Source organism: Streptomyces sp. NPDC048197, from assembly GCF_043202395.1.
In the GTDB taxonomy this organism is placed as follows: domain Bacteria; phylum Actinomycetota; class Actinomycetes; order Streptomycetales; family Streptomycetaceae; genus Streptomyces; species Streptomyces siderophoricus.
The window spans coordinates 1-55779 of the sequence record NZ_JBIDAJ010000044.1 but is presented as its reverse complement, the minus strand read 5'-3'; the positions used below and the strand labels follow the sequence as shown (position 1 = coordinate 55779).

Annotated in this window: 50 protein-coding genes and 6 pseudogenes (1 of these 56 only partly in view); 34 read left to right on the top strand and 22 right to left on the bottom strand. The window is 68.2% G+C overall.

Translation table 11 applies throughout. The annotated features are described in order from the left end of the window. Positions 1-375, bottom strand: the 5' portion of a protein-coding gene (locus ACGF4C_RS35080) for a bleomycin resistance protein (protein WP_393572028.1). It extends 327 nt beyond the left edge of the window; only the first 375 of its 702 coding nucleotides appear in the window; it begins with the start codon at positions 373-375; its stop codon lies off the left edge, out of view. A gap of 182 nt (positions 376-557) precedes the next feature. Between ACGF4C_RS35080 and ACGF4C_RS35075 the strand changes: the two genes are divergently transcribed. After that, the gene (locus ACGF4C_RS35075; protein WP_393572026.1) at positions 558-761 is read left to right on the top strand and encodes a hypothetical protein; all 204 of its coding nucleotides are present in this window, start codon (positions 558-560) and stop codon (positions 759-761) included. Between the two features lie 223 nt (positions 762-984). On the opposite strand, the gene ACGF4C_RS35070 is transcribed toward ACGF4C_RS35075, so the two are convergent. Then, positions 985-1857, bottom strand: coding sequence for a helix-turn-helix transcriptional regulator (locus ACGF4C_RS35070; protein ID WP_393572024.1), 873 nt, complete (start codon positions 1855-1857; stop codon positions 985-987). Between the two features lie 204 nt (positions 1858-2061). Here ACGF4C_RS35070 and ACGF4C_RS35065 point away from each other — a divergent pair, with 204 nt between their 5' ends. The 3 genes from ACGF4C_RS35065 (at position 2062) to ACGF4C_RS35055 (ending at position 4154) form a co-directional block, all read left to right on the top strand. Further along, the gene (locus ACGF4C_RS35065; RefSeq protein ID WP_393572022.1) at positions 2062-2913 is read left to right on the top strand and encodes an oxidoreductase; all 852 of its coding nucleotides are present in this window, start codon (positions 2062-2064) and stop codon (positions 2911-2913) included. Between the two features lie 336 nt (positions 2914-3249). Then, positions 3250-3441 carry a hypothetical protein gene (locus ACGF4C_RS35060; protein ID WP_393572020.1) on the top strand — a complete coding sequence of 64 codons (192 nt, stop codon included), beginning with the start codon at positions 3250-3252 and terminating at the stop codon, positions 3439-3441. A 134-nt stretch (positions 3442-3575) separates the two neighbouring features. Next, a complete protein-coding gene (locus tag ACGF4C_RS35055; RefSeq protein WP_393572018.1) occupies positions 3576-4154 on the top strand; it encodes a dienelactone hydrolase family protein in 579 nt (192 codons plus the stop codon). A gap of 180 nt (positions 4155-4334) precedes the next feature. On the opposite strand, the gene ACGF4C_RS35050 is transcribed toward ACGF4C_RS35055, so the two are convergent. Beyond that, positions 4335-4547, bottom strand: coding sequence for a hypothetical protein (locus tag ACGF4C_RS35050; RefSeq protein WP_393572016.1), 213 nt, complete (start codon positions 4545-4547; stop codon positions 4335-4337). A gap of 484 nt (positions 4548-5031) precedes the next feature. Then, positions 5032-5925, bottom strand: a complete 894-nt coding sequence (locus ACGF4C_RS35045; RefSeq protein WP_393572014.1) for an NADP-dependent oxidoreductase — start codon at positions 5923-5925, stop codon at positions 5032-5034. Between the two features lie 70 nt (positions 5926-5995). Here ACGF4C_RS35045 and ACGF4C_RS35040 point away from each other — a divergent pair, with 70 nt between their 5' ends. From ACGF4C_RS35040 to ACGF4C_RS35025, 4 genes and pseudogenes are all read left to right on the top strand, one after another. Then, positions 5996-6571 (top strand): TetR/AcrR family transcriptional regulator, encoded by a 576-nt coding sequence (locus ACGF4C_RS35040; RefSeq protein ID WP_393572012.1) that lies wholly within the window; start codon positions 5996-5998, stop codon positions 6569-6571. 163 nt (positions 6572-6734) lie between these two features. After that, a pseudogene (locus ACGF4C_RS35035) lies at positions 6735-6874 on the top strand (transposase); the annotation flags it as partial. A gap of 89 nt (positions 6875-6963) precedes the next feature. Continuing rightward, complete coding sequence (locus ACGF4C_RS35030) at positions 6964-7731, top strand: GNAT family N-acetyltransferase (RefSeq protein ID WP_393572010.1); 768 nt, start codon at positions 6964-6966, stop codon at positions 7729-7731. Positions 7732-7900: 169 nt separating this feature from the next. Then, positions 7901-8116, top strand: a pseudogene (locus ACGF4C_RS35025) (transposase); the annotation flags it as partial. Between the two features lie 264 nt (positions 8117-8380). Here ACGF4C_RS35025 and ACGF4C_RS35020 read toward each other — a convergent pair. Next, complete coding sequence (locus tag ACGF4C_RS35020; RefSeq protein ID WP_393572008.1) at positions 8381-8587, bottom strand: hypothetical protein; 207 nt, start codon at positions 8585-8587, stop codon at positions 8381-8383. A gap of 170 nt (positions 8588-8757) precedes the next feature. Further along, complete coding sequence (locus ACGF4C_RS35015; protein WP_393572006.1) at positions 8758-10662, bottom strand: glycoside hydrolase family 5 protein; 1905 nt, start codon at positions 10660-10662, stop codon at positions 8758-8760. 485 nt (positions 10663-11147) lie between these two features. Here ACGF4C_RS35015 and ACGF4C_RS35010 point away from each other — a divergent pair, with 485 nt between their 5' ends. Then, the gene (locus tag ACGF4C_RS35010; RefSeq protein ID WP_393572004.1) at positions 11148-12428 is read left to right on the top strand and encodes a hemopexin repeat-containing protein; all 1281 of its coding nucleotides are present in this window, start codon (positions 11148-11150) and stop codon (positions 12426-12428) included. A gap of 259 nt (positions 12429-12687) precedes the next feature. Here ACGF4C_RS35010 and ACGF4C_RS35005 read toward each other — a convergent pair whose 3' ends face one another. The 7 genes from ACGF4C_RS35005 to ACGF4C_RS34975 form a co-directional block, all read right to left on the bottom strand. Beyond that, positions 12688-13383 (bottom strand): DUF4232 domain-containing protein, encoded by a 696-nt coding sequence (locus tag ACGF4C_RS35005; RefSeq protein WP_393572002.1) that lies wholly within the window; start codon positions 13381-13383, stop codon positions 12688-12690. Between the two features lie 183 nt (positions 13384-13566). Next, complete coding sequence (locus tag ACGF4C_RS35000) at positions 13567-15228, bottom strand: hypothetical protein (RefSeq protein ID WP_393572000.1); 1662 nt, start codon at positions 15226-15228, stop codon at positions 13567-13569. Positions 15229-15266: 38 nt separating this feature from the next. Further along, positions 15267-16451, bottom strand: a complete 1185-nt coding sequence (locus tag ACGF4C_RS34995) for a hypothetical protein (protein WP_393571998.1) — start codon at positions 16449-16451, stop codon at positions 15267-15269. Next, positions 16448-16888: a hypothetical protein gene (locus ACGF4C_RS34990; RefSeq protein ID WP_393571996.1), complete on the bottom strand. Its 441-nt coding sequence runs from the start codon at positions 16886-16888 to the stop codon at positions 16448-16450. The genes ACGF4C_RS34995 and ACGF4C_RS34990 overlap by 4 nt, the downstream gene beginning before the upstream one ends. A 166-nt stretch (positions 16889-17054) precedes the next feature. Then, a complete protein-coding gene (locus ACGF4C_RS34985; protein WP_393571994.1) occupies positions 17055-17525 on the bottom strand; it encodes a hypothetical protein in 471 nt (156 codons plus the stop codon). A gap of 295 nt (positions 17526-17820) precedes the next feature. Further along, entirely contained in the window at positions 17821-18714 is an 894-nt protein-coding gene (locus ACGF4C_RS34980) for a methyltransferase domain-containing protein (RefSeq protein ID WP_393571992.1), read from the bottom strand. A 117-nt stretch (positions 18715-18831) separates the two neighbouring features. Then, a complete protein-coding gene (locus ACGF4C_RS34975) occupies positions 18832-21468 on the bottom strand; it encodes an NACHT domain-containing protein (RefSeq protein ID WP_393571990.1) in 2637 nt (878 codons plus the stop codon). A gap of 215 nt (positions 21469-21683) precedes the next feature. Between ACGF4C_RS34975 and ACGF4C_RS34970 the strand changes: the two genes are divergently transcribed. The 4 genes from ACGF4C_RS34970 to ACGF4C_RS34955 all read left to right on the top strand — a co-directional run bounded on the left by ACGF4C_RS34970 (position 21684) and on the right by ACGF4C_RS34955 (position 25134). After that, entirely contained in the window at positions 21684-22172 is a 489-nt protein-coding gene (locus tag ACGF4C_RS34970) for a GNAT family N-acetyltransferase (protein WP_393571988.1), read from the top strand. 155 nt (positions 22173-22327) lie between these two features. Next, positions 22328-22525, top strand: a complete 198-nt coding sequence (locus tag ACGF4C_RS34965) for a DUF6233 domain-containing protein (RefSeq protein WP_393572034.1) — start codon at positions 22328-22330, stop codon at positions 22523-22525. 292 nt (positions 22526-22817) lie between these two features. Continuing rightward, positions 22818-24464, top strand: coding sequence for a pentapeptide repeat-containing protein (locus tag ACGF4C_RS34960; RefSeq protein WP_393571986.1), 1647 nt, complete (start codon positions 22818-22820; stop codon positions 24462-24464). Between the two features lie 217 nt (positions 24465-24681). Further along, positions 24682-25134 carry a WXG100 family type VII secretion target gene (locus tag ACGF4C_RS34955; protein WP_393571984.1) on the top strand — a complete coding sequence of 151 codons (453 nt, stop codon included), beginning with the start codon at positions 24682-24684 and terminating at the stop codon, positions 25132-25134. 490 nt (positions 25135-25624) lie between these two features. Here ACGF4C_RS34955 and ACGF4C_RS34950 read toward each other — a convergent pair whose 3' ends face one another. Then, on the bottom strand, positions 25625-27019 hold the full coding sequence (locus ACGF4C_RS34950; RefSeq protein ID WP_393571982.1) for a Mucin-2: 1395 nt from the start codon (positions 27017-27019) through the stop codon (positions 25625-25627). A 528-nt stretch (positions 27020-27547) separates the two neighbouring features. Then, positions 27548-27916, bottom strand: coding sequence for a hypothetical protein (locus tag ACGF4C_RS34945; RefSeq protein WP_393571980.1), 369 nt, complete (start codon positions 27914-27916; stop codon positions 27548-27550). Positions 27917-28294: 378 nt separating this feature from the next. Between ACGF4C_RS34945 and ACGF4C_RS34940 the strand changes: the two genes are divergently transcribed. The 3 genes from ACGF4C_RS34940 (at position 28295) to ACGF4C_RS34930 (ending at position 31355) form a co-directional block, all read left to right on the top strand. Continuing rightward, positions 28295-29314 carry an ArsR/SmtB family transcription factor gene (locus ACGF4C_RS34940; protein ID WP_393571978.1) on the top strand — a complete coding sequence of 340 codons (1020 nt, stop codon included), beginning with the start codon at positions 28295-28297 and terminating at the stop codon, positions 29312-29314. A gap of 459 nt (positions 29315-29773) precedes the next feature. Next, positions 29774-30283: a hypothetical protein gene (locus tag ACGF4C_RS34935; protein ID WP_393571976.1), complete on the top strand. Its 510-nt coding sequence runs from the start codon at positions 29774-29776 to the stop codon at positions 30281-30283. Between the two features lie 673 nt (positions 30284-30956). Beyond that, positions 30957-31355 (top strand): hypothetical protein, encoded by a 399-nt coding sequence (locus ACGF4C_RS34930; protein WP_393571974.1) that lies wholly within the window; start codon positions 30957-30959, stop codon positions 31353-31355. Positions 31356-31831: 476 nt separating this feature from the next. On the opposite strand, the gene ACGF4C_RS34925 is transcribed toward ACGF4C_RS34930, so the two are convergent. Continuing rightward, positions 31832-32287, bottom strand: coding sequence for a VOC family protein (locus ACGF4C_RS34925; RefSeq protein WP_393572032.1), 456 nt, complete (start codon positions 32285-32287; stop codon positions 31832-31834). Positions 32288-32522: 235 nt separating this feature from the next. Between ACGF4C_RS34925 and ACGF4C_RS34920 the strand changes: the two genes are divergently transcribed. Beyond that, positions 32523-32684 carry a hypothetical protein gene (locus ACGF4C_RS34920; RefSeq protein WP_393571972.1) on the top strand — a complete coding sequence of 54 codons (162 nt, stop codon included), beginning with the start codon at positions 32523-32525 and terminating at the stop codon, positions 32682-32684. On the opposite strand, the gene ACGF4C_RS34915 is transcribed toward ACGF4C_RS34920, so the two are convergent. Further along, positions 32677-33465 (bottom strand): SDR family oxidoreductase, encoded by a 789-nt coding sequence (locus ACGF4C_RS34915; RefSeq protein ID WP_393571970.1) that lies wholly within the window; start codon positions 33463-33465, stop codon positions 32677-32679. The genes ACGF4C_RS34920 and ACGF4C_RS34915 overlap by 8 nt on opposite strands. Before the next feature lie 625 nt (positions 33466-34090). On the opposite strand from ACGF4C_RS34915, the gene ACGF4C_RS34910 reads away from it, so the two are divergent. Together ACGF4C_RS34910 and ACGF4C_RS34905 are read left to right on the top strand one after the other, a co-directional pair. Continuing rightward, positions 34091-35083: an alpha/beta hydrolase family protein gene (locus ACGF4C_RS34910; protein ID WP_393571968.1), complete on the top strand. Its 993-nt coding sequence runs from the start codon at positions 34091-34093 to the stop codon at positions 35081-35083. Further along, positions 35080-35826: an SDR family NAD(P)-dependent oxidoreductase gene (locus tag ACGF4C_RS34905; RefSeq protein WP_393571966.1), complete on the top strand. Its 747-nt coding sequence runs from the start codon at positions 35080-35082 to the stop codon at positions 35824-35826. Before ACGF4C_RS34910 ends, ACGF4C_RS34905 begins: the two co-directional genes overlap by 4 nt. A 66-nt stretch (positions 35827-35892) precedes the next feature. On the opposite strand, the gene ACGF4C_RS34900 is transcribed toward ACGF4C_RS34905, so the two are convergent. The 3 genes from ACGF4C_RS34900 to ACGF4C_RS34890 all read right to left on the bottom strand — a co-directional run bounded on the left by ACGF4C_RS34900 (position 35893) and on the right by ACGF4C_RS34890 (position 38319). Further along, positions 35893-36492, bottom strand: a complete 600-nt coding sequence (locus ACGF4C_RS34900; RefSeq protein WP_393571964.1) for a hypothetical protein — start codon at positions 36490-36492, stop codon at positions 35893-35895. Positions 36493-36592: 100 nt separating this feature from the next. Beyond that, positions 36593-37648 (bottom strand): hypothetical protein, encoded by a 1056-nt coding sequence (locus ACGF4C_RS34895; RefSeq protein ID WP_393571962.1) that lies wholly within the window; start codon positions 37646-37648, stop codon positions 36593-36595. 113 nt (positions 37649-37761) lie between these two features. Further along, positions 37762-38319, bottom strand: a complete 558-nt coding sequence (locus ACGF4C_RS34890; protein WP_393571960.1) for a hypothetical protein — start codon at positions 38317-38319, stop codon at positions 37762-37764. A gap of 531 nt (positions 38320-38850) precedes the next feature. On the opposite strand from ACGF4C_RS34890, the gene ACGF4C_RS34885 reads away from it, so the two are divergent. The 6 genes and pseudogenes from ACGF4C_RS34885 (at position 38851) to ACGF4C_RS34860 (ending at position 43508) form a co-directional block, all read left to right on the top strand. Next, a complete protein-coding gene (locus ACGF4C_RS34885; protein ID WP_393571958.1) occupies positions 38851-39318 on the top strand; it encodes a carboxypeptidase regulatory-like domain-containing protein in 468 nt (155 codons plus the stop codon). Between the two features lie 285 nt (positions 39319-39603). Beyond that, positions 39604-39996, top strand: a pseudogene (locus ACGF4C_RS34880) (ATP-binding cassette domain-containing protein); the annotation flags it as partial. Between the two features lie 16 nt (positions 39997-40012). Beyond that, positions 40013-40261, top strand: a pseudogene (locus ACGF4C_RS34875) (ABC transporter permease); the annotation flags it as partial. Then, positions 40261-41250, top strand: coding sequence for a glycine betaine ABC transporter substrate-binding protein (locus tag ACGF4C_RS34870; RefSeq protein WP_393571956.1), 990 nt, complete (start codon positions 40261-40263; stop codon positions 41248-41250). The pseudogene ACGF4C_RS34875 and the gene ACGF4C_RS34870, both read left to right, overlap by 1 nt. A gap of 470 nt (positions 41251-41720) precedes the next feature. After that, a complete protein-coding gene (locus tag ACGF4C_RS34865; RefSeq protein ID WP_393571954.1) occupies positions 41721-42554 on the top strand; it encodes an IS5 family transposase in 834 nt (277 codons plus the stop codon). 21 nt (positions 42555-42575) lie between these two features. After that, positions 42576-43508, top strand: a complete 933-nt coding sequence (locus ACGF4C_RS34860; protein ID WP_393571952.1) for a methylenetetrahydrofolate reductase — start codon at positions 42576-42578, stop codon at positions 43506-43508. 398 nt (positions 43509-43906) lie between these two features. Here the strand turns inward: ACGF4C_RS34860 and ACGF4C_RS34855 are convergent. After that, positions 43907-44389, bottom strand: a pseudogene (locus ACGF4C_RS34855) (transposase); the annotation flags it as partial. A 17-nt stretch (positions 44390-44406) separates the two neighbouring features. Here ACGF4C_RS34855 and ACGF4C_RS34850 point away from each other — a divergent pair. The 6 genes from ACGF4C_RS34850 to ACGF4C_RS34825 all read left to right on the top strand — a co-directional run bounded on the left by ACGF4C_RS34850 (position 44407) and on the right by ACGF4C_RS34825 (position 51720). Next, a complete protein-coding gene (locus tag ACGF4C_RS34850; RefSeq protein WP_393572036.1) occupies positions 44407-44514 on the top strand; it encodes an SgcJ/EcaC family oxidoreductase in 108 nt (35 codons plus the stop codon). A 415-nt stretch (positions 44515-44929) separates the two neighbouring features. Next, positions 44930-45526: a hypothetical protein gene (locus ACGF4C_RS34845; RefSeq protein ID WP_393571950.1), complete on the top strand. Its 597-nt coding sequence runs from the start codon at positions 44930-44932 to the stop codon at positions 45524-45526. Between the two features lie 572 nt (positions 45527-46098). Beyond that, positions 46099-46899 (top strand): inositol monophosphatase family protein, encoded by an 801-nt coding sequence (locus tag ACGF4C_RS34840; RefSeq protein WP_393571948.1) that lies wholly within the window; start codon positions 46099-46101, stop codon positions 46897-46899. An 839-nt stretch (positions 46900-47738) separates the two neighbouring features. After that, on the top strand, positions 47739-48155 hold the full coding sequence (locus tag ACGF4C_RS34835) for a hypothetical protein (RefSeq protein WP_393571946.1): 417 nt from the start codon (positions 47739-47741) through the stop codon (positions 48153-48155). Then, positions 48152-50272: a bifunctional polysaccharide deacetylase/glycosyltransferase family 2 protein gene (locus tag ACGF4C_RS34830; protein ID WP_393571944.1), complete on the top strand. Its 2121-nt coding sequence runs from the start codon at positions 48152-48154 to the stop codon at positions 50270-50272. Before ACGF4C_RS34835 ends, ACGF4C_RS34830 begins: the two co-directional genes overlap by 4 nt. Before the next feature lie 77 nt (positions 50273-50349). Further along, the gene (locus ACGF4C_RS34825) at positions 50350-51720 is read left to right on the top strand and encodes an LCP family protein (protein WP_393571942.1); all 1371 of its coding nucleotides are present in this window, start codon (positions 50350-50352) and stop codon (positions 51718-51720) included. 282 nt (positions 51721-52002) lie between these two features. Here ACGF4C_RS34825 and ACGF4C_RS34820 read toward each other — a convergent pair whose 3' ends face one another. Then, positions 52003-52671 (bottom strand): DUF4142 domain-containing protein, encoded by a 669-nt coding sequence (locus ACGF4C_RS34820; RefSeq protein ID WP_393571940.1) that lies wholly within the window; start codon positions 52669-52671, stop codon positions 52003-52005. Between the two features lie 888 nt (positions 52672-53559). On the opposite strand from ACGF4C_RS34820, the pseudogene ACGF4C_RS34815 reads away from it, so the two are divergent. From ACGF4C_RS34815 to ACGF4C_RS34805, 3 genes and pseudogenes are all read left to right on the top strand, one after another. Further along, positions 53560-53650 (top strand): annotated as a pseudogene (locus ACGF4C_RS34815) (acyl-CoA dehydrogenase family protein); the annotation flags it as partial. 407 nt (positions 53651-54057) lie between these two features. Beyond that, the gene (gene glpK / locus ACGF4C_RS34810; RefSeq protein ID WP_393571938.1) at positions 54058-55581 is read left to right on the top strand and encodes a glycerol kinase GlpK; all 1524 of its coding nucleotides are present in this window, start codon (positions 54058-54060) and stop codon (positions 55579-55581) included. 7 nt (positions 55582-55588) lie between these two features. After that, on the top strand, positions 55589-55779 hold a 191-nt coding region (locus ACGF4C_RS34805; protein ID WP_393571936.1), incomplete at its 3' end, for an FAD-dependent oxidoreductase.

The following is a 55779-nucleotide window of genomic DNA, read 5'->3' as shown; positions in this document are numbered from 1 at the left end:
CTGCCCTATGCGGATGCAGTTGCCGCCCGGGTCGGTCATGAGGAACTGCCGCACGCCGTGTGACGTGTTCTTCAGCGGCCCGATTCGCGGCAGCCCGCGGTTCGGTACTCGCCCGTACACCGCCTTCAGCTTGGTCCGAAAGGTCTCGTGCAGCCCGTCGACGTCATCGGTCTGGACGATGCACGTACTGAACGACTCGGCCGGCTCGTAGTGCTTCATCCCGAAGAAGTGCAGCTGTATGCCGCCGCGCTGGATGACTGCGTACGGATTGGGGCTCTTATGCTGGAAGGTCACCTCGAACCCAAGGGTCGTATAGAAGTCGAGAACAGGCTGGATGGTCCGACAGGGCAGCATCGGAATCGTCTTCTCGCTCATGCCGGGCACTCTAGTCAAAGTTGAATAGTGGAGGGTGGGGTACGGCGGAGATCCGCTTGCAGATCCTCGGGGTCGTACGCCTGCACCGGCTGCCTTTGGGTGCCAGGACAGGGCGTTGGGTGTACTCACCTCCCCGGGCTGCTCGGCTCCGGGCAGGCGGGGACCAGGGTTGGAGGCTCGGCATGGGCGAGGACGCGGTGACCACCCTCGCGCTGAGGGGCGTGGACAACACTGGCAAGACCAAGCGGCTCGGGGGCCTCGCGCGGCGGCTCGGCTCCGCCGCCGGGGCGAGCGGGCCGCTGGACGCAGACGAAGTCCTGACCGCCCCGCCTCCTACCTCCAGCAACTCTCGACCCCAGCCGCCGGGGTCGCGGGACTGCGCGTGATGGACCGGGGCATCCCGATGCGCTGCTTACATGTTGAGAGTTGATGCGCCGCACGAATGGACAAGTCGCATTGCTTTGCTCTCCATCCCGGTTCTTCCCCCCTCGACGAGGGTTTCGGGGCACCGGTGGTGGGGCGCAAGGTCTGCCGGTGTTCCACAACGCTCATCCCGACTCATGGGACGCATTCACTATGGCCGACCGCTCCTCGTGGGCCGGCGGGTGTCTAATGATCTGCGTGCTGCCCGTGTGAGGTCTCGGGCTGCCGTATCCACGCGGCCAGTAGCCGAAGCGCCTCTTCGGAGCTGGAGCCTTCCTCGGCGGTGTAGACACTCAGCCGCTGGTCCGGGTCTGCGGGCAGGGTGAGGGACTCGTAATTGAGGGTGAGCGGGCCGACGATCGGGTGGTGGAAATGTTTGCTGCCATGCGTGTGCCGATACACGTTCTGGTCGGCCCACCAGCGGCGGAAGTCCTCATCTCTGATCGAGAGTTCGCCGACGAGTTCGGCCAGCAGCGGATCGTGGGGACGGCGTCCGGCGTCGCGCCGGAGCGAGGCGACAATGTCCTGGGCGTGGGTCTCCCAATGGGTATACAGCGAGCGGGCGGTCTCGTCGCAGAACATGAACCGCACCAGGTTCCGCTCGCGGTGCGGCAGCGCGTTGAAGTCGGTGAGCAGCGCACGTGCCATCTGGTTGGACGCGAGTACGTCCAGTCGCCGCCCCAGCACAAGGGCGGGGGTGTGCTCGAGGATCCGGAGCAGGTCGCGCAGCCCCGGGCGGACCGGCTGCGGACGCGTCGCCGTGCGGCGGGGCCTGCCTGCGGCGGGCTTGGCGAGCTGGAACAGATGGGCACGTTCGACGGGATCGAGGCGTAGCGCGCGGGAGATGGCATCCAGCACGGTCTCGGAGACGTTCAGTCGGCGTCCGCGTTCCAGGCGTACGTAGTAGTCGACGCTCACGCCCGCCAGTTGCGCGACCTCTTCGCGGCGCAGTCCTGGCACTCGCCGGGAGCCGCCGTCGTCGGACAGGCCCGCCTGGCGCGGGGTGATTCGTGCCCGCCGAGAGCGGAGGAACTCACCGAGAGCTGTGTTGCGGTCCATGCCGTTCACGATAGGGCCCAAGCTCGCCCCGACGGCTCGGGAAAGGGGGACTGGCAGACCCCCGGTCCGGCTGTCCCCGGGTCGAAGCGGAACCCCCGGAAGGCGATCAGCAGCCGATTTCGGTGCTGAAGTTGAACGTGTCGAGACCGACCGGGGCCCAACCTCCCCGGTCGGCCTCTGTTCGCATCCACGAAGGGAACTCCTGTGTCGGACACCAAGACATTCCTGATCACCGGCGTCAGCACCGGCCTGGGCCGCGCACTCGCGCGGGCGGCGCTGGCCGCGGGCCACCGGGTGGTGGGCACGGTGCGCACCCCCGCCGACGCGCGGGCCTTTGAGGCGCTCGCCGGCGACGCGCACGCCTGCATCCTGGACGTGACCGACCATGACGCGGTGGACAGGGTCGTGGACGAGACCGAGCGCGACCTGGGCCCGGTCGACGTACTCGTCGCCAACGCCGGGTACGGCCATGACGGCCTCTTCGAGGAGTCGTCGATGGATGACCTTCGCCGTCAGTTCGAGGTGAACGTCTACGGAACCGTGGCGGTGATCAAGGCCGTGCTGCCGCACATGCGGGAGCGCCGTGCGGGCCACATCATCGCCGTCACCTCGATGGGCGGACTGATCACCATGCCGGGCCTCAGCTTCTACCACGGCAGCAAGTTCGCGGTGGAGGGCATCCTCGAAACGCTCGGCAAGGAGGTCGCCGATTTCGGCATCCATGTCACCGCTGTCGAACCGGGCAGTTTCCGGACCGACTGGGCCGGCCGGTCGATGATCCGCGCACCCCGTGCGATCGCCGACTACGACGAGCTGTTCGAGCCGCTGCGCGCCCGGCGCATCCGCGGCAGCGGGCACCAGCCGGGCGACCCGGACAAGGCCGCGGCCGCGGTGCTGCGCATCGTGGCGGCCGACCAGCCGCCGACGCGCCTGCTGCTCGGCACCGACGCGCTTCGGCTCGTCCAGGCCGGACGCGACGCCTTCGAGCGCGACATGCAGGCATGGGCCGAGCTGTCGGCCTCCACCGACTTCGACGACGTCAGCCGGTCCGCCTGACGTCACTCGCCTTCGAGCCCCCAGTGCGGGGCCTCGACGGCAGTCGTCATCACCAAGCCGGACCGCTCTTGGCCCACCACAGCCGGACCTGCTCGTAGCCGTTCAGATCGTCGTGACGCCCGCCAGTGCCACCACGACCAGTGTGAGCAAGCCGCAGGCAGGAAGGTGGTGTCCTGCGCGTCGGCGTGGTTCCCAACGGCCAGGCCGGCGGCTTCCCGTGGCGCAGCAGCCGCACCATGCCCCTGGTGATGAGGAACGGGGATGAGAGTTCCCAGTGGAGGGACGCAGCGGGGCGGCGGCCGACCGCCGCGGCGTGCCTGGTCGGCCTCGTCCGGGATGACCCGATGGGGACGGATACGCGGCCGCCCCGACCCGAGGCGGGGCGGGGCGCGCGGACCCTTTCCAGTACGCGAGGACACCACCCTCAAACAAAAACAAAGGGTCCGCCAGCTCACCGCCGATATCAGCACGCTCGACGAGTGGCTCAAGGCCGCCCGCTCCAACCTGCGCTTCCAGGACGCCGCATGATCGACCTCGAAGCACAGATCGCTGATCCTGGATCCACCACGTGACCCTGCCAGGCTGGGGACCCGCGGTTGTCAGTGCTGCGGGTCATACTCGTGCTGCGGCGCCGTCCGGGTACCGCATCACGAGGGAGCGACATGACTGAGGTGCTGGTTTTCCACCACGGGTACGGACTGACGGCTGGCGTCCGCGAGTTCGCCGAGCAGCTGCGACGGGCCGGACACACCGTCCATGCTCCCGACCTGTTCGAGGGGCAGGTATTCGACACTCTCGAGGAGGGCATCGACTACGTCGAGAGGATCGGGTTCGGCACGGTCATCGCGCGCGGAACCGCCGTCGCCGAGGCGCTACCCGCGGAGCTCGTCTACCTCGGGTTCTCACTCGGGGTCCTGCCGGCGCAGAAGCTGGCCCAGACCCGCCCGGGCGCGAAGGGCGCGTTGTTGCTCGAGGCATGCGTCCCGGTCTCGGAGTTCGGCGCTGCCTGGCCCACGGATGTCCCGGTCCAGGTCCACGGCATGGACGCAGACCCGTTCTTTTCCGGCGAGGGCGATGTGGACGCGGCCCGCGCGCTCGTCGATACGGCGGCGGATGCTGAGCTGTTCCTCTACTCCGGCGACAGGCATCTGTTCACCGACAGCAGCCTGCCGTCGCACGACAAGCACGCCGCAACGCAGGCCACCCACCGGGTGCTCGGCTTCCTCGACCACATCAAATAGCCAACCGAAGCGGGATCAATGACCTGAGCATGTCCCCTGCCCGTCCCACGGCACCACCATGACGAGCGATACGGCAACGGCCTCAACTCGCCGTCGCGGACGTGTAGTCTACGAATCGTCCCAGTTCAGAGCCGGTACGCGAGCTCCTGCGGTCGGTAAAGTGCACTGGCATCTATGCACTCATGGCGAGGTGTGCGTTCCGGCGATGGCGCCCCAGCCGGTGATCTCGGCCTGGCCGGGCGCACGTCGGTGCGGGATCAGACAGCCGGTACCCCCGTAGGCGCCGTCGGCCAGGACGAACGCGTCGCCGCCCGCCTGGTCGATCCGGGACCCGGTATACGCCTGGCAGTCGTTGCGGCTGTGCGGTAGCGGCCGGCCAAGGACCCGCGGCACGGCGTCTCTCCTTGTCCCCTCGAAGTGCATCTGTCAGACAGCGAGCCGCTGACCTGGAGGACAGCGACGTTGATGGAGAACGCCGGCCCGTGCTGTCCTCAACTGACTTGGCTTTCACGGAACCGTGCTGACGGGCTGACAGCTGGCTCAACCGTCTTGTTCTTCAGGGAAGCTGCCCATGGTCTCCCTCAGACGACACCGTGCCGCATCCAGACGCTCCGCGTAGTCAGCAGCGAAGATCCCGGGAAGTGCCGTGTCCAATGTCCCCGCGAGTTTGTGGATCGGAGCCCACACGGCTGGGTCGTCGACCAGACGACTGAGATCGGTCATCTGAACTCGCTGCAGCCAGTCCGAGAGGACGAGGGCTTCGTCGGAGTGAGCTTGATGGTGATCTGAGTGTCGTCCACGAGTCGAACTTAGCCCGGCGCTTGACGGAAGTCTCGTTCGAGGTAGGGGCAGAAGGGGACGCCGGGCGGGCGGCGGCTCAGACGACCAGGACCCGGCGCCCCCGTGTGTGGCCGGCGCGGCTGTCGGCGTGCGCCGCCGCTGCCTCGGTGAGTGGGTACGACTTCTCGACCGGGATGTGGAGCCTGCCCCGGGCGATGAGGTCGACGGCCTCGGCGAGCGCGTCCGGCACGCTCCCGGCCACACCGGAGAACCGGACGCCCAGCTGCGGCGCACCGAGGTCGGCGATGGAGACGACCTTGCGCGAGTCCCCGGTCAGCTCGACGAGTTCGCGGATCACGCCCGAGCCGGCCAGGTCGAGGGCCGCGTCGACCCGGCCCAGGTGCCGCACCCGTTCGACCCAGCCCTCGCCGTAGGTCGTGGCGAGGGCGCCCAGGCCGCGCAGGTAGTCCTGGTTCGCGGCCCCGGCCGTGCCGATCACCGTGATGCCGCGCTCGCGGGCGATCTGCAGCACCGCCGACCCCACGCCGCCGGACGCGCCGCTGACCAGCAGCGTCTGCCCGGGCCGCACGCCGACCTCGCGGATGATGCGCAGTGCGGTCTCCACCACCGACGGGTACCCGGCCGCTTCCTCGAAGGCCAGCCCCTCGGGCATCCGGGCCCAGGCCGACAGCACGGCGAATTCGGCGTATGTGTCGGTGCCTTCGCCGAACACGCGGTCGCCGACCTCGACCCCTTCGACGCCCTCGCCGACCTCATCCACCACCCCGGCGGCGTCCAGCCCGACCCCAGCGGGCAGCTCGACCGGATGGGCTCCCAGGACTTGCCCCTCCCGAATCCTCCAGTCGACGGGGTTGACGCCCGCCGCCCGTACGGCGATGCGTATCCGACCGGGGCCCGCGTGGGGCTCCTCGGCTTCCACCAGTTGCAGGACCTCGGGACCGCCGAACTCGGCGAAACTGATTTTCCTCATGCGGTCGAAGATAACCCTAGCCGTTAGTCTTTAACAACGGTTAGGGATTCATACCTGGTAGTGTCAGGGCATGACCGAGCCGCCCGGACGCCGCGAACGCAAGAAGGCCGCGACCCGTCAGAAGATCGCTGACACCGCGCTGCGGCTCTTCCTGGAGCGCGGGTACGACACCGTGGGTATCCGTGACGTGGCGGCCGAGGCCGACGTGGCCGTCACCACCGTCTTCGCCCACTTCGCCTCGAAAGAGGCCCTGGTGTTCGAGCGTGACCAGGACTTCGAGCAGCGCCTCACGCGGGCGGTCACCGACCGGCCCCCGCACGAGCCGCTCATCCCGGCGCTGCACCGCGAGGTCCAGGCCCTGGTACGGCACTGCACGGCGGAGGGCAGCGCCCCCGTCCGGCGCATGATCGAGGGATCACCCGCCCTGCGGGAGTACGAGGAGTCGATGAGCCTGCGTCACGCGCACGCGCTGGCAGCGGCCCTGGCCGCCGATCCCCACCTGTCCCGGAGCGCGACGGCCTGCCGGGCGACCGCGCGGTTCGTCATCGACGCCTACGCGCTGGCCTGCCGGGCGGACGATCCCGGGGCCACGGTGGACGAGGTCTTCCGGATGATCAAGGCGGCCTGGGAAGCCACCGAGTCCTGAGCCGGGGCGCCGGCCCGCTGCGCCCGGGGCTGGGGCTCGACACATGCGGGTTGCCTGGGCGGCCCGTAACGGACCTGTCCGCGCGGTCATGTGACTGCCGCCTGGCCCAGGCACTGTCCGATGGGTCGTGTGACCTGCTCGCGCCGGCGTCGTTCCGGCCGGTGTGGGGCGGGGTGGTCTGTCGGATCAGGCGTGGACTCGGCTGGAGCCGCACTTGCCGAAGAACGTAGGGCGAGGAAGAACGTAGGACGAGGCGGGCGTTGGAAAAGTCATCGCAGGGTGATCAACGGCATTCTCTTCCGGTAGCGGACCGGTGTCCCGTGGCGTGATCCGCCGGCTCGGTCCGCTCATTTTTCGTTGCCGCTTGTGCCTGGCGATGCTGGAGTGAGCGGATGGATCAGGACACAGTGCTGGCGGTCTTCGATCGCGAGATGCGACAGGGCGTCCGGGCCGATGGGCCCGGAGCCCGGGTAGAGCGGGTGGGCGGCGTCGTACGCCATGTCGGCGCAGACGCCGACGGCTGGAACGGAATCGTCTGGTCGGACCTGGACGAAGCCACTGCGGACGCCGCGGTCGCGGAACAGGTGGAGTACTTCACCTCACTCGGGCGCGGGTTCGAGTGGAAGCTGTACGGGTACGACCGGCCGGCCGACCTACCCGGACGGCTGCGGGCAGCGGGTTTTGAACCCGAGCCCGAGGAGACGCTGATGGTCGCCGACATCAAAGACCTGCCCACGAGCGTCGAACTACCCGAGGGTGTTCGCCTGCTCCCGGTGACCGATGCCGCCGGGGTCGAGCTCGCGGTGGCCGCGCAGGAGCGGGCGTTCGGCGAAGCGCGGCCGTACCACCGGCAGCTGTTGCTCGGCCAGTTGGCCGCTGGCTTGCCTCTCGCGGTCGTCGCCATGGCCGGTGACGTGCCGGTGAGCGCCGCACGGATGGAGCTGCACCCGGGTACGTCCTTCGCGAGCCTGTGGGGCGGGGGCACAGTGCCGGAGTGGCGCGGCCGGGGCGTCTACCGGGCCCTGGTCGCCTTCCGCACCCGCATCGCAGCCGAACACGGCTACCGCTACCTCCAGGTCGACGCTTCCGACCAGAGCCGTCCGATCCTCCGACGCCTCGGGTTCGTACCGCTGGCCACCACCACCCCGTACGTTCGCTGACCCCACCCAGAACGCGGCATCGACCGACCGGGCTCAGCGCCACGAGGACGACTTCACCGCCCTCCTCTCCCAGGCCGACGCCGAAGGCGTTCTGGACCGGGTCGTGGCGGTCGACTCCACCATCGTCCGTGCCCACCAGCTCGCCGGCCGGGGCCCGTCAAAAGGGGCCCCGGCCGGCGAGCCGGACGACCATGCGTCGGTAGTCCTGGCCGACAAGGCGTACTCGTCTCGGGCGATCCGCCGCCAACTACGGCAGCGCGGGATCAGCGCGGTCATTCCGTAGCCCGTTGACCAGGCTGCCCACCGCAAACGCCTCGGCTGCCGCGGCGGCAGGCCACCGGCCTTCGACCACGACGCCTACAAGCAACGCAACACGGTCGAGCGGCGTGGAGTGCTGCTGCAGGTAGGCGCGGCCTACCAATGTCGGCATGTTGGCCTTCAACGGCGTCTCACCCATCGCGGCTGAGGTGCTCAGGTAGTGCACAGGCCCCGGCGAGGCTGAACCAGTGGCACAGCAGGAAGCTCAGCAGGGGCCTTCCGGAAGAGGTGCCCAACGACGCTCCGGAAGAGCTGAACGGGCTCCCACAGCGGCGTCCCGTCCGTCTCCGCCGGGTGCTGGTCTTCAGGTACTCGCTCCGCTTTCGCGCGGTCAGCGACTGGAGCGTGTCACTGCCGCCGCGCCGCTGAGTACGTCGGTCTGGCGCACCGCGTTCCGGTACTCCCCGGTGCGGCTGGCGAGGATGAGATGACTGTGTTCGTCCAGGCTCTTGTTGAGCGTCCGCAGGGCCGCGGCCCGCCGCTCGGCAGGCATTTCGTCGAGCCTTTCGAGGAGCAGCAGGAGTTCGCGGGTCCCCATCTCCTCGGTCAGTCGGTGACGACAGTTCGGGGTGCTCGGTGGCGAGCCGCTGCGCGTCCACGATCCCTGACCGGTCGACCCGCCTCACGCCGGTGGTCGGAGCGGAGCCGGTGCTCTGCAACCGGGTGAGGCGGGTCCGAGGTGCCTGGATCGTTCGCGGGTGGTGTTGGTCAGAGCTTGCGGCACAGCAGGGCGTCGGGTGTCCCGCCCTTGGCCCACGCGTTGGTGAAGGCGATTCCAGCCGCGAACTCGTCGGTTCGGCACTGGCCCTTGTAGGTGCCGTACGCGAACTCGCCGCCCTGGTCCCCGGCCGGGCGGTCGTCGCTTCGGTCGAACCAGACGGTCCGGCCGTTCGTGCTGAGTGCACTGCTCGCCTTGGCGCACAGTACGCCCGAGACCGCTTGGCCGCGTACGCTGTAGCCGATCATGAACTGGTCGAGCCCGCATTGGTACTTGGTGTAGCCACGCGCCCAGTCTCCCTGCTGGACATGGCGTTCGTCGTGCACGACGCTCAGCACCGGGTCGGGCCCGGCGAGCCCGGCGGCTCCGGCGTCGGTACACAGGCCACGCCCGTCACGGTGTGCCAGGCCGATGAGGCGCTGTCCGTCGGGGCAGACCCCCTTGCGTGCTCCCGGGTCCCAGTCACCTTGCTTGCGTACCCGCGTCGACTGGACCGCGTCGGCGTGGTCGAGGTTCAGCATGTCCCAGGTGTCGGAGTCGGCGATCTGCCCCGTCTTCTGGGGCGCGGCCACCAGACGCTTCCAGTCGGCCGTGCGCCAGTCACCGCCGTCCAGGATGCCGGAACGCCGTCCGGCGGTGTCAAAGTTGATCAGCGGCCAGGTTCCGTGGCCGGTCCATCCGATCAGGGGCCAGAAGGCGAAGTCGGTGTCCTGGTTGATCAGGTAGTCGACGAAGTTACCGAACCAGGCTCGGGCCTGCGGGTTCGTCTCATCCCTGCCGATACCGAACTCGCTGATCCATAGAGGCGCGGTGTAGTGGCGTCCGGCCCCGGTGACGAAGAACGCCTGGCGCTGCAGGGTCGCGAAGAGATCGTCGCGGGAGAGTTCCTGGTAGCGCGGGTCGTGGGTTTCGCCCATTCCGGTCGCGCCGGTGTGGTTCGGGCCAGTGTAGCCGTAGAAATGCGCCGAGTACACCAGCTTGTTCGAGGTGACGAGGGTGTGCGACACGGTGCGTACCGGTTCGAGCGTCGGCCGCCAGTGGAAGAGTCCGTCGGCCGGGATTCCTTGCCAGTTGATTCCCTCGACGACCACCAGCAGATCGGGATTGGCCTCGGTGAGCAGACGGTCGCCGAGGTGCTGGGAGGCGGCCCACCAGTCGTGGCTGTCGCCCCAGTTCCAGTTGGCGTCGTCGGTGACGGTCCGGCGGACCTCGTTGTAGAGGTCGGCTCCGACGACGCGCTTGTTGTCCTTGTAGCGGCGGGCGAGCGAGAGCCAGTCGTCCTCCCATTGAGCGGTGGACTGGCTGGTGTTCCAGCGTTCATTGCCGTCCAGACCGCAGCAGAAACGCGACGTGTTGGTGTGGTTGTTGAGCACCACCGCGAAGCCTTCCGCGGTGGTGGCGGTGACCACTGCGTCGAGGACCTGGAGCGGGGTCTTGCCGCGCAGTTGAGGGTTGGCTGCGACCGAGGAGTCCGGGACGGGCCGCTTGTCGTGCAGCATCTCGTTCGAGAACGGCAGCCGGATGCTGTTGATGCCCAGTTCGTGGAATCCGGCGAGGATCTTCGGTATCGGAGCGCGGTCCAGTCCGAGCGGCATCTGGTCGGACTTCTCGCCGTCGTGGTGGTTCGCCGGGTCGGCGATGTCTCCGGATCCGTTCCAGGAGCCCTGGGCGCCATGCCAGTTGGCCGACTTGAGCTTGAAACGATTGCCGTCGGCGTCGACGATGTAGCGGCCCCGGGTACTGAGCGGCGGACGCCACGAATCAATGAGGGCTTTCGGCTCGCCGACCGCCGGGGGTGCGGGGTGCGGGGCCGTCGACGCGGCTGCTCCGGGCGCGCCGAGTGCTCCGAGTAACAGCGCCCCGACGATCATCGCCGGCAGCAGAGGTCTTCTCATAGGGTCCCTCCGAGTTCGTGGGCCGGAGCGTGGGCACGGAGTCGCCGAACGCCGCGGCCGATGGGCAGCTACGCCTCATGCTCTCGCAGTGTTCGGATGGGGTTCGTGGTCGCGGGCGAGTCGGCGGTGCATCGTGATCCATCCAGGGCTCGTTCCACCACCCCTCGCGTGGGCAGGACGGAGAAGCCTTTGACCTGGGAATTGGCTCCGTACCCGACGGCACGGATCGACTCGTGGAGACGTAAAGGCCGTACTGGGCCCGTAAGTTCCCGGACGCCGGCCGAGGCTTCGAGATGCGGACGTGCCTGGTCGGAGCCACAGTGGAGGTGACACCAAGTGACTGAAGCTTGAACGGGCAACCAGGACCGCACCGATTCGGAGGTCTCCGATCCGGTCGGCCCCCACTCCGGCTGAACTCCGAGCCGGACGGACTCCCGCTTCCCCTTCGGCCGCTCAGGGGGGACACTCCCGCGCTGGAGACTTACATGGCAAGGCTTCGCACAGCGCTCACGCTTCCCAACAGCAAGAGCTATCTCTTCTTCGATGACGACACGTACCACCGCTACGACGCGGTCACCGGTGTCCGTGAGCAGACCAATCTCGGCGTGCCGGACAACTGGTCCGGCCTCGCCCACAGCCCGGACGCCTTCTTCTGGTGGGGCGCCGGGAAGGCCTACGCTTTCACCGGCGCCACGTATGTCCGCTATGACGAGCGGGCCGACCACGTCGACCCCGATTACCTGCCGCCCAACCCACCGTTCCTCCTTGCGGGGAACTGGACGGGTCTGCCCGCCGGGTGGGAGAGCGGCATCGACACGGCCATCAATCTGGGCAACGGCAAGATCTACCTCTTCAAGGAAGACTCTTACGTCCGCTACGACATCACGGCCGACCGGGTCGACCCCGACTACCCGTTGCTCATCGACGGCCACTGGCCGGGGCTCTTCCCGCTTAATCTGGCGGCGGCCCTGTACCCGGGCGGGCAGTTCGCCTACTTCTTCCGGGGCGACCGTTACCAGCGTTACGACCTCGACGCCGACGCGGTCGACTTCGAGGACGCCCTCGCCAACCTGAGCTTCTCTCCGGCGCCCCCGGGCGGTGTCGCACCGGCTCGCCTGCTCACTCCGGATCAGGCGAACAAGCAGACCCTCGACCTCATCGCGCGCGGCAAACTCACGCTCAAGGGCGGCTCGACCACCCCGGCCGTCGACCAGCGCCTGGCCGTCCAGCCACCGGTCATCGACGGCATCGGCTACGTCAACGCCCTCAATCCGGGCGCGGGGTTCTTCGACAACGTCGATCAGCGCATGCTGATCGCGCTGTACCGGCTGACCAGGTGGATCAATGCATCGCACCCGAACGTGAGCGAACTGCGGCACCTCGGAATCGGGCACGGCAACGGCCCCGCCAACGACTGTCACAACCAGGGTCGTGCCCTCGATCTGTCCGGCATCTCAGGATCGCTTGACGATTCGCCGTTCAACAAGTCAATCAAAACGGACTGGGGTGACCTACCGGCGACCCCGGGGAGCAACGTGCGGATCTCACCGTCCGGCGACGCGTTGACATTTCAACTGTTCTCGACCGCCTTCCGTTTCGGCACCTACGAATGTGAAGGAAACGGGATCGGAGCCGGCAACAAGTGGCCCATGCCGGATCTGGGCGGGAGCGGGTTCGTCATCTACCCGGACTACGGGGGCGACCCGACGCTGCGGCAGGCCCATCAGGACCACATCCATATGCAGGTCGGAAAGACCCGGGCATGATCCCCCATGACTGAGGTGAGTGGTGTGGGGAGGGGGCTCCAGGGTCCGTCTTCCAACGGACGATGATCTTTGAAGACGGGCCCTTGGTTGCCCCCTGAGCGCTGCACCCGGCCAGCTGAGCGCGTGGAGCGGTTGGCCGGAGTGGAGCGTCACCGATTTGGTGCCATGCGCGGGCTCGCCCGTGCGGTGGCCGACGGCTCGGCGTACGGGACGCGTGGTGCGGCGCGTCCCGTACGATGCAGCAGTGCCTGATGGCTCGTCAGAAGTCATACGGCTTCTTGGTGTTCCAGTTCAGAACGTCGGCCTCGTTCCAGCTGAACTGCGGCTTGTCGCCCTTGAGGGCGACGGAGTAGAAGGAGCCGTTGTGTCCGTCCGCGCCGCGCAGGGCGAGGGCGAAGGACTGCGCCGTGTGGTGCTTCGAGCCGTAGTCGAAGAGGTTCACCGCGCTGTAGGCCGTGCCGCCGGGCCGGAGCGTGATGTGCTGGGTGCCGCCGGTGTTGTCCTTCGTCGAGTGCGGCAATGCGGTGCCATCGACGTCGCCGAGCTTCACGGCCGGGTACGAGGTGACCCAGCACGGCTTTGTGCCCTTGTTCGAGGCGGTGACCAGCAGGTGGTCGCCCTGCTGGCCGGCGAACCGGTGCACCGCCGTGAGCAGCATCTCATCGCCGCGGCACTGCTGAGCGCCGGCCGTTGCGCCCTTGCTCGCACCCTTGTTCGTTCCGCCTGCGGCGGTCGTCGAGCGTGCGCCCTCCTTGCCGTCACTGCCGCTGTTGGCCTGCTCCGCACCGCCCTTACCGTCCCCGTTGGACGCGGACCGGCTCTGCCCGGTACCGGCGGCGCTCTGGCTGCCTGCCGCCTTCGAGCCGCCGTCGGCGCCGCCGCAGGCGGTCAGACCCAGCGCCAGCGCGGCGGTGACGGCGGCCAGGGTGGCGGTACGGATGCGAGAAGTACGCATGATCGGGTTCCCCCTGTGCTTCGTGCGGGAGTCTTCTTGGCCGTTCCCGCGGTGTGACCACCACCTTTCCCGGCGCCACCAACGTTCCACCAACGCCTCACTCACGTCCCGCAAACAAGCCGCGCGCGAGCTGGTGAGGCCGAGTGGCGGGAGGCCGAGGTGCTCTGCCTGATCGGAGGGTGTCTACCGGGTGCGAGGCGATCGGAGCCGGGGCCTGAGCGTCGCGCGGGTCTGACTGATCGTTCCGGGAGGAGTTCCTGACGGCGAGGCTTCGGTCGGTGGGGGAGTGGGCGGATGACTTGGGGTGGCCGGCCGCACTTCGAGGGGGATCGCGAGGTCGGTTCCCGAGGCGGTCTGGTAGACGTGGATGGTGTACCTGCCTGCAGCGGTGTCCTTCGGGATGGCGGCGGTGAACTCGATGGAACCGTCGTCTGCTGCGGTAGTCGCGTTGGCGAACAGCGTGGAGCGGTATTGCACGGTGCGGTGCGGTGCGAAGCCGGTGCCGGTCACCGTGACCGTCCCACCGGGCGTGGCCGGGTCGGGGCTGGCGTGCGCGCTGACAGGGCCGCTCTGCTTCTCTTTCTCGTACCGGAGCTCGGCATGGGCCTGGCGGCCGGACGCGGTGCCCACAGCGGTGACGCGATAGGTGCCACCGGGTTCCGCGAGCCCCCACCCCTCTCCCACGCGGCCGACCGCGACTCCTGAGCTGTTCGCCCGCTCGTGGGCGTAGCTGCCGCTGTGCCCCCAGGGACCCAGGTAGATATCGACGGTTTCCCCCGGCTGGAAGCCGGAAGCCGTGGCTGTGGTGGGCTGGCCGGCTTTGAGGGTGGAGGGGTTGAGGGTCAGCCGGGGTGTGGTGTGAGGCGTGGTGACGTCGGCCGGGAGGACCCGCAACGCCGCCGATGCCTTCCGGCCGGAACGTGTCCCCTGCGCCCGGAGGGTGTAGGAACCCGGCTTGCCCGGCTGGTGGAACCGGGCCGCGACTTCCCCGGACCGTCCCGCGGTGAACGTTCCGATGCTGCCACTCGTCGGGCCGGTCCAGGTGAGCACAACCGGCTCGCCCGGCTCCATCCCGCCTGCCTTCGCCATGCCGGTGCCGCCCGCCTTCAACGTCGAAGGGGACAAACGGAGCCACGCGGCGGGACTGGACGGCGACGTCGCCGTCGGGGAGGGGACGTCGACGTGCTGGACCTCTGGGGACTCGGGCAGGGCAAGCTTGTTGAGGGTTGCGGTGAGCTCCGCCGGTGTGGAGACGTACCGGACCTTGGGGGCCTTCGTGGCCTCGGCCAGTTGGGCGAGCGGCTGCCGCTCCTTCCGTGGGACCTTGTAGCCGACAAACCGGAAGTCCAGCTGCACCGCGCTGTCCTTGGCCCGCCGGCCGACTGCCTCCTTGAGCGCGGATTGATCCGCCGTGCAGGCGTCGATGCCGTGCGAGGTCACCACGATGATCCGGTTCCGCTTCTTCCCGCGGAACGGGTAGTAGCCGGAGAAGTCGTCGATCCCGGCGAGGAGTCCGCTCTCCAGGGTGGGCTTCCCGGACGCCGACAGTGCGTGCACGGACGTGTTGATCTTCTGTGCATGCCCCGTGCCCGGCTCTACGACCGTCGCGGTGTTCCCCTGGTCGCCGCAGCTGCCGCCGAAGCGGCGCAAGGACAGGGAGTCTTCGTCGGCGGAGTTCTGCGCGGCCGAGCCGACGGCGTCCGCGGTATCGGGAAGGTCCGTGTCGTTCTTGGTCAGTGAGGTGTCGACGAGGAAGGCGGTCCGGTAGTCCGGGACGGTCCGGAGGACCAGGAAGACGGCGACGCCGGTCAGCAGCGTGACAACGGCACCCCCGATCAGCAGCACGCGAGGCCACCGCCTGCGCCCCGGGAGGAAGCTGCCCCTCATGAGGGCTCGGCCAGCTTTCCGCGAAGGGCGGCGAGGAGCTTGTTCATGCCGTTCACCTCGTCGTTGTAGTGTGCGGCGGCCCGCTGGAACACTTTCCTCCGCGGTTCCAGCGGCGTGCCGGCCCGCGCGGTTTGGAGCAGCTGGGAGGCGGCGTCAACGACCTGCTTCTGTTTCTCCCGCAGCCGGACCGCCCTGTCGCGCACGTTCCGGGCATCCGCGCTCTTGGTCCGGCCGGTCAGGTCGTCGAACTCCGGGCCGGTGCCGTTGACCGCTTGCCGAGCCTGCCGCAGAGTGCTGTCGGCGGCGTCCAGACGACCGTCCTCGGTCGCCCGGACGGCCGTGTTGACCTGCGTGACTGTGGCGTTGAGCGTGCTGACGATCCGCTGGGCTCCCTTGAGGACCGGTTCCACGTTGGAGAACCCGTCGAGGGTCCTGGCGAGGTCGGGCGCGTTCTTCACGTACACCGGCGGCGGCGCTTCGGCGGCCGTGGCCATCCGGTCCAGCGTGCGGTGCTGCCCCTCCGGTACCTGATAACCGATCACCCGGAATTGCAGGGACAGTCCGGCCGCACCGACCCGCTCGCGAATCTCCTTCTCGACGAAGGAGACGTCGTCCTCGCAGGCGTCGACACCGTGCCGGGTCACCACAATGATCCGGTTGACCTGGCGGGCCTTGCGATCGAACGGCTGGGAGAAGTCCTCGACGGCCTGGACGATTCCGCGCACCAGCGTCGGCTTGCCGTCCGCCCGGACCCGGCCCGCTGCCTCGGTGATCTTCTGCTGATTGCCGACGTCGAAGCCGACCACCTGCGATGTGTTGTCGGAGGCACCGCACTGGCCGCCGAAGGTGCGCAGGGCGAGCGCGTCATGATCGCCCGAGTTCCCGACCGTCTTACGCAGTGACGTGGAGATCGCCGCGATGCCCTTGGGGTCGGGGCCGTTCGCCGTGTCGATCAGGAACTGGGTGCGGTAATTCGGCGCGAGCTTCGGTGAAAGCCAGTCGAAGTAGAGCCAGCCTGCACCGACACCCAGGACGGAGACGAGCAGCACGACCAACGGCATGCGCACGACGGGAGGCAGCTCGACTCTGGTGTCCCCGGTGGTGATGTTGCCGGAGTTGTTGCCGCCGATGAAGACGGACCGCTTGCCGGACCGCCGCCGCTTGCGGAACAGCGGTCTCATCGTGGCGTTTCGTTCCGGGAGTCGCCCGTCGACAGCGGACCGTCGTTGTCGCCGCCGATGGCGATGGCCCGCTCTCCAGAGGCGGTGGGAGCGGCCCCGGGCGTTCCCTGCGACGATGGGGTCGAGTGGCCGGGCGGCCTGAGGTCGGACGGCCTGGGGCCGGATGGAAGATGCACGTCACCGGTGGTGACGGCACCGGTGTTGCTGCCGTGGATGGCCACCGCGCGTGCCCCGGACGCCCGTACGGTCGGCTGCCCGCCAGGACCCGGGGTGGCGCCTGCGCTGCCGGCGTAGCCGTAGCCCCACATGGCCGCCAGTGCGGCCAGCGCCGCTCCCGCCCCGCACGCCACCGTCCACCGCACAGCCGGGTCCTGCATCACCGGCAGCAGCAGCGCCCCGCAGAGCCCCGTGCCCGCCGCGAAAACAACTGCGGTCACAGTGACCGCCACCAGCCACCTACCGAACCGATCCACCGCCCCCCCCGATCCCCCAAATCCGACCGGCGCGCATGTCCCTGTCCACGATGGCATCGATGGGCGCCACCTGTAGGGGTTTTGACTCTTCATCAGAAAATTGCCGAACCGTCGGCCCGCCGGACGGTGGCTAGGCGGCGGTGCCGGAGAAGGAAGGCGTGCGTTGTCGGGCCCGGCAGCACGCGCACCTCCCTGCCCGGTCTGGCCGCCGTCTCCGCTGCCCAAGCGTGCTCCCCGGCGGCGAGCGGTGGATCTTGCGGCCGGTTGCCTGGGCGGCACCACGCAGGCTCTTGCCATCCACCGACACTCCGCGCAGGCCAGTGGCGCCGGCCGCCTTCCGGCGGCGGTCAGCCAGCCGGCGGCCGACTGCTCGTTCCAGTGCGTCGCCGCCGAGGCGGGTCAGCAGTCGGCGCACCGTCGCTTCCGCGGGCACCAGCCGCCCAGGCAGCAGCGGATCACGACGGGTACCGAGGCGTTCGAGCACGCAGGTCGGGGCGTCGGCGATCCACTCACCGACCGCCGGCGGTGAGGTGGCTCCGGTCACTCCGATCAGTTCGGCACACGCGCTCAGCGCGAGCACGGCGGTCAGGTTGTGGCGCACTCCGCGCGGGTCACGCGGTCGGGCACTTCAGCCAGCCGCTCCAGCAGCCCGGGATCTCCTCGGGGCGGGGTTCGGGCTGCTCGCGGAGTTGGTCAAGAGCAGCCGGGACCGGGCATGCTGCGTCGGCGGGCACGAGCTTCCGCTCGGATCACGGGGCGTCGAGAACTCCATGATCTTCGAAGCCCGTGCGCGGGCCGGCCCCAGCTGCGGTGACGCGCAGCGCGCAGCAGCGCGAGCTGCCTGGCTCCCTCGACGAACAGCGCTGCGGGCAGTCGGACAACGCCTGGATCCACACCTAACCGAGTGCCGGAGGCTGCTCGGCCGGACGGCGTCCCCAGGCCGAGATCAGCGGTGCGAGTGTCAGGTCGAGTTCGCCCGCGTCGATGGCCGCCAGATGCGCGTCGATCTCGGCGTCGTCGGCCAGGCCGGCCGCGAGCAGCTCGCCGCGCACATGCCGGATGGTCGCCGCCTCCAGCCGGTCGCAGGCCGGCCCGCCGACCGGGAAAGAGCCCGCCGCGGCGACATCAACCAAGCCGGCCTCACGCAATGCCCGCGGCAGTGTCCGGCCGTAGCGCAGGTCCGCGCCGCGGCGCGCCAGCAGCTCCCGGACCGCGTCGCGCAGCCGGTTGGCCCGCCGCTGCGCAGGCCCGCTGTCGTCCAGGCAAGCCAGGGGCTGCAGAGCGGTATCGGCGTCCTCGATCAGCAGCCAGCCACCGGGCCGTAGCGCTGCCGCCATCGTGGCCAACGCGCGCGCCCGGTCGGGGACATGGACCAGCACGAGCCGGGCGTGCACCAGATCGAATGTCCCTGGCTCCGGGGGCGGATCAGCGGCGATGTCGTGCCGGCGCACCTCGTACCCGTCGCCTGCCTCCAGCCACGACGGGTCGATGTCCGTGGCCAGCACGTGCCCGGTCGGACCGACGGCCGCCGCGAGCGCCTCCGGGATACCGGGGCCACCGGCCCCCACCTCCCAGCAGCGCGAGCCGGCCCGGACCCCCAGTCGATCGAAGTGCCCGCGCGTCACCCCGTCGAACAGCTCGGCCAGCCAAACGAATCGCTCGCCCGCCTCGGCGCGCGCGTTGTCCAGTAGGTACCCGCGGGCGGGAGCGGACTCTGCACCGAGCGCGGTAGTCCCGCCCAGCGGATCCGGTTGGCCGTCGACGTGCGGTGGACGAGGCGAAGAGGTCATGACTACATGATCGACCTTCCCAGGCCACCAGCGCCACGACGACGGGAGAGGGATGCCTCACACGGCCAGCGAACCCGCGTATGCGATCGGTGGCCATCGTGGTACGGACGGCACTCATCAGGTCGTGGTCAGGCACGCTCGGACAATTTCCGTGTTTGACGGAAGTGCCTCGGATCCCACGAACACGGATTCCTCGGCGAGCCGAATGGTGCGCAGGGACCTGACCTTCTTGAGACTGCTCACATCGATACTGACCAGAGCGCTTTCGAACGTGATGGTGTGCAGATTAGGGAAGTACGCCAGCCACTCCCAGGTGGCGTCCGAGTCGGCCTCCACCCACAAGTGGGTGAGGCGGGTCCGGTCGCAGGCAGATTGGAACTCCTCAGGTGTGATCGTGCCCGTTATCCGAATGCGAGAACGGCCACCGAACCGCCGGAGCGCATGCAGTTCCTGCGCATTCGAGACGCAGAAGTAGAGATCTTCCTCTCCGAGGTGAGCAATGACTTCCTCAGCGAATCGATCGCACTCGAAACGACTCCAGACCCTGGCCAGTTCCGAACGGACACGGAGGTCCGAGAGGTCGCGATACTGCGCCAGTACGGAGATCGCGGCGTCGGTGGCAAGACGGGTTGCGCAGAGTACCGTGAAGTAGACCTCGTCGTCGGAGAGCCCCTGCGGTCCGGGGAGCAGGTCCAGAACGACGGGGCCCACATCAGCCAGAGCCCGGGCCTGCTCCGCCGATCGCGGCGGAATCAGCGCCGCGGCCCGCTTCTCCACCTCCCTCCGCACATCCGGGTTCAGTTCTGTCGCATGTTCCAAACAGGCCGCTGCCAACAGGTGGAGACGCCTGCTGTCCTTCTCGGATGTGTCACCTCGTTCTATGAGACCGGTCAGCAGCCGGGTTCGCTCCATGGTCCGAGCGTGGGCAACGGACATCCGGATGACGTCTTCCCATTGATCGAGATGTGCGTGTGCGATGAGGAAGTCGAAGTCAAGACCTTCCACGGCAGCCTTGGCACCCAGGTAGTCCTGAAAAGTGCGGTGAATGAAATCCATCGAGCCCGCACTGGGTTCGCGCAGGAGACCACTTCGGATCAGCAGATGGTGATAGATCTCCTCGGCCGTCCCCTGATCGGCGATCTTCGGCATCGCGGGTAGTGCGTGTTCCAGCAGCTCGATGGCGTCGGCTCGGTCCATCTCGGAACGACCGTTGCGGATCATCCAGTAGGCCAGCTTCTGGATCAGCTGGATGTGATGTTCCTCGCCGATGCGTATGGTGCCCGGCTTGTAGATTCCTCGCTCCCGGTCACGCCGGGACAGCAGCATGGAGAGGGCGGCGTCGTAGACCTCCTTCCGGCCGTCCGGGAGATAGCCACGACGGTCCTGGTGAAGGGCGCAGATCAGCGCGCACATCAGAGGGTTGGTGGCGAGGCGGCCCAGGTCTTGCTTGGCTCGTACAGCTTGCAGGAGATCTGTGGCATAACGATCACCGATGCCCGCGGCCTTGTGCCACCGCCTGATGAACTCGGCGACGTTCTCCCGGCTCATCGGAGCAAGGTCGAGCTCTGCGAAGTCGTCACCGATCAACCAGTCCTGGCGTACGGCCGAAGGTCGAGAGGTCACCAGCCACCGGTTGTGCGGGTAGGCACTGACCAGCTCCTGTAGCCAACGGCGTGCCTCTTGGCGTTCGCTTTCCGGAATTTCGTCGATCCCGTCGATCAGGATCAACCCACGCTTTGACCTCAACACCCTGTCGAACCACCCTGTGGGCTGGAGGCTGGCGATGGGACAGTCGACCGCGGCCAGGAATCCATCGGGTGTGGGGAGTTTGGCGCCGCCTCGGGTCAGGGTGCGCAGCGGCAGTACAAAGGGCACGAGTCCGTAGAGATAAAGGAGGCGTTCGTCGAGAGCCTTCCGCGCCGTGGATACCGCCAGCCACTGAACGAGCGTCGTCTTCCCTGATCCTGCAACGCCGCGGAGCAACACTCGGTCACGACCGGCCAAGATGTGATCGGCGGGGAGGAGGGTGGGGAGGTCGTGCGTTCTGCCGCCCGCTGCGTCCAAGCTCAGATAGGCCGCGTCGAGCGGCCAATTCTCCGGCGCCTCGGACAGATCGAGTCCAAAAATGGTTAATTTGCCGTGCTTGGCGGCAATGTACTCGGCGTAGCGCTCCTCGAAAGGCCCGTCGGCCGGCGAGGGAGTGCGGGCGATCAGGGAGTCGATTTTCAGGGACAACTCTTCGATCCGACGGCTGTGTTCGATCAGCGTACGGGCCACAAAAGTGGATCTCTGGGTGAAGAAGTGCAGGATATGGAGGCACGCAGTGTCGAGCACGCTCGCATGGAGTGTCACTGCGTCGCTGGATAAACCCAGAGTGGCCGAGGGGCTCTGCGACCGTAAATACCGGGAGAGCGCGAGGTGTCCGAGCTGCACGGCTTGTACATCGTCCATGTCGATGTAGCCCAGCGACCTCAGCGAGTCCGCTACGGCATGTGCCACAGCGCGCTGTTCGTATGCCGGCAGACGTTCCTCGACGCCGGTGGACTGCGCTGCGCGGTTCACCAGTTCTTCGGCAATCTTGTGCAGATCTTCGTCCGACAGGACTCGTTTCTCGCCCTTGAACGAAACGAGCTTCGAGACGCGCAGCGGCTTGTCGACCAAACCAGCACCGGGGCCGTCTGCGACGAAGAGCCTCTTGATCAGCGGCGCTACAACGCTTGAGGCGAGACGAGCGCCAATGGCAGCGGCTTCCATTTACTCCCCGGTTGGTGTGAGGACGGCAGCCAACCGTCGGCCCGGCAGCAGCTTAGGAGATACAGCGATGGGTTGTCCGGGGAACAGCCAAGTGCGGTGATCAGCTTGCCGAACCTGAGGGGCGATGGCCTCGGTGAGCCAGGAGCGCGGGCTGGGGAAACGGCTTTGCGCCCCGTGTGATCGGCGTGGATGCTGGCTCGCCGGAGGTTCTGAAGATGATCAACGTGGTGTTGAGGCTGTCAGCCCGTGACTTGGTGCATGCGGACCTGGCGTCGTGCGGGTGGGCAGGGTCCGATCACCACCTGGCCCGCGTCGCCCAGCAGTTGGAACGTGCCGGGATCGGTGAGGTCGACTACCTCGCGGTCTGCCCTGCAACCAACATCCCGCTGGCGAAGGGCGGCGTCGACTACCGGGTCAAGGAGGGTGCCGGCACGTTGTGGCAGCTGGCGGTCCACCCCGCACTGCGATCGTGTGGGATCGGCACGTTCCTTGTCGAAGCCGCAGAACTGCGGATCAGGAACCGAGGCCTGCGGCAAGCAGAGCTGGCCGTGGAGGAAAACAACCCCCGTGCGCGTGCCCTGTACGAACGACTGGGATATGTCGCGTACGACCGGCGACCGGACTCATGGGACGAGCAAGCCCCTGATGGAACGGTGCGCCGCTACGAAACGATGTGCACGCTCATGCGGAAGGAACTCGCGTAGGCTCCGTCACCCGCCCGGGATCTGCCAGCGGACGCGTCGTCCCTGGTCATGTGGTCATCGGTTCCGGGTGCAGTCCTCCAAGGTCGTCGGCCAGGTGTCGGCGACGGGGGGAGTCTCCGCGTGCCTCATGGGTATCCACGGGGTGTCACAGGTGAATACCGTGTCGACGGAGGGATACGAGGCATTATTCCCACTGTGAAGCAGACGGGCGGGCAGATGCCTACCTGCACCGCCGCGACTGTGCTCAGGCGGCATCGACCGGCGGGACGGTGAGCGACGAGGAGGCGCTGTCGGCGCTGGCCGGGCCGGATGTCACGGTGTCGTGCCCGGTTTGCCGGCCGACGCCGTCCTGAAGGACCGACGCTAATGGTCAGAGCCGGCCCATCCAGTCAGCGAGGATCGAAGTAGGGCCACTCTACTTCCACCTCCCGGGCGAGCCGGCCGCCGCGACGCTGGGCGCCACCTGCCGATGGCGCCGGAGAACGAAACTGATCGGCCGTGCCGGAACGTCTTCGGGGCATGACACGTTCGAACCCCGAACCATCTCCCCATCCGCAGGGCTGGCCCCACTGTGGTCACGGCGCGGCCCCGGCGACCGACCCTGACGGCTGCCATGGCATCCAAGTCCCCACTTTTTCTGCCTGCTTGGCCCACCTTAACGAGTCTGATCGCGCCGCCTACCTGGCCACCCTGTCGCCCGGCGACGCCATCGACCACCGCGGCACCGTCTTCACCGGCGAACTGCTCAGCGAACTGCTTTCCCCTCTGACGGACTCAGGCTCAGGCTTGCCCCGGTTCGGCAACGCCCGGTTCGACCGAGCAGAGTTCGGGGGCGACGCAGCCTTCGACGGGGCACAGTTCGCCGGCACTGTGTCGTTTGATGGCGCGGAGTTCGGCAACAGCGCCCAGTTCAACGGTGCCGAGTTCGACGGCGAAGCTCACTTCGAAAGGGTGCACTTCGCCGCCCACTCCTCCTTTGAGCTGGCGCAATTTCACGGCGGTGCATGGTTCGTCGAGGCGAGACTGGGCGGTACTGCCGACTTCGGTGGGGCAAAGTTCTACAACGACGCTTCCTTCGTCGGAGCGAAGTTCCACGACGTTGCCTGGTTCGGTGGGGCTGCGTTCCACGGTGACACCTGGTTCCGTCGCGCGGCGTTCCGCGGCGACGCCGTGTTCTTGAAGGCGGACTTCGAACACGTCTCAGGCATGGGACCGTTGGTGTGCACTGGGACGCTGGACCTGTCGGAGGCAGTTTTCGGAGCCGCCGTGACCATCGAGGTGGCAGCGAACGCCGTGCACTGCCGACGAACGCGGTGGGCGTCGACTGCCGCGCTGCGGCTGCGTTACGCCGCAGTGGATCTGAGCGACGCGGTCCTTGAGCACTCACTGAGTATCGCCGCACGCTCCCGGCCCTTCACCGTGGACGGCGAAGAATTGGTCGAGGTGGACCTGGCCCGGCCTGGCGTTTCGGTCCGATCGCTGCGAGGCGTGGACGCGGCGCACTTGGTGTTGAGCGACATCGACCTCCGCGACTGTCGGTTCGCAGGGACAATCCACCTTGACCAGCTCCGGCTGGAAGGGGTGTACACCCTGGCCGGCGCCCCCGGTGGGCTACGCCGACGCGGGATGCGGCTCAAGCGTTGGACGCCGCGCCGGACGCTGGTCGAAGAGCACCATTGGCGTGCAGCACGGTCCGAAGACCCAGACGGCTGGACCACTCCTGTCGAAGGGGACGAGGTGCTGGGGCCGACCGCCTTGGCGCCTGTGTACCGGCAACTACGCAAGAGCTTCGAAGACGGCAAGCATGAACCGGGAGCAGCCGACTTCTACTACGGCGAAATGGAGATGCGCCGTCACGCCGATGACATCCCCTGGGCCGAGCGGAGTCTGCTCACCGCGTACTGGGCTGTGTCCGGTTATGGACTACGGGCCTCCCGAGCCTTCACGTGGCTGATGGCAGCCATGGCTGCCACCGTGCTGGCGATGATGCTGTGGGGTCTTCCGCAGCACGATCTGAAGCCGACCAATACGGCTACATCGACCGGCTCCGGCCGGTTCGTGATCACCGCTGTCCCATCCGCCCCTATGAACCCCCATGGGGCGTATGGCGAGAGGCTGTCAGTCGAACGGTTCGAGAAGTCCCTGCGTGTGGTGATCAACTCGGTGGTGTTTCGTTCCACGGGTCAAGACCTCACCACCTTCGGCACGTACGCCGAGATGACCTCGCGGCTGAGCGAGCCCGTCCTGCTCGGCCTGGGCCTCCTCGCCATCCGTAACCGAGTCAAACGCTGAGAACCATCCACACCACAGTGATTCGTTCACACGCATCGTTTGCTTCAATTGCCGTCGCAGCCATCGACGTTGATGCGAGGCAGGCGAGCCGATGCGCGAGGGGCCCTGGCTGCCGCACGTACTGATGACGGTTCCGAGGACACCTGTTTGTCCCGGGACATTGCTCTTACTTGAACGTTGACTGATGTGCTGTCAGGGTCGCGACGCGAGGAACGGTATGGCGATCGAGCTGCCCGAACAGGTGGTGTCGTTCCTCCAGTTCATCGGGGTGAACCAGCCGAACATTGACGAGGACAAGGTCCGCGAATTCGCCTCTCACGTGCGGGACTTCGCGCAGAATGTGGATGACACCCACACGGACTCCACGGCCACGGTCAAGCAGTTGCAGGACGTGTACCAGGGTGCGTCGTACGAGGCGCTGCTGGCCAAGTGGGGCCAGATGTCCGACAGCCATATGACGGAGCTGGTCAACGCCTGTCATGTGGTGGCCGACGCACTGGACATCGCGGCGGACACGATCGTGGCGATGAAGCTGGAGGCGATCGCCGAACTCACCGTGCTGGCCATTACGTTCATCGCCGACCAGGCCGCCCCGGTCGCCACCCTCGGCATCGCGGAGGCGGCCGAAGCTCTGGTGATCGAGGCAGCCGAGAAACTGGGGAAACGCTGAGTTGGGACGAAGAGGTGGGTGCTGATGCCGGATGACAGGCGGCGGATTCAGACGGCGGTGTCGCCGCGTCGGCCGGAGTTGACTGCCGGCGGCGCGCTTGCCCGGGCCCGCAGAACACGCGCGCCTCACGGCACCAGGCAGCTTCGTTGAGGTTGCCCTGGCGTACGGAGCGCCAGGCTCATCCCGTTGGGGCGTTGGGTCCGTTCCGTAGGGCGATACATCGGCGGCCGTGAGGTCCAGGGGGAGCCGGGCGACGCGGACCGGGTGCCGCCAAGCTCCCCGATCCTCGGCTGTGTCGACCACGATCTCGGCGACCAGCTCGGGCTCGACCAGGAGGACGTCGAGTGGGGTTCGGCACCCCATGAGGTGGTGAACGGACGCCTCCCAGGGGTGGCCCGGCCCGGCCGGCGACAGTTGGTCGGCCGGCTGCCGGGCGGCTTCGGGGCGCAACCGAGTGCTCCGACCGACGGGTCGCTCCAGGCGCTCTTCGTCATGCGGGCACCCCGGCCTCGTCCATGACCGCGACCATCTCACTCTGGGGAAGGGCCGGGTTGGCGCCCGCACTGCAGGCCAGTTCGGGCAGGGCGAGGGCCTCCAGGAGCCGCGGGAGCGGCAGGCGTGGGTCGCCGGCCGCCGCCTGCCGCGTCCAGACGTCCGGGTCGTGGCTGAGCCGCTCGATCAGATCGGGGCCGGCGGCGGGATCGCGGACCGCCAGCTGTCGGTAGATCCCGTTCGGATGATCCGCGTAGCGGGCAGCGAGCCCCTCTCGGGGGAAGCGGGGGTGGCCGGTCGCCATCCAGGCGGAGAACGTCCCGCCGAGCCGTGCGTACACGCTCATCAGGACCTCCTCCGGGGTGTCGGGGTGGTACACGGCCAGGTGGGTTCGCACGAGGTCGTCTGTGTCCTCGGCCAGTAGCCGCAGGAGATCGGGTGGCAGATGGGGGCTGCGGGCCGCGGCGCGGCGCAGCAGTGGATGGCCGGAGGTCACGGCCCGGTGCAGCACGTGCCGGTCGGCGATGCCGGCCGCCACCCAGTCCACGTCACCCCGTGCGTACGGGGCCACTGTGAAGTCGATCGCGGCGCGTCGGGCTTCGGTCAGCTCGGGCCTGAGGGAGACGGCGAGCCGCACCCCTTCGTCGGGGTCGACGGCAAGACGGTCCACAAGGTCGGCCGGCAGGGACGGATTAGCGGCGAGTTCAACCAGGTGGCTGCCCTCGGCGAGGAACCGCTCGGCGTCCGCGCGGTCGAGAAGCCCCCGGCGCAGCGCCTCGGGCAGGGCGGCGGGGTCCTGAAGCAGCGCCGACGTGAGCCCTGCGTCGTCAGGACACGCGCACAGCGCGGCCGATCGCCGTACCTCAGGGTCGGGGTCATCGAGCAGCGTGGCGCGCCCGTCCGCCGCCAGTTCGTCCCAGACACGCAGGGCGGCACGTCGTGCGGCCGGATCGGGATGCCCAACCAGGGAGGCGAGGAAGGACGGCGCCAAGTGGCGCGAGTCCAACAGCGCGGTCCGTACGGACGCTTCGGGGTCTTCGAGGAGGCGCCCGCACACGGCGTCCGGCAGCGGACGGACCTTCGTCCGGTGGTCGTGGGTCCACTCGGGTCCGTGCGCGACGGCGGCCCGCACCTTGGGCGAGGCATCGTCCGCGAGCCGGGCCCGCTGCTCGGGCTCCGCCTGGCCGCTCAACGCGAACTCGACTCGCGCGTCCAGGACCGGGTGGGTGAGAACAGCCGCCACGGCCGATTCAGGCAGCCCCCTCCGGTGGAGAGCTTGGAAGGGAGGGCCGTGGCCCCCGCCGTCGAAGGCGATCAGCCGCAGCAGCAGCGGTGTGGGAAGAGCCGGGTTGGCGGCGACTCCGTCCAGCGCGGAGGAATAGAAGGCGACCATGTCTCAGCTCCCCGCCCCGTTGCTTTGTGCGCAGTCCCAGCGGATGCCTGCACGGCATCGGCCTTTCGGGTCAACACGCCGCCATCCTGCCACGGGCCAGTCTGCCTCCGCACATGATCACCACGCCCCTGCACCATGTCAGGTGCTCATACTGCTCACTGACATTCCTTGCCAGTCAGCAGTCTTGGCCAACCACCAGAGGATCCAAACGAAACTGCCTAGCTAGGCCGTAACGCAGGTGACTTCGGGGTGTCCGGCGCGTTCGCAGTTCCCTGCACGCGACAGCGAACCACCAGCTCGACTGTGCGAATTCCTCGCCTCACGCCACGGTGTCCTTCGACTGGGGTGCGCGTGGGCGGCACTGGGGCAGAACGCCACGCGCCTGCAACGAGAATCGGTCCAGCCGCTTGGCCAGCTGCCGGGCCGATTCCCCGGCGGCGATGCCGCGGGATGTCTCCTGGCGCTCGTTGCCACTCAGATGCCGTGTCGATCGTTCGTACAGCCAGGTCATTGAGCTGTTCGGTGTGGTCAGCGTTTGATGCGGCCGCGTATGGCGAGGGCGGCGAGGGCGAGGAGGGTGGGTTCGAGGAGGCGGGAGGTCAATTCGATGTAGGTGCCTGCGGTGGTGAGGTTCTGTCCGCTGGAGCGGAAGGCGACGGAGTTGACGGCGATGCGGGTGGCTTTCTCCGCGCGGGCCCAGGTGATGCGCTTTGCCCATCCATCGTGCAGGGCGGGGTCGGGGGTCGTGGTGTTGAGGCTGATCCTGCTGCCGCGGAGAGTGCCGGTGGTGGCGGGGTCGGGGTCGTGGGTGGGCAGGCCGAAACCCATGAGCAAGAGGATGGTGAGGGACATGGCGGCCAGCAGCCACCGCACGGCCCAGACCTGCTGGCAGAGCATCGCTTACACCGACGTCCAGTGCGCTCTGGCGGGCGACCCGTTCGGCTGCGGTCACGAGGTCGATGGGGGCTTCGGACAGTCAGACGCGTGAGCGGTGCAGGAATACCTCGCCCAGCAGCCGGTTGCCGGAGGCGTTGGCCTCACCTTTTTCTTGATGGGTTTGATCTTGTACTCACCGGTGCCTATCTGCATCGGCCACCGGTACACCACGACGCCCCCGGGGCATGCCGGGGGCGAGGGGGGCTGTGTCTGGGGTGAGGGGAGAGGCGGCCCCTTCCCTTGGCGCCGGTGAGGGTCGTGCCGGCGTCCGGAATGCGGAGCCAAACCGGTGGACGAGCCCTGGGAGAAGCTGCTTCGATCGGTTTCCAAGGTCGGGACATGGAAGGCACCCACCCTGTGATCACCATCCCCCTGAGCGCGGACGCGCTGGCGGCCACCCGGTTCGCGGTCTCGCCTCTGATGCACGCCGGAGCCGTGCTGCACCCGTGCCGGCCGAACGAGGTGCCCCACGGCTCCTTACCGAGCCGCGAAGTCACCGACGTCCTACAGGAGAAGCGGCTGCACCTGCTTGCCGCGGTACGAAAAGTGGTACACGCCTTCGCTCCGGTCTTCTACGCTCCGGTCTTCCTGACGCCCCCGCCGCCCGCCGGCCGTCCCCCGGATCCGCACGAGGATCTCCACCGCGTCGCCACCGCCCCCAGCCACCTCGTGGCTCGGCAGATCAGCCGACTGCTCGGGGCGGAGCCGCAGCAGACCCCCGCCGCCTCGACCGCGCTGCGCACCTTGCGGGACACCGTGGACCGCGGCGAGCGGAACTTCGCCGACCGACTCGCCTGCGAAATGGACGCGTTCTGGGACGGGCACCTCGCTCGGCAGTGGTCGGCCGTCGCCGCCCACGCGGAGGAGGACATCACCCTGCGGACCAGGCTTCTCGCGGACCACGGCATGGGTAGCGCACTGGAATCGCTGCACGAGGCATTCTGCTACGGCGATGGATCCCTCCGCCTGCTCGACCGGCTCAACGCCGAGGTACCGGGGAGCACACACCTCGTCCTCTTCCCCTCACCTCTGGCACACAACTGGCTGCTCAGCGTCGACCCCCGCGGGGAACGCCCCGTCTATCTCATCTACCCCACACACCCAAAAGCCGCGTCAGCCCGACCGAACACAGAAGCAGAACAGGCGCTGAGCGAGGTAGTTGGCGCCACCCGCTCTGCCCTGCTGGCCGACCTGGACGTGCCGCGCACCACCACCCAGCTAGCCGCACTGCACCACCTGAGCCCCGCGACCGTCTCCTACCACCTGGCCCGACTCCACCGGGCCGGCCTGGTCACCCGTGCCCGGATCCGCAATTGCGTGTACTACCAGCGCAGCAGCGAGCCCTCCGGCACCTTGTAGACAACGCCGCCCTCACGCCACGGTCACCGACCACGCCGTGGCACGCCCCCCGTGCCCGAAAGGGTTTGCACCCAGGCGCAGTTGGACCATTCCCAACTCCCCCTGCATCGCGGTCTTCCAAGTCACCGCCGCGCCTCACGTCTCTCACTGATCATTCGAATCTCCTCGAATCACCTTCTGCCTCGCTGCACCGAGGGCTTGAATCATCGTGCAGCACCGGCCGTACTCCCCACCCTGGGCACGGGCGGACCGGCCAGCACTCGACCAACATCACGTGCATCCCATCCCTATCCGTCACATAGCCGAAGCAGCGGGCCCCGGTGGCCGGTGAATGAACAGTCTGAGGCGTTGCGTCCCACAGTTCATCGCCTGGCCCGCCATCAGGCGCGCCCGCACCGCGGCACCTACGCACACAGAACAGTGGCGCAGGACTCATCACACGGAGGATCTGACATGCGAATGCGTTCGTTCGGCCTTGCCTTGACCACGGGGATCGTGACTTGCGTTGGCGTACTCGGTACCAGTTCAGCGCAAGCGAACAGCAATTCCCCGGCGGAGACAGTCAACGCGAGCAGCGTGGGAACGGCGGCAGACGCCCCTCACACTGCTTCCTCCAAGCAGAGCCTCCCGCACAGCTCCAAGTTCGGGAAGAAGATCTACATCGTCGGGAAGTCCCCAGGCTGTCGCATCATGGCCTTTGTCGGAGCGAACAAGGATCGCGCCTCCGGGTTTTTGAAGGTCACCTGTGAGCACAAGGTGAAGTCCACCATTGCCGGCGCCTTGTCCCTCAACAACCAGAAGTTCAACGACGTGCGGCTGCGGGCCTACGGCAAGACGATGTCCACCAAGTGGGTCAGTCTCAAGAACCCCAAGGGCACCCAGAAATTCTGCATGATGGGATGGTGGATGCACCCCCTGTACCCGGAACCCCAGAACCGCAGCGAAGCCAAAGCCTGCGTTAAGTACTGACTCGGCTGCCCAGGGCTGTCCTGTCGGTCATAGAGGCATCACCGGACATGTCTGAGCGCTGAAACCACACTCCTGGAGGATGGCGACGGCAGAGTGCAGCAACCACACGAGGGCCTGCTACGTTGCCACCAAGGCGGTCAAGGACCATTCGAAGGTTCAGAGGTGGATCACCAAAGCCACCGGCTCGTGGGGCAAGGGAAAGAGCACGAGTGTGTGGAGCAAGCCTCTCTCGGGCTGAGACGCCCCAAAACCCAATCACCACCCACGACTGAGCCAGGCCGAGTCCTTGATCCAGGCCCATTCTTCCCGGGTGGTGCTGTCCTTTCAGATCAGCACCACCCGGCCTGACAACGAGTAATGGGCCTTCTTCGCCAAGGCTCTGTAGCTGGGGCCTCCCGCCGCAGCTCCCACACCAGCCGCTGCACCGGCTCCGCCTCAGGGCCAACCGAGTACTCACGCCGCCCCACCCGCGCCCCGTCCGAGGCACTCCGCTCACGCCCGTCAGCCCTCACGAGCTCCCTTGACTCCCTGGGCCCGACCCGCCAACGACACCGTTGTCCGGGTTGTTTGCCGATCGCCACCTGAGCACTCGGACAGCCCCTCACCTCCCACAGAGCCATTCACGCCGGCGCCGACCTGGCGACGGCACCGTGACAACCCAAGGACGGATCACATGAAGCACAAGCTCGCCCTCACCGCAGCCACCGCGGTCCTCAGCGCAGGAAGCCTGGCCGGCGTGGCTCAGACCGCCACTGGCACGCCCGCTGCCGCTGCCACCACCACTACAGCAGCCGAGGCAACGAAGACCTGCCACACGGGACCGGGAACCTGCGTCCTGAACAAGAGGCACCCCCACAAGGGAACGGTCACGGTAAAGGTAAACGTCTTCGGAAAGAAGAAGCCCGGCCCGCTCTACGGTTGGGATCTTCGCAAGGGCGACAAGATTCTCTGCACAGGGGAAGTGCGGGAGTACTGGAAGACGAAGACAAAGAAGTGCACGAAGATCCCCAAAGGAACCATCAAGCTGAACGTGCCGCACCGCAAGGGCGCGGCGGTAAGCATGTCCTGGTGACCCAGGCAATAGCCCCTACCCATCAACCCGGTCCGTAGAAGCCCTGGCAGATATCTCCCGCCAGGGCCAGGCCGCCGAACTGGACCCCGGGCCTCTCATGGGCCCGGGGACAGATCCGGATCGAGGCGCGGCCAGTGCTGACCGGTGGACGGCGTCGACTGCGCGCGCCTCGTTCCTCCTCGGGCGTGGCGCCGCAACCGCCTACGCTGGCCCCGTGGTCTCGCTCGGCGGAGGACGGCAGCCGGCCGCCCGCTTGTGCGTGGGGGAGAGGACCAGGGCCAGGCCGGTAAGGTGAGCTGTGCCCGCTGCCGCAAGCCCACCAAGTGCCCGACCAGAGCCGCGTGGTGCGGGGCGGGTGCTGCCCACTCGCTTCCAGGCGTTGGATCGGCCGGCTCCTTCCTGGGAAGCAGTGGGGCTGGAAGGTGTTGTCTGCAAGGGCCTTGGGCGACCTTGTTGCCGCACCATCGCAACGGCCCTCAGACGACGTCGAATTCATTGCCCTCGGGGTCTTGCATGGCGGCGGCGTAGAACTCCATGTCCGGCTCATCCTTGATCCGCAGCACGGTGGCACCAGCCTTGACCAGCCGTTCCACCGTAGCCTTGACCCGCTGTGTGCGGACGTCCAGTGGGACATCACGGCCCCCGCCGACCTTCAGGTCGAAGTGCCACCGGTTCTTGGCGACCTTCGGCTCCGGAACCTGCTGGAACCACACCCTCGGTCCACGCCCTGCGGGATCGATGATCGACTCCGGAATGTCCCCGGCACCGGTCGGCAACTCTGCCTCGGGCACGCCCATGGCCGCCCAGTAGGCACGCCAGGTGGCGTGCCCGCCCGGCGGAGGCTCAGGCACGTAGCCCAGGGCCTCGGCCCAGAAAGTCACCATTCTCTGCGGATCGGAGCAGTCGATCGCCAGCTGCACTGTCATCTCCATGGTCGAAGCATCCCAGGTAGGTCTGACAGCCTCATCCACTTTCGCAACAAGCCCTAGAGTCTGCGTGCATAAAGCGGCGTGGAACGCCTCAGCACCTGGTTCGGCGAACTGCACACACGTGAGGGAAGCGAGCACCTGCCGGTGGAGTGTGCGGCGTCGGGGCCCGGGCGCGTGTGTCGTGGTCGTCGACGGCGATGGAGGCTTGGAAGTAGGGGCTCCCGGCACCAAGTTACGTGTGGCAACCATGCAGGCCGTCTACCGGTACCTTCGCGCCAACACCGCCAACACCGCCAACACCGCCAACTCCGCCAACTCCGCCAACTCCGCCAACTCCGCCAACTCCGCCAACTCCGCCAACACCGCAAAGACGAGGCGGGGCCTCAGGCAGGTCAGGTGAGACCGCCGTCGGCGCGGATGTTCTGGCCGGTGACCCAACGGTTGTCTGCGCGGACGAGCAGGGCGACGAGGTCGGCTACGTCACTGGGCCGGCCGATCCGGCCGAGCGCGGTCATGGCGGCGGCTCCGTCCAGTGCGCCTGGTGGGGCGCTGTTCCGGAGGAGGTCCGTGTCGGTGGGGCCGAGCGAGAGGGTGTTGGCCGTGATGCCCCTGCCACCGAGTTCGCGGGAGGCCACGCGGGTGATCTGTTCGACGGCAGCCTTGCTGGCAGCGTAGATGGCCTCGCCCGGGCTGGGCCAATGCGTGCCGACCGTGGAGATGGTGATGATCCGTCCGCCGTCGCGCATGCGGACTGCGGCCTGCTGCACGGCCAGGAAGGTACCTCTCGCATTCACAGCCATCACTCGCTCCCAGTCATCGACCGTGGCTTCGGCGATGGGTGCACTGGTGAACACCCCGGCGTTGACGACAAGAATGTCCAGCCCGCCGACCCCGGCCTCGCGGAAGGCTTGGTCAGCCGCAGTGAAAGCCTCAGCGATCTCGTCGGGCGCGGCGAGATCGAGAGGTACTGCGTACGCCCTGCCGTTCAGCTCGGCGATTTCGGTGACCAGACTGTCGGCTTCCTGGGCCTGCGTGTGGTAGGTGAACACCACAGTGGCGCCGTCCGCAGCCAGCCGGCGCGCGATCGCGCGGCCGGTACCGCGCGATCCGCCGGTGACCAGAGCACCGCACCCTGCCAGCGGCCGAGTGGAAGCATCAGATGAGTCCGTCGAAGAAGTCATGACGGCACGATGACATCGATTGCGGCACAGCTCCGTCCTCAATCGCGGAAAGAGTGACAGACGTCGAAATCGCCCAGGAGAGCGGCCCGGAATCCGGCATGGTCCCACGCTGCTGAGCCGACCGGGGCGGAGTACTGGGCTGCGGACGGCGTGGACCCGACGCCGGCCGGTCACGCCGCACTCGCGGCGGCTGGCTGCGCCTGGTCATTTGACCGCGTCTCGCGGTCGCGGCCCAGGGATTCGTTGAGCCGTTGGGGCGGGGCGGGTGGCAGGCGACAACTGGTAGTTGTCGGACTTGCTGGTTGGTTGTTGGAGCGCGGCGCACCCGCGGGGGTTGCATTCTCTGCATGCAAAGACTGATTTCGACCGGGGGAGCAGCGCGTCTGGTTGCCTTCGCCGAGACCCTGGCGGCCGGTGAGGCGGCGGGAAGGTGCGGGTCGCCGGCACCGAAAGAGGGCGAGGCGTTCCTTCTCCGTCACTTTCGACCGGGGCTGTTGTCGGGCAGAGACGCCGCGGGGCGGGTCGTGCAGACCGTGGCTGAGGGCGAGGGTGCCGACATGGGCACCCCAGTGGGCCGGTGTTCGCCGCGGGGCGGCTGGCCCGTTGTGCCGGCGGAAGGAACGCCGTGAATGCCGCCGAGTTCGCCGCCGCCCAGTGGACGCGTGCGACCGGCGCGGGCGTCGATCCTCACGAGTACCGACGGGTTACCGACGGCCTTGTCTCCGTGGCCGATTGGGGACCATCCTTCCTGCGTACCGGACACCTCTACCTGCAGCGTGCGGATCAGGCCGGATCGTCCGTCTCGGCGGGTGAGTACCTGCTGACGGCGGCTCGCTGGTTCCACCTCGCCACGCTCGCGCCGTATGCGGAGGCAAGCCGTGCCGCGGCCGAAGCGGACCATGCGTTGGGTCGAGCGCTCACTGTGCTGGAGCCTGGTGCGCGGCGGGTGAGCGGTGAGGGATTCATCGGCTGGCTGCGCGGCCGCTCCGACGCCCCTGCGCTCGTGATCGTTGTCCCCGGCCTGGACTCGGCCAAGGAGGAGTTCCTCGCTCTGGTGTCCGCGCTGCTGGCCAGGGGCTTGGCGGTGTTCGCGATGGATGGACCCGGGCAGGGCGCGCTCGCGGCCACGGCCACCCTCCGGCCGGACTACGAACAGGTGGTCGGCCGGGTCATCGATGCCCTCGGTTTCGCACGCATCGGACTCGTCGGCCTCAGCCTGGGAGGCTATTTCGCGGCCCGGACCGCGGCGCTGGACCCGCGCGTGACCGCGGTCGCCTCCGTCAGCGGCCCGTTCCGCCTTGACTGGGAGAAACTGCCCGAGGCGGTGCGGGACATCATGGCCCGACGCGCCGGAGGTCATGGCGCCGCCCGAGCCTTCGCCGGCCATGTGGACCTCGCTGCTCTGTCACCGCGTATCGCGGCTCCGCTGATGGTCGTCGACGGAGGTCAGGACGTCATACCTGGCGTGATGAACGGCGAGTCGTTGGCCCGTCTGGCACCGCACGGGACCTACCTGTCCGTCCCACACGGCGACCACCTTCTTGGCAACGCACGACCCGACTGGCTGCCCCACCTCACCGACCACCTCACGCGCGCTCTGACGGGAGCACCGACATGAACCGCTTCACCGGGAAGACCATCCTCATCACCGGCGGCACCAGCGGCATGGGCCTGGCGACCGCACACCGACTCCTCGCCGAAGGCGCCCACGTCGTCGTCACCGGCCGCACCCGCGCACGGGTGGACTCGGCCGTCCAGCAGCTCGGTCCCCACGCTTCAGGCATCGTCGCGGACGTCGCCGATCTCGGTGCGCTGGACGCACTGATGGAGATGGTCCGAAGCCGTCATGGCCGTCTCGACAGTCTCTTCGCGAACGCGGGCGCCGGCACGTTCTCGCCGTTTGAGGACATCACCGAGCGGGACTTCGACCACGGCGTCGCCGTGAACCTCAAGGGTGTGTTCTTCACTGTCCAGAAGGCACTACCGCTCCTGGTGGACAAGGGTTCCGTCGTCATCAACGCGTCCTGGACGCTCCACCGCGGCAATAGCGTCCTCACCTTGTACTCGGCGACCAAGGCTGCCGCTCACAACCTGGCCCGGACCCTCGCTGCGACACTCGCCCCGCGCGGCATCCGTGTCAATTCCATCAGCCCCGGGTACATCGACACCCCGATGTATCCCTACGCCGCACTGAGCACGGCCGAAGCAAAGGAGCTGACCGGCCGGATCGTCGCGGGCCGCTTCGGGCGCCCCGAAGAGATCGCAGCGGCGGTGGCCTTCCTCGCCTCGTCCGACGCGTCCTATGTCAACGGCCAGGACCTTGTTGTCGACGGGGGTCTGCTCGGCGCGGTACCCGCATGAGGTCCCGTTCGTGCTGCCCGACGGGTCGCCAATACTCGCATGGGAGTTCACCTCGGCCTCGGCCGATCAGGCGGAGCTTCCGAAACGCTGGGAACTGTTCTCCAACATGCGCAGGCTCACCGCGAGTTCGCAGCGTTTGTTTGACTGACCAGCTTGACCAGCTTGACCAGCTTGACCGGCGCAGGGCTGTGTGCGGCCGACCGCTCCGTATGTGTACGGGCGGACAGGTCGTACGCGGCCGTGGTCAGCGTCCCTGGCGTTACGCAGCAGCGCGAGATCGAGCATCGGATGCCGCTGCCGCCGCTCGACCAGGACGAATACCGCCGTCAGCACAACGGACCCGGTCAGCATGCCGAGCACGCTCGTACTGGCCCAGCCCCACTGCGGGCCTTCGACCACGCCGAGCATGAGCAAGAAGAGACCGGCCACCAGGCTGGCCGTGCCTGTCCAGTCGACGACGGCCGCCGAGGCGTCGCGGGACGCCCGCATACCCACTGTGGTCAGCATCACCAGCGCCATCAGCAGCGCGTGCACGCCGAAGAACGAGCGCCGGCCCCAGGCGTCCGCCAGTACCCCGGCCACCATCGCGCCCAGGACCAACCCGGCGCCCGTCATGATGCCAACGGCTGCGAACTCCCTGGTGCTGTGCGCGGTGAGCTCCGCCAACCTGACTCCGTGCAGCCCTGGCGAACCCCGGCGCACGCCGGGGTTGCGGCGGCTTCAGGCGCGCGCGGCCAGGCCGTCCCGCTCGCGGTCATCGGGCGGCTCAGTCAGTGGCTTCGGGCTCCAGCCGGTCGGTGACGATCTCGGTCATCGACAGGCAGTCGCCGCCGAGGGTGACTCCGCTCGCGGTCACGCTCGGCGTGAGGGAGATGGGGCAGGCACCGGGACGGTCGAGGGCGAAGAGGCCGAAGGTGGCAGCCCCATCGGCGATTTCATCGCTGTTGGCGTGGCCGAAATAGGCCTCAACCCCGTTGGGCTGGCAGAGCATCACGTGGAATCCGCCGCTGCCGTCGGGCCAGGTGAGGATCAGGTAGCGCACCGAGTAGTCCGTACCGAGCGGCGCGAGCGTGGTGACCACTCCGGCGATCGAAGGCCCCTGCAGGAATGTGTCCGGCATACCCATCTGGATGTCGGAGTCGACGCAGAGCAGCATCCGTTCGTCCCCGCACTCGATGGCGAGCATCCCCTCCCGTTCGGGCCGTACCAGGTACAGCTCGCCGGCCGACATCCGGCTCAGCAGCGCGAAGTCCTCCTCCGTCGGCGGAGAGGTGCTGATGAAGAACACCTTGTCCTCGTTGGCCGGGATCGCAACGATGCGTGAATCGTCCGCGGGGGTGAGTTCAAAGCCCGACCGCCCGGCCCGGTAGGCGATCACCGACAGTGCGAAGGTGGCCTGGTCGCCGACCGGATCCCCGGCCGGGGGCGCCATCTGGGCGAGGACGTCCAGGGAATCGGAGTGGGCCACCTGCTGCAGGGTGCGCCAGGCGGCCAGCGCGATGACCGGTTCGTCGGAGACTGCCGCGGCCTGGGCCAACGGCACGGCGTCCTGGCCCATCACCGCGGCACGGTCGAGCGCTGCGGCGACCGTGAAGGGGTCGGGCGCAGGCTCCGCCAGCACCTGTCCGACCGCCTGTGCCAGCGCCCCCAGCGGGCTCGGGTCGATCAGGGAGAGGATGCCCAGAGCGCGGACCCGGTTTTCGTCGTCCGCGGCGAGCGTACGGCTCAGGGCGTCGGCCAGGTCGTCGGCGTCGAGCGCGGCCAGGAGCGAGGCGTCCGCCCCGTCCTTGGACGCGAGCAGTTGGTCGATGCGGTCGGTCATGGTGCTCTCCGCGCCTCTCTCGCAACCCCGTGGGGGCTGACAGGGGCCTGTGGGTCTGACAGAAGACCGCTGGGTCCGACAGGGGACTGACAGGGGACTGACAGGGGTCTGACCTACAGGGTGACCTGGCAATGTGTGATCATCTTGACCGCCTGGGCGGGCGTGATCCCGGTGTTGGTACCCGACTGCGCCCGCATGAAGTTCGCGGGGCCGCACAGCGATTCGTCCTTCTCGCAGTGCGGCAGGCCAAGGAAGTGACCGACCTCGTGGGCGAAGGTGTTGCCGCTGTCCGCCGTGCTTCCGTTCAGGGACACCACCGGCGCTCTCAGTCGGCCCCTGGCCTTGTTCTTCCCGCACGCGCCGGGTGTGGGGGAGTATCCGACGTCGGTGGGGTGGAACATGCGCTTCACGACGAACACGTCGAGAGCGTCGTTGCTGCGCACGGCAAACCGGTCGGCCAGGGCCATGGCGTCGGCTGAGTTGAAGATGATGGCGTCCACCCCGGCGACCCTGTGTTCGATCTTGAAGCGGTGAATCGTACCGATCACCGGGCCATGGGTGGCGAAGATCGTCTTCATGATGTCCACGGAGTCGTTGACCTGCTTCAACTCGGCTGGAGTGAAGATGTCCTCCGAGACCACGATCAGGTTGATGTCGAAGTGCACGGCCATGACGGCTCCAGAGGTGGCGATGCCGGAGGCGACGACTCCAGAGGTCTCTCAGCAAAAGGATGACGCCGGATCCGGAGGGCCGCCACTTGACGGTTTCTCTCGACGGTTTTTCTTGTGCCATTTCTCTTGTGCCATCGGGCGTTGTCTGTGCCATCCGGTGTTGTCGTCTCAAGCCCTCGTCCAGTGACCTGCCGCTCAAGTGGTGGCGGGTTTCGAGCTCGGACAGACTGGGTGAGAGGGACGGATGGACGCTTGTGTGCCGGCGGCCAGTATCCGGCCCGCCCGCCTGCAGGAGCGCCAGCTGTTCGTCGAGGTACGTCGAGGTACGTCGAGGTTGCGCCAATGGCCAGGCAAGGTGACCAACAGCAAGTGCGGGTTCGACGGTGGTTCGACGGAAGCATCAACCGTGCCGTCAACACCTCGCGCCTATGTGCCGAGAGCTGACCGGACCGACCGCTGATGCCTCGTGCGACCAAGGTTGTGTCGGCCGGGCGCGTCATATGCGGTGCGTATCGCCGGGAGGAGACTTTCATGCATGGCCATGTGCGAACCATCAATGGAAATGAACCGATCCGGCTGATCCAGGTCAGCGTCTATCGTCGCGATCTGTCGCGCATGAAGCATGTCTATACGGACGATGAAGGGCGTTACGACGTGGAGATTCCCTCCGGGGAATCAGTCACCGTTCGGTTCGACACCCATCCCACGCTCAACAACGCAGAGGACTGGCAGCCTTCCGTGGTCTCCAACGTGGTGGCCGACAACGACGTACCTCTGGACCGTTGCCTGCTGCGCAGCGGACAGGACGCCGATCCAGCATCGGCCGTGGACGCTCTGGGCGGGTATCTCTTTGCTGCGGCGTTGAGTGATGCGGAGGCGGAGGGAGAGGCCGGCTACGCGGCCACGGCACGCGCGCGCCTGTCCAGGCTCAAACAGCACACCCAGGCGCTTCAGGAATTCCAGGAGCGGCTTCACCGTTATTTCAGCGGACAGGCATAGCCGAGGCACTGTGGCCAAGCAGTTGGTCCATGGAGCTGGCTGTCTCGTGAAGGGGGAGCCACAGCTGGTCGAGAGGAATCGACGCTGCCGTTGCCGCAGCGCGTTCGCGCAACCCGACTAGAAGGTGGCTTGTTCACGAGTTTCGACAGCAGATGAACGCCTCACCGGGCAGTGCGAACACGCTCGACGACGTACTGTCGGGGATGCTCGGAATCGTCGTTCCAGCCCTGCCGTTCGACGCCGGGTACGTGCTGATCGGATGGTTCACCGTCTCACGGGGGATCCGTGGCTGACTCTGCCGAAATCGTCGAACCGACCTCCCCAACGTCCGGTGCCGCGGGCCCCGGCGGATCCGCCCGATCCGCCCGATCCGCCGGGCCCGACCGGTCGGCCGCCGCCGGCGCGAGTATCCGGCTGGACAACCTCACCAAGCGCCGTCCGGACAGCGTCGCCCCGACCGTGGAGGACGTGACCCGGGCCGAAGCGGCCGGCGAAACCGTGAGCCTTGTGGGCCGCTCGGGCTGCGCCAAGAGCACCCCCCTCAAGATGATCAACCGGCTGATCGAGCCGGCCTCGGGCCAGATCACCATCGGCGGTGAGGACGTCACCGGCCTCAACCCCGTGGCGCTGCGCCGCACCACCGGCTACGCCACCCAGGCCACGGGGCCCGTTCCGCTGTTCCGGGTCGAATTCGCCCCTGGCAGTCCCGCTGATCCTGACGGGCGTACGGACCGCGCTCGTGCTGAACGTCGGCCTCGCGACGCCGGCCACTTTCGGCGTAGGAGGAGGACTCGAGGACCTGGGCTCCTGCGGCATCACCAACCAGCGCATGCCGGTGCCGGTGCTCGGCTCCGTTCTGGCGGTCGCCATGGCACTGATCATGGACTGGCTGGGTAGGCTCGTCGAGTTGCTGCAATGCCCACGCGGCCTGGAGGTGGACTGATGCGCCTGGCTCAGGTGCGGACGGCCGTTGCGGGCGCGGGTGCCCTGCTGCTCGCCGCTGCAGGGCTGAGCGGCTGCGGACTGACCAGCGGCAGCCCGCTGGCCGACTCGGTGCAGCCCGGTTCCATCGGGAAGGGGCGACCGCTGGAAGGCGCCCAACTGACCGTGACCTCAAAGGAGTTCACCGAGCAGATCATCCTGGGCCAGATCATGGGGCTGGTCTTCAAAGCGGCCGGCGCGGAAGTCCTGGACCGGACGAACATCCAGGGCTCGATCGGTGCCCGCGAGGCGGTCAAGTCCGGTGCGGCAGATGGGATGTACGAGTACACCGGCACGGCCTGGATCACCTACCTCGGTCACACCAAGCGGGTCGTCGACCCGCACGAGCAGTGGGAGGCCGTACGCGATCAGGACCGCCGCAACGGCATCACCTGGCTGCCCGCCGCCCCGCTCAACAACACCTACGCGCTGGTCACGAACCAGGCGAATGCGCACAAGTACCGGCTGCGCGCACTCTCCGACGTGGCACGTCTGACGAAGAAGGACCCGGGCGCGGCGACGATCTGCGGCGGAAGCGAGTTCTCGGTGCGCGACGACGGCCTGCCGGGCGTGGCGAAGACGTACGGATTCGCCCTCCAGCGCGGGAACTTCAAAAAAATGGACGACGGCGTCGTCTACACCCAGGTCGCCGAAGGCGTGGCCTGCGCCCTCGGCGTGGCGGCCACCACCGACGGCCGCATTCCCGCACTCAAGCTGAAGGTGCTGGAGGACGACCGGCACTTCTTTCCCAACTACAACGCGGCACCCGAGATGAACAGCGCCACAATGAGGAAGTACCCCGCCATCGCCGACCTCCTCGCCCCGATCACCAAGCGGCTTACGGGGGCGCAGGCCCAGCGGCTGAACGCGCGGGTGGACGTGGACGGGGAGGACCCGCACGAGGTGGCGAAGGACTGGCTGGTGCGGGAGGGCTTCATCCGGGAAGGCTGACAGACGGATCCGCACGAGCGTCCGACGAGCAGGAGGAGAGCGCGCCCTGCCGTTCGTGTGGACGCTGCCGCCCGGAGGGTCGGGACACCATGATCCGAACGGCGCGTCTTAGTACTCCAGTCAGAAATCGTTGCCTGAGCTGGTTTCTTCTTCGGTAGGGGCAGTGCCGGGCGGTGGCCTGGTGACGGCTGCGCCAGTGAGAAGTCGTTGCCCTATCGATCATGAGGACGGTTCTGATCGAACGGGATCCCCGGTCGGGTGATCTTGGTCAGGTCGGCGCGTGAAGGCAGGACCTCCGGTGCCCACGAGGGTTGCGAAGCCAACTCGAGTGCAGGGAGGCCCCGTTGTCCCAGTCTTGGGTGCCGGTCCCCGTCCCGTCCAACTTGCGTGTATCGGCGTGCGATTGCCTCGCTCGCCAGTTCGGAAACGCGGCCGACCGCCCCGACCAGGTGCGGCGGTATCCCTCCGACATGACAGACGCGGAGTGGCAGGTGGTGCGCGACGCGATGCCGGTCCCGGCCTGGCTGGAGGGCCGGGGCGGACAGCCGGAGGGCTACTGCCACCGGCAGATGCTGGACGCCGTGCGGTACGTCACCGACGACGGAGTGAAATGGCGCGCGCTTCCCGCGGACTTCCCTGCGTGGGACCGCGTCTACGCATTCTTCCGCAGGTGGCGCGCGAAGGGCCTGGCCCAGGAGTTCCACGGCCGGCTGCGGGAGAAGGCCCGCCAGGCTGAAGGGCGCCAGGCACAGCCGACGGCGGCGGTCATCGACTCACAGTCCGTCAAGGCTGCGGCCTCGGTGCCCGCGGCCTCACGGGGCTACGACGGCGGCAAGAAGATCAACGGCAGGCGCCGGTACGTCATCACGGACTGCATGGGCCTGCTACTGATGGTGCTGGTGACGGCCGGGAACGTCACCGACCGCCAGGCCGCCCACATGATGCTGCCCAGCCTGCGAGCCCGGTGCGCCGCGATCACGCTGATGTGGGTCGACAACGGCTACCGGGGCCGGCTCGTGGCCTGGGCGAAGGAGAAACTGCAGCTCACCCTGCAGATCGTGAAACGCTCAGACGACATGTCAGGGTTCGTGGTGCTGCCGAGACGGTGGGTGGTGGAGAGGAGCCTGGGATGGCTGATGTGCTCGCGCCGCCTGGTGCGGGACTTCGAGACACTGCCCGCCTCCAGCGAGGCGTTTATCTACTTCGCACAGGCCATGCTCCTCAGCCGCCGTCTCGTCCGGCAGGCTGCCCGGCGCCGGGCCGAGCAGGACCGATGGGCTGCCGCCGCGCGGTTCCCGCCGTGAGTGGGCTGACATAATGCACGAATGGCTTCCCCCGAGACCGTGACGGCCGCCGAGCTCATGGACCGCACCCGTGACGGCGTCCTGCTCTTCGGCCTGACCCCGCCACGGCAGACCACCACCCCCGAGCAGGCCGACGCCATCGCCGCCGCGACCCTGACCCGGCTCCGGTCGGTGCAGGTCGACGGGCTCATCCTCTACGACGTGGACGCCGAGGCCGACCGGACCGAGGCCCCGCGACCGTTCCCGTTCATGCCGATGATGGACCCCGCCCACTTCCTGGACGGCCACCTCGCCGACTGGGCCGGCCCGGTGATCGTCTACCGCGCCGTGGGCAAGTACACCGGCGACCAGCTGGACCGCTGGTGGTCGCAGGCCGACCACGACCGGGTGCTGACCGTCCTGGTCGGCGCGGCCTCCCGGCACCAGGTGGTCCGGACGAGCCTTCCCGAGGCCTACCGCCGGCATGCCGGGCTCTCCCTCCCGCCGCGGATGGGCGGCGTGGTCATCGCCGAACGGCACGCCGCCTCGGGGACGGAGCACGCACGCATGCTGCACAAGCAGGACGCCGGCTGCGAGTTCTTTGTCTCCCAGGTCTGCTACGACCTGGACCACACCCGCAACCTGCTCTCCGACTACACCCACGGCTGCCGCGACCAGGGCCTGGACCCGAAGCCGGTGGTGCTGACCCTGGCCCCGTGCGGGTCGGTGAAGACCCTGGAGTTCATGACCTGGCTCGGCATCGAGGTCCCGCGATGGCTACAAGCCGAGATCACCCGCGGCGACCCCCTCGCCGCGTCGTACGAGCAGTGCCTCCTCAACGCCCGGGCCCTGATCGCGTACTGCCGCCACCTCGGCCTGCCTTTCGGGATCAACGTCGAGAGCCTCACCAACCGCAAACTGGAGATCGACGCCTCCATCGACCTCGTCCGGGAGATCCGCGACCTGCTGGGCTGAATCATCGTCAGGTCGGCAAGCGGTCGTCGCCTGCATCGGTCCTGTTCCGGACCACGGGGCTGGACGGGCAGTTCGCTGCGGCGGCTGATGTTCAGCTGATCGCCCATCGTGAGCCGGCGATCCGCACCAAGTCGCCGACCTTGGTGCCGTTGAGGTGCGTAAGCCATGTAGTAGGCGATCTCGTCCGGCCTGGCCAGGCTGCGGTGGGCCGGCATCCACCGCTCGTGCGTCGGTGCGTCGCCGTCGAAGACGTCGATGGCCGGCAGGCGGGCGGCAGCCCAGTCGTAGAGTCGTGGACCCTTCGCGCCGTCGCCGCGGGACAGTCGTTCCCAGGCTTCCTGTGGTGCCTGGGCGATGGTGTGGTCGATACGTCCGTAGGGGGCGTGAAGCTGCTGGGACTTCGGCACCGCCAGGACGTAACCGACACCGGCTTCTTCCAAAGCGCGGCGCCTGCGCCATTCCTGGCCGTAGGCGCAGTCGCCGGTCACCCAGGCGATGGGCAGGGGCGAGGCCAGGGCCCGCAGGATCATCGCCCGGGCCGGCTCGCCCTTGGTCGCGAAACCCCGGGTTCTCGGGAATGCCCGCCGCCCGGCACCGGTCGATGTCACCTGTCCATGTCACCTGTCCAGGACTTCGGCAGGTAGAGCTCCCGGTCGACCAGTGCCCGGCCCTTGGGCGGGGCGTAGGCGGCGAAGACTGCGACCTGGCAGTTCTCCGTTCGGCCCGGCCGTGGCGGAATACTGACGCTGGACGCCGGCCGAAGCGGTTTCCTTCTTGATGAAGCCGGTGTCATCGACGACCAACACACCGTCTGGGCAACCAAGGTGCTCGGCAACGTAGTGCTGCACGTCATCGCGGACCGCGTCGGGGTTCCAGGACGCACGAGATGCTCGCCGGGATGACGCGCGCCTGGAACACGGGTGACGGGGCCGCCTGGGCCGCGTACTTCGCGGAGGACGCGGACTTCGTCGACGTGGTGGGTCGCGTCCAGCGCGGTCGGAGGTGATCGCCACGGAACATCAGAAATCTTCGACACCGTCTACCAGGGCAGCCGTCTGGCGATCCGGTGCCTCGACAGCCGCCAACTCGCGGACCGGATCCTGCTCATACACACCGTCTCGACCCTGTGGGTTCCCGAAGGACCGCGGGTGGGGGAGTGGCAAGCGATCCAGATGAATATCGTGCGGGACGGAAAGATCCTGGCGTTCCACAACACCGGGTGGATGGACCTGGCGGACTTCGTGGGAGACGACGAGGATTTGGCTCGTCAGTCTCCGCAGGAGTGGCGGCGACAGAACTCCTAGGCCTGTTCTGAGTCCGGATCACGGGGGTGGTCGGCAGTCGTTGGCACACCCCACCTCTTGTCAGACACCGCTGTTACGTTGACGCGAGGATCTTGCTTTGACCTCTGGAGGGGGCGTATGTACGACGAACGGCTCGCTGAGTTCTCCCGCGAACGGCTGGACGGCCGTCCAATACCCGACGATCTGCGCGTGCTGCTTGTGGCGCAGTGGGAAGGCCGCACCGACTTCACCCACCTTCTCGACCTCGACTTCTTCGAGGCGGGCGAGGTCCACCCGCTCCTGAACACCAGCTATCTGAGCGAAGAGGAACTCACGGACCCGGAGATGCAGGCCGTCAACGCCGGAGCCGCGGAGATGGCCAAGTACGTCAAGCTCGTGGCGAAGGGCGGAAAGGGGTGGATCGGCTATTGGCTGCACCCCGACGAACCCGCAGACCGTGCCTGGCACCTCATAGAGCTGGACACCGAGTTCACCTTCTGGGGCCTGGTCGGCCTGACTCTGACCGAGGCGGCCGCCGCTGAGCAGGCAAGGTACCAGGACGAGCCCGACAAACGAATCGCGTTCACACAACTGGCCGCCGAACTCGCCGAGCTCGGTCTACCGCTAAGCACCCTGGACTATGACGTCCTCGATGACGCCGAGTACACGGTGGACCCGGAGGAACTCATGGAGGAGTTGATCGAAGCCGAACGCGAGAAGCTCGGTCTTCGCTGAGTGGGGAGACTCCAGCGCCCCGGGTGCCGCAATGGGAAATGTTGCCGTATTGGCCGCCGTCGGTCATGAGATATCTCGTTCGTAGGTCGAGCGGGCGATGCGAAGACGTGGTCTGCTCAGCCATCGACTGCTGGGCCTTTTCAGAGTCGTCAGCACGTGGGCGGGGTGGAGGCTGCGCAGCCAGATGACCGCGTCGCGCAGCTCAAGCCCCGCCATGTAGCTGTCGGGCCTCTTGTCGAAACGCGTGGCCAGTCCCCTCCAGTCCTTGGTCTTGTTGATGCACCGCTCCACGGTCTTGCGGGCACGAACGACAACGGACGGCAGCGCCGGTCGGCCGACAGGTGAACCTTGCTGGTCAGGTCGCCACGGGAGCGGCCCAGGGCTGCCGCCTTCAATCGCGCCCGGCGTTGGCGGCGCTCCTCGCCCTCCGGATCTCGGGCTCGGCCTCCACGGCTGGGGTACCTTCTCGACTTCGGCTGCAGCCTGCTCCTTGCGCCGCTTTCGCGCCTTTTATGTCTGGCGGGCGCACCGGCAAGGTTCGCCGGTGGCTTCTCCTCGATAGTCTGCACGGCGTGATCAACTCCTACGCGAGCGCCGACGATGCTTCAGTCGCGATAGCCGGGGCGCGGGCCGGCGCGGTCGTGGTCCGCACCATGTACGGTCAGCGGCTCAACCGCATCGACAAGGGTGCCGGGGACTTTGCCACCGCCGCCGATGTGGAGGCCGAGAAGACGATCCTCGGCGTCATCCGAGTCGCACGGCCCGATGACGCGGTGCTCGGCGAGGAAGGCGGACAGCAGGGCGCCGCCGACGCCGGGCGCCAGTGGTTGGTGGATCCCCTGTGCGGCACGCTGAACTACGCCGTAGGCAACATGCTGGTGGCCGTCAACGTGGCGCTGCGCGATGGGGCGGCGGCGGTGGCCGACCCGTTCAGCGGCGAGGTGTTCTTCACCGACGGGGAGACTGCCTGGGTGCGGCAGGACGGGGCCGACGACGCACCACTGACGCCCACGCCCGCTACCCGATTGGTGGACGTCAACCTCGATCCGCCGTTCCCGAGTGCGCCGGGATTCCGCGCCGTGGATCTGCTGGCCCACCCTGAGTTCGTCGAGCGTTTCCGGCCGCGCGTCGTATCCACGACGCTGGCGCTGGCCTGGGTCGCCGCCGGCAAGCGCGCCGCGTATGTCACCGATGGCGGCGACCTCTCCAGGAGCGTGCATTTCGCGGCCGGCATAGCTGTGTGCCGGGCTGCCGGCTGCGCGGTCACCGGGATCGACGGTGCCCCGCTCGGTGAGGCAGGTCGTGGGCTTGTGGTCGCCGCCGACGACGAGACCCACGGGCTGCTGATGTCGATGATGCGCAGCCGAAGCTAGCGCTGTGGCCGCACGGCCGCCGGGCGGGGCAGGCTGCGACGTGGCGGGACCTGCCGCCCAGCGGATGCCCTTTTCGCTGCGCATCCGGTGTACGTGACACGGCCTTGTGCTGCGAGGACGTCTGGGTGGCGGGCGTTGGCATGACGCCGGCGGAAGCGTCTTCGGCTTCACCCGGACCAGGGTCAAACGCCGAGAAGGCGCCTGGCGAGTTGAGATTGCTCACGCCTGTGACCGTCAGCAACCCCTTGACGAACCGTCAGCGCGCCCTCTCGGGCCCTCGGGAGGCCGCGGACGGGGCAGGCCGCCGCGGTCCCGAAGTTCCTTGTTCAGCGTGGGGGCGGGAGACGCGGTGCAGATCAGGCGCCAGGCACGGATGGAGCGCGTCGCGACGTCGAGTGTGATCGTGATGTCGACGTGGTAGGTGTCGTTCATCGTGAGGTGAAGGCCAGGACGGCCTGTTGCCGTGCCACCCGGGTGCGCGAGTAGGGTCGGGGGCTGCGTGATGGCTGAGGGCTGCACCCTGGCCTCCCGGCCCTTGTGAGGGCACATGCGTACGTGGTCTTCCTGGCCCCACCCGGGAAGGGCGCACGGCATGCGCACGTACGGAAAGTGTCCGTACGCGCCGGGCACCGGGATGCGGCTCCGACGTCTCACGGGCAGTACAGCGGACCCCCGGGTCCGTATCCCCCACACACAAAGAGTCGCGCGTGCGCGGCCGCAGATCAGGAGCACCAGTGCAGGGCATCCCCCACATAGCCAGCACACCGCACGACGGGCGATTGTCGTCCGTACCCCCTGCCCGCAGGGAGCCGTACACGGCGCAGCGCACAGGGCAGGACATGACACAGCACATGCCGCACCGGGACGCGGTGTCGGCAACGGCGCCTCGCGTGACCCCGGCGGCCCGGCGCCCCCAGGCAGCCGCCCCCCAACTCCCCGTATTCATCAGCCAGTCGGGCTGGCGCAGGCGGACGCTGCAAGGCGTGGCACTGGCCGTGGGATGCGCCTGCGTCGGGTATCTGCTGTTCGTCGGCACGCTGATCAGCGGACTGCGGCAGCCCGTCGGCACGCACCCGCCGAGTATGAACGGACCGGTGCCTTCCGGCCCGGGCACCGACACGTCGCAAGTCGGCCACGGCGCACCGGCCCGAGCCGAGGCACACCGGCCGCCGGCCAGGGCCCACGCGGACCGCGACGACCACCGCCACCCGGCGGCCGGCAGATCCGCCCCGTCGGCCGGAGGTCCGAAGCAGTGAGCCGGCGCTCCGCTGTTCGGCGCCCGCCGCGCGGACACTGGCTGGTCCTCCTGTTGGTCCTCCTGGTGGTCGCCGTCACCCTCCTCTTCGAGGGCTGGACGACCCACCAGGTCGACGCCGCCCGCACCAAGCCGCCGTGCACCAGGCCGATCCCGCGCGAGGCGGACGACGGGAAGCCGCTGCTGCGGTTCGGCCCGAAGGGGGTCGCCACCGCGGCCATGCCGCCGGGGACCGTCGCGCTCACCTTCGACGGCGGGTTCGACCCGGTGTGGACGCCGCGTCTGCTCGACCTGCTGCGCAGGCACCAGGCGCGGGCGACCTTCTTCGTCTACGGGAAGGACGCGGCCCGCTACCCGGAGTTGATGCGGCGGATTCTGCGCGAGGGGCACGAGATCGGCTCGTACACCTACAGCGGCGGCGACCTCGGTGTCGCCTCTCCGGTGCGCGCGCGGCTTGAGCTGTCGCTCACCCAGAGCGCTCTCGCGGGTGCGGCCGGCATCAACACCACCCTGCTGCGGCTGCCGCACACCACGGCAGCGGACACGCTGTGCGGCGCCGAGTGGACGGCCGCGAAGCGCGCGGCGGGCCAGGGGTATCTGGTGGTCGCTTCCGATCACAAGGACCGCAGGCCGTGGCGGGGGGTGGTGACGCAGCACAGCCAGACCGACCTGGGCTACCACGAGGCGGAGGATCTTCTGCGGGACCGCAGCGTGAAGCGGTTCACCACCGTCAGCGGCGGGCTGAAACGTCTTTCTTTCCTCGACGAGGTCCCGGCCGCCCAGGAGATGAAGGGTGCGGGCCTGATCTGGGCGCAGCGCCTCGGGCACGCCTTCCTCACCGTGATGGTGTGGACGCTGACCCTCACGGGTGTGCTCGGCGTCCTGCGGATGCTCCTGTTCGCGGTGTTCGCCCGGCTCCACGTGCGCAGGCTGCACCGGTACCGGCCCGGCGCACCACGGCTGCGCGCGGTGCGGGACCCGGTGACGGTCCTGGTGCCCGCGTACAACGAGGAGGCCGGCATCGCCTCCACCGTGTACTCGCTGCTCGCTTCCACCCACCCGCATCTGCAGATCATCGTGATCGACGACGGCTCGACCGATGCCACCGCCGACATTGCGGAGGACATCGACGACCCGCGGGTCACGGTGATCCGGCAGCCGAACGGCGGCAAGCCCAGCGCCCTCAACACCGGACTGGCGCACGCCCGGCACGACATCGTCGTCATGGTCGATGCGGACACCATCTTCGAACCCGCGGCGCTGGCCCGGCTGATCCAGCCGCTCGCCCACCCGGCGGTGGGTGCGGTCAGCGGCAACACCAAGGTCGGCAACCGGCGCCGCCTGCTGGGCAAATGGCAGCACCTGGAGTACGTCCTCGGCTTCAATCTCGACCGGCGGATGTTCGAGGTCCTGGAGTGCATGCCGACGGTGCCGGGGGCGATCGGCGCCTTCCGCAGGGACGCGCTGATGGGTATCGGCGGCGTCAGCGACGAGACCCTGGCTGAGGACACCGACCTCACGATGGCGCTCTGGCGGGCCGGCTGGCGCGTGGTCTACGAGGAGTCGGCGGTGGCTTGGACCGAAGTCCCCAGCACGGTCCGGCAGTTGTGGCGTCAGCGCTACCGCTGGTGCTACGGCACCCTCCAGTCGATGTGGAAGCACCGGCACGCGGCGGTGGAGGTGGGCCCCGCCGGCCGCTTCGGCCGACGCGTGCTGCTCTACGTCACGCTGTTCCAGATCGTGCTGCCGCTGTGCGCACCGGTCGTGGACCTGTTCGCCCTTTTCGGGGCGCTGTTCCGCGACCCCGTGGAGGCTGCACTCGTCTGGTTCGGGTTCCTCGCCGTCCAGTTGGTCACCGCCGCGTACGCGCTGCGGCTCGATCGCGAACGGCTGCGTGTGCTGTGGGTGCTGCCGCTCCAGCAGTTCGTCTACCGGCAGTTGATGTACCTGGTGGTCATCCACTCCGTGACCACGGCGCTGCTCGGCACCCGCCTGAAGTGGCACAGCATGAAGCGCACCGGAACCGCCGACCCGTATCTGCTGGAAGCACCGTCCGCCGGGACGTCCGGAGATCCCCTCGAGGAACTGCCCCCGGGGCGGAGCCTGTCGTCGCGGTGAGGGAACGGAGGGGACGGGAGGGGAACCGGCGGGCGGCCGCGCGAGTCCGACCTGGGACATGACCGAGGGAGTTGACCATGACAGACCCGCTTGACCAGCGGGCCGGACGCACCACACCTATGGGGGAGCAGGGCCGGTACGGTGACGCCGGGAGTCGTCCCGTGCGCCGGGGGCCGGTGCGGGTGACGGGCGAACTGTGGCGCCCGGAGCCGGGGGGCGGCCGGGGACCGTACGTCGAGCCGGCGCTGTACGCCGATCCGGGTCCGTACGCCGGCCAGGACCCGTACGCGGACCCGGAAGACGCTGCCGCGCGTGAGCGGTTCGCCGAACGCCCCAGCTCGCACTACGGGCCCCGGCGCGCCCACGCCCGGCAGCCGAAGAAGCGCAGGAGGCTGCGGCGGGCGGCGCTCGTCCTGCTGGCCGTTGTGGCCGTCGCGGCGGGCGGCACGTACGGCTGGGCCGAGACCCGGCTCCAACGTGACGTCGACCTCGGCGCGTACGGGGACCGTCCGCCGCCCGGCGAGGGCACCAACTACCTCATCGTGGGCTCGGACAGCCGCGACGGGCTCTCCGAGGGCGACGTGAAAGACCTGCACGCCGGCGGGGGCGGCGGGCGGCGCACCGACTCGATGATGTTGCTGCACACCGGGGCCCACGGAACCAGCATGGTCAGCCTGCCGCGCGACTCCTGGATCACCGTGCCCGGCCGCCTCGACACGTCGACGGGCAAGACCAAGCGGCCCGAGGGGGACAAGCTGAACGCCGCCTTCTCTTACGGAGGCCCCGAACTGCTCGTGCACACCGTCGAGAAGAACACCGGGCTGCGCATCGACCACTATGCGGAGATCGGCTTCGCCGGCTTCGTGAACATCGTCGACGCCATCGGCGGCGTTCGGATGTGTCTGGACCGGGACATCAAGGACGAGAAGTCGGGCGCCGATCTGCGCAAAGGCTGTCACACCCTGAACGGCAAGCAGGCGCTCGCCTTCGTCCGCGAGCGGCACCAGGAGAAGGAGGGCGACCTGGGCCGGTCGAGGAACCAGCAGAAGTTCCTGTCGGCCCTCGCCCACCAGGCCGCCCGGCCCGACACCCTCTTCGACCCGCTGAAGATCGGTCCGGCCGCGCAGGCCGGGCTCGACACCCTCATCGTCGACAAGGACATGAGCCTGCGCGATCTCAGCAGGATGTTCCGCGCCGTGCAGAACGTCACGGGCGGACACGGCAAGCAGATCAACGTGCCCGTGTCCGGAATCGGTGTTCCCACGTCCAAGGGCAACGTACTGAAGTGGGACGCCAGGAGGTCGGCCCGGCTCTTCGACGACCTGCGGTACGACCGGCCGGTGACGGAGACGGGGAAGACGTCCCGGCACCGGGGCGGTGCCGTCAGCCACGCGCCGTCACGCGACGACCGCCCACAGCAGCAGGAAGAGCAGCAGGCCGAACGGTGACCGCAGGATCGTGCGGACCAGGAGCGGCCCCGGTCAGGGCAGATGGCGAACTGGCCGGTCGGCCGCCACTCCAGCGTCTCCGCGGGCCTCTCCGGCGTCGCCGACGACATCCCGTTCGTCGCGACCACGGTCCTCATCACCAGTGACCCTGTCCCCAACTTGGGCGGCGAGAGTGCCCATATCCAGACAACATCGTGCGAGGCGGGGCCCCTGGGCGCCCCTGCCGAGCCGTTGGTGATCACTCATCAACGCCCCCGGTGCCGTGGATGCTGTGCGGGAAGGTCATTTGGGAATGGTCGAGGCGACGTCGTCGAGGGTGGCGTCCTTGACGAGTCCGGTGTCCTCCAGAACGTCCATATGGTCCTGGACGGTATTGTTGGTTTGCGTGGCCAGTCGCCGGATCAGCGAGTTCTTGGTTGTGGCGCGCACCTCGCCGATCGTGATGAAGATCTTGCCGTGGGATGCACGCAGCAGGTCCACGAAGAGCTGGTCGAACGCTTGGCCCCGGGCGTTCTTCAGCTGGTCCACCCAGCCCTGTTGTTCGGGGGTGGCCTGGTCGGGGATGGGCACGTTCAGCGCCTCGGAGTCCTCACGGGCCAGCTCGTCGAGCTTGCTGTGCCCTTCGAGCAGATGCATACCGGCGCGCTTGATGGCTTCGCCCGATGCGTGTGTCTGGGCGAGCCGCCCTGCCGGCATCTCCCACAGGCCGGCCTGCCGGACCTTGGTGAGGAAGGTCTTGTCCAACGCGGAGACCGGGCCGGTGTTCCCACGAGGGCCGGCCAGGGCCGCGCTCGCGGCCGGCAGATCGGCAGAGACGGACTCGTCGGCAGAGTTGTTCCGCTGCCCCAGCCACACGGACACGGCAGCGATAACTGAGGTGAGGGCGAGTGCGGCGGCGATGAGGCGGCCGCGGTTCGAGGTGGGCCGGGGGTTTCGCGCGTGAGATTTCATCGTGCCTCCTGGATTGCGCGCGACGGATTGCCGACGGGCGCCGCCGTCCGGGCGAGAGTGGGCGGCGCCACGCTAACCGTTGCACTAGGCAATGAAGCGGATTGAGCGACGATGCTCAAATCCGGCCGCCGGGCGGCGCGCGTGAGCTACGATCCCGCTCTTCGCGCCACGGCATGGGTACTGGCTCTGGCCCTGCGGGGCCGATTCCTTGACCGAGGTTCAGGGTTTCCGGATGCGGGATGCGGGATGCGGGATGCGGATGCCGGATTCCGTGAGGCTGAGGTGGACTCCACGGCGAGGGCCGCATCGCGGCAACGGTTGATGCCGGACGGACCGGAGCCTTCAAGGCCCCGCGCCGGACATGGAGTTGCCAGGCGGCATCGGGAAGAGAGCACCGGGCGGCCTCTCGGACGGTGCGTTGTGTGCCGGTGATCATCGGATGCCAGATCCGTTCGTGCGGCAGGCGGCTTCGGCGCAGTCGCTCCGCTGGAGTTGGTCGGCCAGGATGTAGGCGCCGGCCGTGCCGAGGGGGTAGGCCTTGTCCGGCGAGGAGGGAGACGGCCTGGCAGGCGTCACCCACGAGCGTGATCCCTCCTCGGCTCCCTTGCGGCAGCTCGATCTGCGCGACCCGTTCGTGTAGGTGCGGCCGGTCGGCCGACCGCACCGTTTCAGCGCCGGTCGGCATGGTCGATTCGCGCGGATGGTGACCCACCCGAGCCCGGAGTGCTCCCGCAGGAATGTGGCCCGCCCATCGCCCGGCTGGATGCGGTCGGGGGTGCGGTGTACGACGAGGCTGCGACCTTGCCGTTGCGCAGCCCGTAGAAGCACCGCTACCGACACCCGCTGAGCCGACGCCGCCAGGAGCGCATCTCGCGGGCCATGGCCATCCAAGCCATCGCCTTCGCCCTAGCCGATCTGTACCGAGATCGAAGCCGTCCGCCTGCTCGTCTGGCAGGTCGCATGGATGGCCCGCAACGACGGCGGACGGTTCGTGATGCGAAGCGTCCGTTGCCGGAACCTCAAGGGATGTACGGCTGGGCGACCCTGCCACGAGCCTCAGGCTCTGGCTCTTCCGGACCGGCGGTGCGGCCGGCCGGCGCCATCTCGCCTTGGCCCTGCCTCCGGGCTGATCACCGCCCGTCCCAGCTTTGCAGCTCTAAGTTACCGGCGGGCAACCCCTTGACGTCCATCACATGGCCGACAAAACTGCCGTCCAGCGGTCGACATTGTCGAACGGCGGACGGAATCGGAGCAGCGTCGCTCCGACTGGAGCTAGCCGGGTCCGGTCGACGAGCTGAATCGGCGCCTTCCTGCACCAGCTGGCTTCCCTGGACATCGGGCCCCGCCGCCCCCGCACCGTATTGAGCCGCTCCAGGAGCACACACCGTGACCGACGCGCACACCGCGGGCCCGTTCATCGCCGCGATCGACCAGGGCACCACTTCCAGCCGCTGCATCATCTTCGACCGGGACGGCCGGACCGTCTCCGTAGACCAGAAAGAGCATGCACAGATCTTCCCCAGGCCGGGCTGGGTGGAGCACGACGCGGCCGAGATCTGGACCGACGTCCAGGAGGTCGTCGTCGGCGCCCTCAACAAGGCCGGGATCACCCGGGCCGATCTCAGGGCGCTCGGCATCACCAACCAGCGCGAGACCACCGTCCTCTGGGACAAGAACACCGGTGAGCCGGTCCACAACGCCATCGTCTGGCAGGACACCCGCACCGACGCGCTCTGCAAGGAGCTCGGCCGCAACGTCGGCCAGGACCGCTTCCGCCGCGAGACCGGTCTGCCGTTGGCCTCGTACTTCGCGGGCCCGAAGATCCGCTGGCTGCTCGACAACGTCGAGGGCCTGCGCGAGCGCGCCGAGCGCGGCGAGATCCTCTTCGGCACGATGGACTCCTGGCTGATCTGGAACCTCACCGGCGGCGTCAACGGCGGCCACCACGTCACCGACGTCACCAACGCCTCGCGCACCATGCTGATGAACCTGCACACGATGGAGTGGGATGAGCGCATCCTCGCCTCCATGGATATCCCGGCCGCCGTCCTGCCGGAGATCCGCTCCTCCGCCGAGGTGTACGGCATCGCCGGCGGAGTCCTGTACGGGGTGCCGGTCGCCGCCGCGCTCGGCGACCAGCAGGCGGCGCTGTTCGGTCAGACCTGCTTCTCCGAGGGCGAGGCCAAGTCCACGTACGGCACCGGCACCTTCCTGTTGATGAACACCGGCCACCAGCCCGTCAACTCCCACAGCGGCCTGCTGACCACGGTCGGCTACCGGATCGGCCGACAAGCGCCGGTCTACGCGCTGGAGGGCTCCATCGCGGTCACCGGCTCGCTGGTCCAGTGGATGCGCGACCAGCTGGGCCTGATCAACACCGCCGCCGAGATCGAGACCCTGGCCAGCTCGGTGGCGGACAACGGCGGCTGCTACCTCGTCCCCGCTTTTTCCGGCCTGTTCGCCCCCTACTGGCGCTCCGACGCCCGCGGCATGATCGCGGGCCTGACCCGCTACGTCACCAAGGGGCACATCGCCCGCGCCGTCCTTGAGGCCACCGCCTGGCAGACCCGCGAGATCGTCGACGCGATGCACAAGGACTCCGGCGTCGCCCTGACCGCGCTCAAGGTCGACGGCGGCATGACCTCCAACAACCTGCTGATGCAGACCATTTCCGATGTCCTCGACGCGCCCGTGGTCCGTCCGCTGATCGCTGAGACCACCTGCCTCGGCGCCGCCTACGCGGCCGGCCTGGCCGTCGGCTTCTGGCCGGACACCGACGCGCTGCGCGCCAATTGGCGCCGCGCCGCCGAATGGACCCCCCGGATGGAAGCGGCGTCCCGTGAGCGCGAATACCAGCACTGGATCAAGGCAGTCGAGCGGGCCACCGGCTGGATCGAAGAGGAGCACTGAGGACGGGATGAGCAGCCTGCACAGCGACCAGCCCCTGAGCGCGTACCCCGCCCCCAGCCGTGCCGAGACCCGTGAGCGACTGTCTCGGGCGACCTACGACCTTCTGGTGATCGGTGGCGGCATCCTGGGCATCTCCACCGCCTGGCACGCCGCGCAGGCCGGACTGCGGGTGGCCCTGGTGGACGCCGGCGACTTCGC

Coding starts and splice junctions, on each gene's coding strand:
- ACGF4C_RS35075 (WP_393572026.1), top strand. CDS start 558: ATGGGCGAGGACGCGGTGACCACCCTCGCGCTGAGGGGCGTGGACAAC.
- ACGF4C_RS35070 (WP_393572024.1), bottom strand. CDS start 1,857: ATGGACCGCAACACAGCTCTCGGTGAGTTCCTCCGCTCTCGGCGGGCA.
- ACGF4C_RS35060 (WP_393572020.1), top strand. CDS start 3,250: ATGACCCGATGGGGACGGATACGCGGCCGCCCCGACCCGAGGCGGGGC.
- ACGF4C_RS35055 (WP_393572018.1), top strand. CDS start 3,576: ATGACTGAGGTGCTGGTTTTCCACCACGGGTACGGACTGACGGCTGGC.
- ACGF4C_RS35045 (WP_393572014.1), bottom strand. CDS start 5,925: ATGAGGAAAATCAGTTTCGCCGAGTTCGGCGGTCCCGAGGTCCTGCAA.
- ACGF4C_RS35040 (WP_393572012.1), top strand. CDS start 5,996: ATGACCGAGCCGCCCGGACGCCGCGAACGCAAGAAGGCCGCGACCCGT.
- ACGF4C_RS35030 (WP_393572010.1), top strand. CDS start 6,964: ATGGATCAGGACACAGTGCTGGCGGTCTTCGATCGCGAGATGCGACAG.
- ACGF4C_RS35020 (WP_393572008.1), bottom strand. CDS start 8,587: ATGGGGACCCGCGAACTCCTGCTGCTCCTCGAAAGGCTCGACGAAATG.
- ACGF4C_RS35015 (WP_393572006.1), bottom strand. CDS start 10,662: ATGAGAAGACCTCTGCTGCCGGCGATGATCGTCGGGGCGCTGTTACTC.
- ACGF4C_RS35010 (WP_393572004.1), top strand. CDS start 11,148: ATGGCAAGGCTTCGCACAGCGCTCACGCTTCCCAACAGCAAGAGCTAT.
- ACGF4C_RS35005 (WP_393572002.1), bottom strand. CDS start 13,383: ATGCGTACTTCTCGCATCCGTACCGCCACCCTGGCCGCCGTCACCGCC.
- ACGF4C_RS34995 (WP_393571998.1), bottom strand. CDS start 16,451: ATGAGACCGCTGTTCCGCAAGCGGCGGCGGTCCGGCAAGCGGTCCGTC.
- ACGF4C_RS34980 (WP_393571992.1), bottom strand. CDS start 18,714: ATGACCTCTTCGCCTCGTCCACCGCACGTCGACGGCCAACCGGATCCG.
- ACGF4C_RS34975 (WP_393571990.1), bottom strand. CDS start 21,468: ATGGAAGCCGCTGCCATTGGCGCTCGTCTCGCCTCAAGCGTTGTAGCG.
- ACGF4C_RS34970 (WP_393571988.1), top strand. CDS start 21,684: ATGATCAACGTGGTGTTGAGGCTGTCAGCCCGTGACTTGGTGCATGCG.
- ACGF4C_RS34955 (WP_393571984.1), top strand. CDS start 24,682: ATGGCGATCGAGCTGCCCGAACAGGTGGTGTCGTTCCTCCAGTTCATC.
- ACGF4C_RS34950 (WP_393571982.1), bottom strand. CDS start 27,019: ATGGTCGCCTTCTATTCCTCCGCGCTGGACGGAGTCGCCGCCAACCCG.
- ACGF4C_RS34945 (WP_393571980.1), bottom strand. CDS start 27,916: ATGCTCTGCCAGCAGGTCTGGGCCGTGCGGTGGCTGCTGGCCGCCATG.
- ACGF4C_RS34940 (WP_393571978.1), top strand. CDS start 28,295: ATGGAAGGCACCCACCCTGTGATCACCATCCCCCTGAGCGCGGACGCG.
- ACGF4C_RS34935 (WP_393571976.1), top strand. CDS start 29,774: ATGCGTTCGTTCGGCCTTGCCTTGACCACGGGGATCGTGACTTGCGTT.
- ACGF4C_RS34930 (WP_393571974.1), top strand. CDS start 30,957: ATGAAGCACAAGCTCGCCCTCACCGCAGCCACCGCGGTCCTCAGCGCA.
- ACGF4C_RS34925 (WP_393572032.1), bottom strand. CDS start 32,287: ATGGAGATGACAGTGCAGCTGGCGATCGACTGCTCCGATCCGCAGAGA.
- ACGF4C_RS34915 (WP_393571970.1), bottom strand. CDS start 33,465: ATGACTTCTTCGACGGACTCATCTGATGCTTCCACTCGGCCGCTGGCA.
- ACGF4C_RS34905 (WP_393571966.1), top strand. CDS start 35,080: ATGAACCGCTTCACCGGGAAGACCATCCTCATCACCGGCGGCACCAGC.
- ACGF4C_RS34895 (WP_393571962.1), bottom strand. CDS start 37,648: ATGACCGACCGCATCGACCAACTGCTCGCGTCCAAGGACGGGGCGGAC.
- ACGF4C_RS34890 (WP_393571960.1), bottom strand. CDS start 38,319: ATGGCCGTGCACTTCGACATCAACCTGATCGTGGTCTCGGAGGACATC.
- ACGF4C_RS34885 (WP_393571958.1), top strand. CDS start 38,851: ATGCATGGCCATGTGCGAACCATCAATGGAAATGAACCGATCCGGCTG.
- ACGF4C_RS34870 (WP_393571956.1), top strand. CDS start 40,261: ATGCGCCTGGCTCAGGTGCGGACGGCCGTTGCGGGCGCGGGTGCCCTG.
- ACGF4C_RS34865 (WP_393571954.1), top strand. CDS start 41,721: ATGACAGACGCGGAGTGGCAGGTGGTGCGCGACGCGATGCCGGTCCCG.
- ACGF4C_RS34860 (WP_393571952.1), top strand. CDS start 42,576: ATGGCTTCCCCCGAGACCGTGACGGCCGCCGAGCTCATGGACCGCACC.
- ACGF4C_RS34850 (WP_393572036.1), top strand. CDS start 44,407: ATGACGCGCGCCTGGAACACGGGTGACGGGGCCGCCTGGGCCGCGTAC.
- ACGF4C_RS34845 (WP_393571950.1), top strand. CDS start 44,930: ATGTACGACGAACGGCTCGCTGAGTTCTCCCGCGAACGGCTGGACGGC.
- ACGF4C_RS34835 (WP_393571946.1), top strand. CDS start 47,739: ATGACACAGCACATGCCGCACCGGGACGCGGTGTCGGCAACGGCGCCT.
- ACGF4C_RS34825 (WP_393571942.1), top strand. CDS start 50,350: ATGACAGACCCGCTTGACCAGCGGGCCGGACGCACCACACCTATGGGG.
- ACGF4C_RS34820 (WP_393571940.1), bottom strand. CDS start 52,671: ATGAAATCTCACGCGCGAAACCCCCGGCCCACCTCGAACCGCGGCCGC.